The sequence below is a fragment of the Ruthenibacterium lactatiformans genome (genome assembly GCF_000949455.1).
In the GTDB taxonomy this organism is placed as follows: domain Bacteria; phylum Bacillota; class Clostridia; order Oscillospirales; family Ruminococcaceae; genus Ruthenibacterium; species Ruthenibacterium lactatiformans.
On the sequence record NZ_JXXK01000005.1, the window covers coordinates 109966 to 164027 of the forward strand.

Genomic DNA, 54062 nt, shown 5'->3' on the forward strand with positions numbered 1-54062 from the left:
ATTGCACAAAAGCGCGTGCAATGATGCCCCTGTGTAAGGAAAACCTCTTTTTTCTTATTTGAAATCCCACAAAGCCCTATGAAAAAACACGTGTTTCGTCAGGGCTTTCTTTTTTACACCCTTTTTCAAAACTGCCGTATACCGGCACGGAGGAACGAGCATGGATGTGCTGGAAAAACTGACGATCCTGACGGACAGCGCAAAATATGACGTGGCCTGTACGTCCAGCGGCTCCGAGCGGCCGGGCGACGAGACCGGCCTTGGCAGCACTGTGGCCGCCGGGCTGTGCCATGCCTTTGCGGCTGACGGCCGGTGCATCAGCCTGCTGAAGGTGCTGCTGAGCAACTGCTGCGTTTACGACTGCAAATATTGTGTGAACCGTGTGACCAACGATGTGCCCCGCGCCGCCTTTACGCCGCGCGAACTGGCGGATCTGACCATCGGGTTCTACCGCCGCAATTACATCGAAGGGCTGTTCCTCTCCAGTGCGGTGCTGCGCAGTCCGGACTACACGATGGAACAGATGATCGGCGTGCTGGAGCTGCTGCGGGGCGAGTACCGCTTTCGCGGTTATATCCACGCAAAAGCCATTCCCGGAGCGGACCCGGCGCTGGTGGCTCGGCTCGGCCTGCTGGCGGACCGCATCAGCATCAATATCGAACTTCCCAGTGAGCGGAGCCTTTCGCTGCTGGCTCCAGACAAGAGCAAACGCGCCATTCTTGCCCCCATGAAGCAGGTGAGCCAAAGCGTCACGCAAAGCAAGGCCGAGCTGATGCGGTATCGCAAAGCCCCGCAGTTCGCGCCCGCGGGGCAGAGCACGCAGATGATCATCGGCGCAAGCCCCGAAACGGATTATCAGATTTTGCGGCTGACCGAGGGGCTTTACCAAAAATACAGCCTGAAGCGCGTATTTTTCTCCGCCTACATTCCGGTGGCCGAGGATTCGCTGCTGCCCGCGCTGGACACCAAACCCCCGCTGCTGCGCGAGCACCGGCTGTATCAGGCCGACTGGCTGCTGCGCTTCTACCAGTTTTCCGCCTCCGAGATCCTCGACGAGCAGCATCCGGACTTCAATCCCTACCTGGACCCCAAATGCAACTGGGCCGTCCATAACATGCATTTGTTCCCTGTGGACATAAACCGCTGTTCCTACGAAATGCTGCTGCGGGTTCCGGGCATCGGCGTAAAAAGCGCCCAGCGCATTCGGGTGGCCCGGCGCAGCGGGCAGCTGGACCTTGCCGACCTGAAGCGTATCGGCGTGGTGCTCAAACGGGCCCAGTATTTCATCACCTGCAAAGGCTTTTCCCGTGGCGTGACTGCCGGGCCGGAGGCCACCGTGCGCGCCCTGCTCGACCCCGCCGCCTTTGGCGTTGGCACGGAACAGCTGAGCCTGTTTGCCGCGCCCGCCGTACAGGAGCTGGCGGCACAGGGAATGCGCCCTGCGTCGGCCGCGCGGGAAGTATGTGAGGAGGCGGTCTCGTGCCTGGCACGTCAGATGTGATCTACCTGTACGACGGCAGCTTTGAAGGGCTTTTGTGCTGCGTGCACGAAAGCGTATATACCCATGAGCTTCCTGTGGATATCCAACCCGAAGAAGCGGCCCAGCCTACGCTGTTCCGCCAGAAATATATCGCAGCAGACGAGGAAAAGGCTGCGCGCGTCTACGATTCCATTCCCCGGAAGATCTCGCCCGACGCGGCCGCTCTGGTGCAGTGCGTATTTTTGAGCTGTATGCCGGGCAAGGAGCTGGCGATTCTCCGCTTCCTTCTGCTGGGCTATCGGCGCGGACGGCAGACGATGTATCTGTTGTCCCACACTGCTGTTCAGCCGATGCTGGCCGCGCGGCAGAATCTGCTGAACGAAGCCCATCTGCTCAAGGAATTCCTGCGTTTTTCTGACTACGACGGGGCTTTGGCCGCGACCATCACGCCGAAAAACTATGTGCTCCCCTTTCTGAAAGAGCATTTCTGCTCCCGCCTGAAGAATGAAACCTTTCTGATCTTCGACCGTACTCACAAAGCCGCACTGGTCTGGCAGGACCGCAAAGCGCGGATCATCTCCCTGGATACGCTGGAGCTGCCGCCCGCCACCGCCGAGGAGCTGCGCTACCGCGTCCTTTGGAAGCGATTTTACAAGACCATCGCCATCGCTGCGCGGGAAAACCCCCGCTGCCGCATGACGCACTGTCCCAAAAGATACTGGGAAAACATGCTGGAGATGGAGGATGAGCTGCGGCGCACGCCGGACAGTCTGGATGCCTTGCCGGCCGCCGCGCCCGCCTTGCTCCCACAAAAGGAGGGACATTATGGAGCCCAATATTCCTTCCCCCGTTTGCCGTAAAGACGGCGTCGAGATACACGCCGCCGTCCCTAAGGACATCACAGAAGCCTTTTCCGTCATTGCGGTACGGGAAAACGGCGCCTGGCTTCTGGTGCGCCACAGCGCGCGAAAAACCTGGGAGCTCCCCGGCGGACACCGGGAGCCGGACGAAACACCGCTGGAGGCCGCATGCCGTGAACTATACGAGGAAACGGGCGCTTTGAGGTTCCGTCTGTGCGCCTGCGGCTGCTATAGCGTCACACAGGGTGGACAGACGAGCTGGGGTGCACTGTTTCTGGCGGAGGCCATCACGCGCGGCCCTCTGCCCGAAAGTGAAATCGCGCAAGTACGTGCCTTTGCCGCACTGCCCAGCGCGCTCACCTACCCGACGATACAGCCCGTACTCCACGCTTGTGCGGAGAAATACCTGCGCGGCGGCGCGCTGGAAAACGCACCTCTCTTCCGCGCGCCCGTACGGAAGGGGGAACGCCCGTGAACGATGCTCTCTATCTTCGCGCCGTGGGGATTGCCGCCGCGGTGTAGCCTGATTATTCCTTTTCCCTGCCGGCTGTTCGGGCGCTGGCCCGTATGGGGCGCCTGCGGCTGGAAAAACCTGTCACGTTTTTGGTGGGAGAAAACGGCACGGGCAAATCCACGCTGCTGGAGGCCATCGCGGCGGCATGGGGTTTCAATCCCGAGGGCGGCACGCGGAATTTCCGCTTCTCTACCGCCAGAACGCACGCGGAGCTGTACCGCTCGCTGGTGCTGCAGCGCGGCCCGCGCCGCCCCCGGGATGGTTTTTTCCTTCGGGCAGAAAGCTTTTACAATGTTGCCACAGAGATCGACCGTCTGGATGAGATTGCGCCGCTGAAAGGCGCCTACGGCGGCCGTTCGCTTCATGAGCAGTCCCACGGTGAAAGCTTTCTCGCGCTTGTACTCAACCGTTTTTCAGGCAGCGGCCTGTACCTGCTGGACGAACCGGAGGCCGCTCTTTCGCCCGCGCGTCAGCTTGCGCTTCTGGCTGCTCTGGACGGACTGGTCCGCAAAAATTCCCAGTTTCTCATCGCCACCCATTCCCCGCTGCTTCTGGCGTATCCGAACGCCGAAATTTTTGTTTTGAGCGAACGGGGCATCGAAAAAACGCCCTACCGGCAAACAGAGCCTTACCTTTTGACCAAACGCTTTCTGGAGGCACCTGAACGTATGCTGAACGAGCTGCTCGGAACGGAGGAGGAAGCATTCGAGGCCAGATAAGTTCGACGTCCGCAGACATAAAACAGACGGACAAGAAAGAATAGATACAGATCTAGGAAAAGCTGGCGGCGGCAAAGCAATGCAGCTTTGCGAAGCAAAATACAGGCCATGGGACGAACGCCGCAAAAAAGGTTGCGGCTGCGCCCGCAGACACGTACCGGAGAAACGGAAAGCCTCTCTTGCAGATAATCGTGCTAAAAACGCAGCTCTTAGCGTTCAGACGGCCTTTTTTGCGCAAAATAGCCTCGCGATGCTCCACAGGGTCTGTGCCAAGACGTGTAGAACGAAGCGGCCGCCGAAGGCCGCCATGTCGCAGCGACCGCGGCCGAAAACCCTGTTCGCAGGCAGATTGGCGAAAAAGCCGCGCTTTCCCGCCAATCCGGATGCACTTGCCCTGCCGGGAAGCTGCTTTTCCGCATTCTGCCTGTTCCTGCCCGGCAGAAAACCGGTCTGTGGAACTGTGCCGTCCATGTGTCCTCTCTTTTTTCGATTTCTGTTTTGCAACCCTGTTTCCAATCATTTATAATAAAGGAGGATTCCTAACATGTCCGATCCGGAATACATCGGGCGCATCGCCCGCAGCATCGCGCCATGCGGGCTGGTCTGCGCCCTGTGCGGCAAGCCGTCCTGCAAGGGCTGCCGGGAGAGTACGGATGCCGAGCTTTCCTGTTTGTGCCGCCAGCGTACATGCTGCCGGGAGAAAGGCTTCTCCGGATGCTGGGAATGCCCGCTTTTTCCCTGCGGGGAGGGCATGTTTTCCTCTGCGCGGAGCAGCAGCAGACGCCTTACCGCCTTTGTGCGCTGCGTGCGGGAGGACGGCGCAGACGCGCTTGCGTCGTATCTGGCCGCCAATGAAGCGCAGGGCCTGCTGTACCATCGCGACACAGTGCATTTTACCGGCGATTATGACATATCGGAAGATGAGGCGGAGATTTTACGCCTGCTGCGGGAGGGATCCAAACCATGATTCCGGGCGCATGGCGCGCCTGATTTTTGCAAAGAGGTGTTTTGAATGAAAGTACTGCTGTTAAACGGCAGCCCCCATGCGAAGGGCTGTACCTACACTGCGCTGGCTGAGGCTGCCGGCGCGCTGGAGGCTGCCGGTGTGGAAACAGAATTTGTCCATATCGGTACAAAGGCGATCCGCGGCTGCATCGGCTGCGGCAAATGCCGGGAGGCAAAGCGCTGCGTTTTTGACGACGATCCTGTAAATGAGGCCATCGAAAAAGCCCGGGCCTGCGACGGCTTCATTTTCGGTTCCCCTGTGTACTATGCCTCGCCCAACGGCGCTGCGCTGGCGTTTCTGGACCGGTTGTTCTACGCGGGCGGCAGCGCGCTGCGGTACAAGCCCGGCGCGGCGGTCGTCTCGGCCCGGCGCGGCGGCACAACCGCCGCGCTGGACGCGCTGAACAAATATTTTACCATCAACTGTATGCCGGTAGTATCTTCAAAATACTGGAACATGGTGCATGGCAACACGCCCGATGAGGTGCGGCATGACCTGGAAGGCATGCAGGTGATGCGCACACTGGGACGCAATATGGCCTGGCTGCTCAAATGCATTGAGATCGGCCGCGCGGCCGGCATCACCGCGCCGGAGCCGGAACCGCCCGTGCGCACAAATTTCATCCGCTGAGGACGCTCTTTTGTTCAACAACCGCCGCCCGGCGGACATTCCGGAGGCAAAAAATGACCCCTGAAACAAACGCGCTCATTCCCGTGGGCATTGCCGCGCTGTGCTTTTTACTCGCTTTTCTGTATGGACGGCACCGGCGGGCACTGGCGCTGCGCCGCCGTGTGGCGGAAAGCTTCGGTCAGATGCCGGCAGAGCCGGAACGGCCCCGCGCCATGACACGGGAATTCTGGGAACTCCTGCGCGCAGGCGAGCCTGCCGGCCAGTGCATCGACGACGCGACCTGGAACGACCTGGACATGGACGACGTGTTCGCGCGCATTGATATCTGCCAAAGCGCCGTGGGGCGTGCCTGCCTTTATGCAGTGCTGCACCGCCTGAACACCGGGCCGGAGCTTGCCCGGCGCGCCCGTCTCTGCGGCCTTTTCGCGGCGCGGCCCGCGCTTCGGCTGAATGTCCAGCTCTGCCTTGCACGCCTGGGCCGCAAGCGCGGGCAGGAATTCGCCGGTTTCCTGTTTGACCCATCTCCCATGCGTCTGCCGCTGGCCGGGTTGTACCGCATTTGTATGTTTCTTCCCTTTCTGGCATTGCCCTCACTTTTCTTCGGGCCGTGGGCGTTGTGCTTTCTTGCCGCCTGCGTGTTGAACACGGCGCTGTATTATCACGCCAAAGATAAAATACGCGCGCATCTGGACACATTGGGTTATTTTTCAATGCTGCTTTCTGCGGCAAAGCGCCTTTCCCGGCTCGTGCAAACCGACGCGCCCCAGCTTTCCGATGCGCTGAACGATGCCGCCCGGCCGCTGAAGGCGGTTTCCGGCGGCGTGGGGGCGCTGGCCCGCCCCTCCACGGGCGAGCTGAACGACATGCTGTTCGAGCTGATGGGGGCGCTGACGCTGGCGCCCCTGCTGTATTACGACCGCGCCGTCCGTGTGATGCAGCGCGAACACGCTGCGCTGCTGCGCCTGTGCATGCTGCTGGGCGAAACGGAGCTTGCCATAGCCGCGCTTTCATTCCGTGAGAGCCTTCCCCTCCAGTGTACGCCGGAATTTACTTCCGAAATGGCACTTGTCTGCGACGAACTGTACCATCCGCTCCTGGAAACGCCCGTGGCGAACAGCGCGGTATTCCGGCGCCACACATTGTTCACTGGTTCCAATGCGTCCGGCAAATCCACATTCATCAAAGCACTGGCCGTCAACGCCATTCTGGCGCAGACGCTGGGCGTATGCGCCGCCCGTGCATTCACGCTGCCCCGGGCACTGGTGGTATCCTCCATGGCGGTTTCCGACAACCTCTGCGCCGGAGACAGCTATTTTGTGGCGGAGCTGAAATCTCTGCGCCGCCTGCTGGCCTGCGCGCAAACCGGAACGCCCTGCCTGTGCTTTATTGACGAGATTCTGAAGGGGACCAACACCGTGGAGCGCATCGCAGCCTCGGCGGCGGTGCTGCGCCATCTGGCCGGGTGCCGCTGTCTGTGCTTCGTCGCCACCCATGACCGGGAACTGACGGAAATGCTTGCGGGCCTGTATGAAAACCGCCACTTCTCCGAACAGGTGGGGCCGGAGGGCGTCACCTTTGACTATCTGCTCAGGGAGGGTCCCGCGCACACACGCAACGCCATCGCGCTGCTGGCGCAGTTGGGTTTCCCTGCAAAGGTGACGCAGGCGGCGGAGGATGCGGCCCGCGCCTTCGAGGCGGAGGGACGGTGGCCCGCGGAACGGAGCGGCAGAAAGGATAATTGTGGCACCTGCTTTCCGGAAACGCCCTGCAGCTGGGACAAAGCAGCGAAAAAATGATGTACAGGCTGTCTTTCTCGCCCTGAAAGCACCCGGTATGCCATGGCATATGTGAATACCGGCGGCCTTCACCGCGGCTTATGCGCTTTCCCGCATCGACCTCGTGCCCGATTTTATCCCTATGCCGAGATACCCGGACGACCTTTTGCTTTTGCCGCTGTCGGCGGCATGCACCGTAAGGCAAATCCCGCCGCAGATTTTTACCGCATGCAGTCCACGGGCCGATGGTCTGGTCTGTGGAATGAAGGCAGACCCAAACGCTGGTACTGCGCCATTCCTACCGCTCCGGCATGGGCCCTGGGGCTGCTGCTTTTGAAAGCCGTGCTTTGAGAAAGCCCGCGCAGGACCGCCCCCCGGACGGAAAGGAGAAATTCCTGAATGCATATGCCTGATGCCATTCCCGAAAATATGTTCGCGCCGTGCGGCATGAACTGCATGGTATGCTATAAGCACTGTACCGTTTGCAAAAGCGTGCGTCCCTGTGCAGGATGCCTGAACGGGGACGAAGGCAAGCCGCGTCACTGCCGTGCCTGTGCCATCAGGGACTGCTGCCGTGAAAAGGGCCTGCGCTATTGTCTTGAATGCACCGCGTTCCCCTGCCGGCGCCTGAACCGTCTGGAAAAAAGCTATCGTACGCGCTACGACGCCAGTCTTTTGTCCAACAGCCGCGCCGTTCTCACACGCGGGCTTGCCGTCTTTCTGGAGAATGAACGGCAAAAATATACCTGTTCCGTGTGCGGCGGCATTGTTTCGCTGCATGACGGTGTGTGCGGAACCTGCGGCGCATCCACGGCCGCGCTGGAATAGAAGCATGCGCTGCGCGGTGCCGGTCGCGGAAAAAGGAACCTTTCCGCTGCGCGATTTTTGTGCTATACTCTTTTTGTGGCTGCAAGCGTATCGGCGCACAAAGGTGCCGGGACGCCCGGCGGACGCGGCAAGATCCGCGCAGCCGCCGCAGGAATGAAATAGAAACGGAGAAATGAAACATGATCGAGATCACCATGGAAAACGGCAAGACCATCCGCATTGAACTGGACGCCGAGGCCGCGCCTATCACGGTGGAAAATTTCACAAAGCTGGTGAAACAGGGTTTTTATGACGGCCTGACGTTCCACCGCATCATTCCCGGCTTTATGATCCAGGGCGGCTGTCCCGAGGGCACCGGCATGGGCGGCCCGGGCTATGGCATCAAAGGCGAATTTGCCGCAAACGGCGTTGAAAACCCCATCCGCCATACCCGCGGCGTCATCAGCATGGCCCGCAGCCAGATGCCCAACTCCGCGGGCAGCCAATTCTTCATCATGCATGCCGACGCGCCGCATCTGGACGGCAGTTACGCCGCTTTCGGCCATGTGGTGGAAGGCATGGACGTTGTCGACGAGATCGCGTCCGTCGCCACGGATTTCCGCGACAAGCCCAAAACGCCCGTTGTGATGAAGTGTGTGAAGGTCGTGGACTGAGATGCGCCTGTTTAAAAAACTGTTCTCGTTTTTCTGGGACAGGAGCCTGCTGATCTTTCTTATCATCGGCGGGCTGAACACACTCGTCAGCATGGTCGGCAGCCAGCTTTTGTACGGCGCGCTGGGCTATTGGGGCGCGACCGCGCTGATGTTCACCGTATGCAGCGTGTTCAGCTTTATCTTCAACCGGAAATACAGTTTTGAAAGCAAGGCCCCTCTGCTGCAAAGCGCCGTGCGCTTTTCTGTGGTCATCGCGGTGTGCTACCTCATCAGCTTCGGCCTTTCGGATTTTCTGGTGCCGATGTTCATGGGGCGCTTCTTTCCCGCTGTTTCCACAGACTGGCAGGCGCGCATCGCCATGCTGGTAGCGCAGGTGATCTTTACCGCCTGCAACTATCTGGGGCAGCGCCTGTGGGCTTTTAAAGAATAAGCCCGTTCCGCATCCCATTTTTGCAAAAAAGCCTTTGCCCCGGACATTGCGTCCCGGGGCAAAGGCTTTTTCCGTATCTGCAATCGGCGGTGCCGGGCCGGAGACGGGATGGCCTGCGGCCTTTTCGCGCCGCGCTCCGTTCCATCACTCCCGCCGCGGCGCACCGGCAGCGCTTAAGGCTCCGGCCCGCGTCTCCTCCTCTTCATGAAACGCAGAGTGCTCACCGAAGGAGGGCACGAACAGGAATTTCCGGATGGCAAAGATCAGCGCGATGGTGACGATGCCGATGAGATTTTCCAGCGGCGAAGTATGCTCCACCACCATCTGCCGGGCGATGGCGAACAGAAGCACCTCAATGGCGGAGCCGGGCGTATGCTTTGCCAGCATCTTGATAAACTCCACGCCGATGATCAGGTTGAACGCGTGGCCCAAAAACACTGTAAAGCCCTCGTGGGCTTTCGGATCGCCCGCAAGGCTGAACACCTCGCGCACCACCTGTATACCCGCGATAACAATGGCGATGAGCACGATGATGGAAATGGCGATTTCAATAACGCTTGCAAAAAACGCTACCTTGCGCCGTAAATATTCCTTGACACGCACGGCAAATCCTCCTTTTCTGCTGCTCCGTCCCGGCCGCGCTCAGCCAGCCAAAGGCCTGTGGACGCACGCTTTGCGGTAAACCGACCAAACGAACAGGCAAACCGCGGCGTTCACCGCCAGAATGATTCCTTCACTGCACCACATGCTCCGCAGCAGCCCCAACTGGGACAGCGCCGCGGGAATATTCGCCGCGGCATGCAGCAGCACCGCCGCGAAATAGTACCAGATGGGAACGCGCCGGGTGACCGCCATCCACACCAGGATGGACAGCGCCATATGCAGCGCCATTGCCGCGATGCGTTCTACACCGGCAGCCCAGAACGCGCCCGCCCCCGCGGCCCCAAGCGCGTCCGTTACCTGCGGCGCGGCGGGCGCGCCCAGCATCACCGCAGCGTTCACGGCGGCGTTCACCCCTGCCAGCAGCGCAGCCTCCACGCCGCCGTGGCCAATGCCGTAGCCTACGCCCAACGCCAGATCCCTGTCTTTTTTGCACAGCAGCGACAGACCCATCAGGCGGCCTGTTTCCTCAAACAGGCCCGCGGCAAGGCAGCCGTAAGCCGTATAGGCCGCCGGATACAGCGTAATAGCCGGAAACAGGGAGAACACCGCCGCGTGGAGCAGCTGCTCCAGCACCAACGCATAGCCGATGAAACAACCGGCGCCCACCAGCGCGGCCAGCAAGCCGCGGCCTGTTTTACGCTTGAGGACGGCAAGCGCCGCAACAGGCAGCGCGATGGAAACCAGCACCGTAAAAATGCATCCTGCAATGGATGCGGCTGAGAAGACGGGGGCAGCAGACACAGAGCATCCTCCTTTTCCGGACGTTGACACCGCTTATTGAAACAGAGAACCTGACAGCCGATACCGGAGCGTCCACCCCTTTTTGGCGGCATTCGCCGGGTGGCTTGCACTTTGCCGCGCAAAGATGCATGGCCTTGCCACCGCCAGCTTTTTCCCCGGACTTTTCTTTTTTATCTCTTTGCCTTTTTCGACAGTCTGCGTCCGTCCCTTTTCAAGAAGCGGACGTTTCTCCGGTTTGTTACGGTTTTTTTGCAAAGGGAACGGATGCGATGATGGCGCACCATACGAGCTGATACGCCAGCACCGTGCCCAGAGAAAGGCCCGTAAGGCCCTCGTAAAAGCCCAACGCCACACTGAGCACCGCACCCAGCGCCACAGCGGCCGTCTGCACAACGCCCGCAAGGCGTTCGCCTGCGGCCGCGCGCGCGGCCGCGCGCATGCCGCCCAGGAAGGACGCGCATGCACCTGTGTGCATCATCACGCCCTCGCTCTCGGGACGGTAGGCAAGCTCGGTCTCCAGGGCGTCCTGCTCATGCTGAGACAGCACCTTGACCGTTCCCTCCGGAATGCCGTAAGTCGCGGCCACCAGCGGCGCGGTAATGTTGAAATCGTCTGCCTGCACCAGCACGCTGATACCGCTCTGCGCCAGACTGTCCAATGTTTCTGCGGCGCGGCGGTCGGGCCGGTAGCTGACGAGGAACATGCCGAACAGCTTGCCCGCCACCGCAAGATAGATGGGAGAGCGCTGGCCGTTCTTCGTATATTTTCTCTCGTAGTCCAAAGAGGGTACTTCAATGTCATGGCGCTTCATCATCTCGCGGCTGCCCAGCAGAACACGGCGGTGCTCGATCCACCCGGTAAAGCCGTAACCGATTTCCACCGAGGCGTTTTCCACGCCGGCCAGCAGCTTCTCGTTGTTGTCCAGCATGCCCATGAACACGCCGCGCAGCGTCTCGCAGCTGGGCGACAGCAGGCTGGCTGCATAAAGGATGGCAATGTCGATGCGCTCTTTTTCAAAGGTTTTGATGCCGTGCAGGCGCACGCTGCCCGCGGGGAACAGCTCCCGCGCGCTCAGCAGCACCGTGTTGGCGCTCCCCAGTGTTTCCACTGCGCTCGGCCCCGGAACCACGGCGCCGCAGCGGGACGTGGCCTGCTGCATCAAGCTGGTGGGCAGCGCGTACACAAGCGTCGCCGCCAGAGGCGCGCTCAGGCTCAAGGCCGCAGCCAGGCCGGAGAGCGCAGATATCACGCCGCCGCCCTTTACGCCTGCGACAACAGCGCACACCAGCGCCGCGCCGCCCAGGCCCCAGCACAGCTTCTGCACCACGGCGTCCGCCGCGCGGGGAGAAAAGCTCTGGCGCAAAAATCCCTTGACCAGCGCTGTAGGACGGTTCAGCAGCAGACGCGGTTCCGGCTCGCCCAAACCGTCGCACAGCCGCTTTGCCAGCTGTTCCTTTTCCAGCAGAAACGCGGCCGCATGCTCCTCGCCGGAGCTTGCCAGCGCAAAATTCGCGCACACAGCGCGGATCTGCAGCCATTTGCCCAGCGCGTTGCCGCACAGCAGCAGCGCCGCCACGGGCGCAAACAGCGTCACGGCCTCCGGATCAAAATTTTTCGCATCAAACAGCAGCGCCGCATTCTGCAGCGCCGCTCCCACCACGGCCAGCGCAGTGAAGCTGTCGGACGTAGGCTGGAGCGCAAGGCCCCGCAGGCCCGCCCCCAGCGTGGTGATGGAGCTGAAAGCCGCTACGGCCAACAGAACGAAATTTGTGACAAGATAAGTAAGCGGAGCCGTGTGCGGGTCCAGCACGCCAATGGGCGGCAGCCAGCCCGTGCGGGCCGAGAGGCCCAAATACAACAGGAACAGCGTCAGCACGCCCGTAAGCACGGTGCGCGCCAGGCGTGTCTGGCGCATGGAGGCCAGTTCCTGGGCAACCGCCGGCGCGTCGGACAGGCGGTTGTATTCGCCTATCTCCTCCTCCGGGGCCAGCGCGCCGGAGTTTTTCCTGCGCAGCGGCTCGTATTCGCCCGTGCCGTCGCCGTCCAGCGGGATATCGATGTCCATTGCGCGGGTATCGCGCCGCTTGCGCGCAGCGCCCAGGTCGAATGTGTCGGCTCTGGCAATGGCCCGCGCCAAAAAGGAGGCGGACATAGGTGCGGGCGTGTCCTGCGGGTTTGCCTGGGGCACGTCCAGATCCAGCGTGCTGCCGAAAGTGCGCCCATTGGCTCCGGGCGCGCCCTGCTCCGGCGCATCCGCCCGGCCCGGCACGGGCGCGCCCGGAATGCACTGCTCGGGGCGGATGGCGTCAAATTCCCCGGTATAGCCCTCCTCCAGAGCGGCCTCGTAGTACTCGCCTGCCTCGCCCTGGGCAAACTCATCCTCGAATTCCTCTTCTTCTTTTTTGGCAAACAGCTTCGCCCAGAAGCCGCTCTTTTCTTTTTTACGACGGCCGCTCTCACCCAGCGTAGGGTCGTCGATCACGGCGGTTGCGAAGAAATCGCGGAAACGGTCGTCTACTTCGCCGAACAGATTGTTTCCGGTAACGGGGGCGGCCTGCTCCTGTTCCTGCGCAGGCTGGGAGCCGCGCCGGAGCACCGCCTCCCGCGCCGCGCTCAGCACGGCTTCACCCGCGGCACTGTGCAGCGTATTTTCCGCCTCGCGGCGTGCCTCTTCCATAATGCGCGCGCGTTCCTCCGCCTGCTTTTGCGCCTCGGCCTCGGAATACGCCTTAATGTCCGGCAGCTCCACCGTGGGCACTTCGTCCTCAACAAGCGCGGGCTCCGGTTCAGGCTCCGCCGCGGGTTCCGGCGCTTTCTCGGGAGCGGGCTGGGGAATCTCCGGCAGCGGATCGTTTTTTTCGTGGGCAAACTCAGGCACCGGCAGCAAGATCGGCTCTACCGGAGCGCGCTTTTTTCCGGTCCCGACGCCCAGTTCGGATAAAATGGCGTCCAGGTCCGCATCCGAACTCTGTGCCGGACGGGCTGCCGCGGGCGCGTCCGCCCGCTTCTTCTGCACCTGCTCGAGGATATGGTCGAGCTCTGAAGCTGTGATATGCGGTTTCTGATCGCTCAAATAGAACCCTCCGTTCCGCGCTGGCGCATGATCTCATACAGAATAATGCCGGTGGCGACCGACACGTTGAAACTGTCCACCCCCGTGCCGCCGCCCGCCATGGGCAGACTGAGAACACCGTCACACAGGGACTTCACCAGCGGCGAAACACCGCTGCCCTCACTGCCCGCCACCAACGCAATGGGGCCTGTAAGGTTTTGCTGGAAAGCGGGGCGTCCGTCCATGTCCGCGCAATAGACAAATACATTCTGCGCCTTCAGCCTGCGGACAGCCTCGCCGATGTTGGCCACACGCGCCACGGGCAGCCTTGCCGCCGCGCCCGCGCTGCTTTTGAGTACAGTAGGTGTAACAGGTACGCCGCCGCGCCGCGGTATCACCACGCCGTGAGCACCGCACAGCAGCGCCGTGCGGATGATCGCGCCCAGGTTATGGGGATCCTCCACGCCGTCCGCCAGCAGCAAAAAGGGCGGCTCGCCCCGGCGCGCCGCCTCGGCCAGCAAGTCATCCAGCGAGACATAATCCACACTGGCCGCCCACGCCGCAACGCCCTGGTGGCCTTCCGTGCCGCACATGCCGCGCAGCTTGGCCGCGTGCACACGCTTGACCACAGCGCCCGCCTCGCGGGCGATGGCCGTATAATATCCCGCCTGTGCGGCGTTCATGGTATCCTGTACGAACACGGTATCCACGGCCGCACCGCTTTTGAGCAGCTCCGTCACGGCATTTTTGCCGTACACAAATGTGGGATCCTGCTCTGTTTTGTGTTCAAATCTATCGTTTTTCTTCTCTGCCCGTTCCATCCGCAGCCTCCAGAATTTTCAAAAAAGCCCCGCCCGTCCGGTTCCCGCATACTGCGCTCCGCATGCAGCGTGCGCGCAGCCGCGCAGCGGCCTCGACAAAACCGCACTTGCTGCGGTTTTGCGTGTTTCAATGTTCTCAAACCCATGCGCACCAGCGCATCCGCGTGTGCCGGGCACACGCGCAGCCGCGCAAGCGGCGGGTTTGAGGCTATTATAACACAGATACCGCATCTTTGCTATAATTTCCGCCGGATTTCGGGCATTTTCGCCTGAGCCTGACAGCAGCGCGCTTACAAAAGGAACCACAGCAGCACAGCGGCGGCCGTGGCAGCCGCTGCCCACAGCGCGGCGCGCGCGCCCGGTCCCAGCGGCAAAATACTGCGCCGCCACGAAACCAGGCCGGAAACATATTTTTCCGCCGCATCCTGCTGGCACCCCAACTGCACCGCGCGGCTTTCCGGCTTAAAAAACACCAGCACCCGTTCGATGCTCTCGTCCTGCGGCTCCACAATTTCCACCACGCACTTGTTTACGCCTTTCATTCCGGTCCCCCTTTCCCGCCCGCCTGCCGCGGGCTTACGGAAAGTTTTGTCTCCGGTGCGCAATTTAAACAATTTCTTCTTTTAAATTTCGGCGTTCACTGTTTAATGGAATTCGTAAAGGTGCATATACATTTTGTAAAAGGTATTTTTTTCCTTATTGAATGTTGAAAACCCTGTTGAAAGTGTTGACAACCCGCCTGTTTTGCCCATTTGCGGGCTTTTTGAGAGAAGTTTTCGACTGTGTTTTCAACACCCTGTTGAAAACTTTCCACAAAACCCCGGGTTTATTCCAAAGTGTCAAGTTGGAATTTTGACGATTTTAAACGGGAAACATTTCCACTTTTCGCCGTTTTTACAAAAAATTCGCGCAAGGTTTACACCTTTACGCACCTTGAAATTTTTGCAAATATACCTGGGAATCGCTTCCATCGCGGGCGGCCTTCCATGCATTTTTCTGCGCTTGCCGCGGGGCGGCGTTTGTGATATCATTCATTTAGACGAGCGTCGAAAGAAAAGCAGCGGAAGGAGCGGTGCGCGCGTGTTCGACAAAACGTTCAAAGCCCTGTCCGACCCCACCCGCCGCCAGATCCTGGAGCTGCTGCGCAGAGGGCCGAAAAGCGCCGGTGAGATATCCGAACAGTTCGGCACCAGCGGAGCCACCATCTCCCACCATCTTTCCGTTCTGAAAGACGCGGGCCTGGTGAGTGACGAAAAGCGCGGCAAGTATATTTTTTACGAGCTGGACACCAGTGTTTTACAGGACATGCTTGCATGGGTGGCCGGTTTTGCAAAGGGAGACGGCGATGAAACAAAGCAATAAAACAGAATGGGCCATCTGGGGCGTGTGCGCCCTGTCGTTTGCCGTGACGCTGGCGCTGCTGCCTCTGCTGCCCGCACGCATCCCCGTCCATTGGAACGTGGACGGGCAGATCGACGGCTGGGCGGCACGCCCGGGAGCGTTTTTCGGCCCGGCCATGGGGCTGGGCCTGAGCCTTTTGATGAAATTTCTGCCCTACATCGACCCGCGCCGCCGCAGCTATGAAAAGTTCGGCCGCGCGTACGATGCGTTCCGGCTGGCGCTGGCGCTGTTCGTGCTTATCCTGCAGGGCGTTACGCTGTACGCTGCGTTTTATCCGGATGGACTGGATGTTTCCCGCATCATTGCCGCCTGTGTGGGCGCGCTGCTGTGCGTAGCGGGCAATTATATGCCCAAGTTCCGGCACAACTATTTCTGCGGTATCCGTACGCCGTGGACGCTGGCCAGCGAAACGTGCTGGCGGCGCACCCACCGCTTTGCGGGGCCGCTGTGGTTCTGGGGCGGTCTGGCGCTGGCGGCGGGCAGCTTTTTCCTCTCCGGCCGCTGGCTGGCCGCGGCCACGGCGGCTCTGGGAGCCGTGCTCGTCGTGCCCGCTTATCTTTATTCGTACTTTATTTATAAAAGCAGCGGTGAAGATTGATTTTGCCGCCGCGATGCGTTATACTATCCTTGGTTAAATTTGTGACAAGGGCTTGTCCTCTTTCACTGTGGGACCGATACGCGCTGGGCGGGCCAATGCGCTTGGAGCGCCCGCCCAAAACAGGAACGATTTTTTGGAGGGTAATGAATTATGCTGGTAAACGCTACCGAAATGCTGCAGAAAGCCCGCGACGGCCACTACGCCGTAGGCCAGTTCAACATCAACAATCTGGAGTGGACGAAGGCCGCGCTGCAGGCTGCGCAGGAAATGAACAGCCCCATCATTCTCGGCGTGTCCGAAGGCGCGGGCAAATATATGACAGGCTTCAAAACCGTCGCCGCCATGGTCAAGGCCATGATCGACACGCTGGGCATCACCGTGCCCGTGGCGCTGCATCTGGACCACGGCTCTTACGAGGGCGCCAAGGCCTGTGTTGAGGCCGGGTTCTCCTCCATCATGTTCGACGGCAGCCACTACGCCATCGACGAAAACGTGGCCAAGACCACCGAGCTGGTGGCTCTGGCTCACGAGAACGGCCTTTCCATCGAGGCCGAGGTCGGCAGCATCGGCGGTGAAGAGGACGGTGTTGTGGGCATGGGCGAGATTGCGGACGCCGCCGAGTGTGCGCGCATCGCTTCCCTGGGCATCGACTTCCTGGCCGCAGGCATCGGCAACATCCACGGTGTGTACCCGTCCAACTGGAAAGGCCTGGACTTCGACGCGCTGGAGAAGATCCACAACGCAACGGATCACATTCCCCTTGTGCTGCACGGCGGCACCGGCATCCCCGACGATATGATCAAAAAGGCCATCAGCCTGGGTGTTTCCAAGATCAATGTGAACACCGAATGCCAGCTCGCCTTCGCCAAGGCCACCCGTGAATACATCGAGGCCGGAAAGGACCAGCAGGGCAAGGGCTTTGATCCGCGCAAGCTGCTTGCGCCGGGCGCCGAGGCCATCAAGAACACCGTCAAGGAAAAAATGGAGTTGTTCGGCTCTGTGGGCAAGGCGTAAGCGCTGCCCACAGGCGTTCAGTACCTTTCAAAGCAACGGAAAAGCCCCCGGATTTCCCGCAATGGGAAAGCCCGGGGGCTTTTTCTGCACACCGGCGTATCTGCGTGCGGCGCCCCGCCAAAGCGCAAAAAAGCGGCGGCCCCATACGGAACCGCCGCCTGTGCCGGACATCCGGCTTATTTCGTCTGTACGCCGCCGATGAAGATTTTTTCCGGGTGCAGCGTCTCGTCCAGCACCAGTATGTCAGCGCGCTTGCCGGCGGTGATGCTGCCCAGCTCATCAAACAAGCCCACAGCCTGCGCCGGGTTGATGGTAGCCGCGCGCAGCGCCGCGTCCAGGGGCACGCCGAAGCTGACGGCGCGGCGGAAGCATTCGGCCAGGCAGGTAGCGCTGCCCGCGATGGTGCCGTCCTCCAGCGTGGCCTTGCCGTCCGTCATATACACAGTCTGGCCGCCCAGCGAATACACGCCGTTGGGCATGCCCGCGGCGCGCATGGAATCGCTGATGAGACACACGCGCTCGGCGCCGAACCAGCGGAACACACTGCGCACCACAGCCGGATGCAGGTGGATGCCGTCGGAGATCATCTCCACATGGGCCGCGTCATCGCTGGCCGCGCCCACGACGCCCGGGTCGCGGTGGTTGAACGGTGGCATGGCGTTGAACAGGTGCGTCACATGGGATGCGCCCGCGGCAAAGGCCGCCTTGGCCTGGTCGTAATTGGCCGTGGTGTGCGCAATGGACACCACGCATTTTTTGCTGGCCCGCTCGATGAAAGGCACCGCACCCGGCAGCTCCGGCGCAACGTCGATGAGCTTGATGGCGTCGCCGGACAGCTCATACAGGCGGTCAAACATCTCGATCTCCGGGTCCACAATGTATTTTTCCGCCTGAGCGCCCTTTTTCGCCTTGTTGAAGAAGGGCCCCTCCATATTGATGCCGCGCAGCACGGCGCCGCCGGTCTCTTTGTTGATGTAGGGCTTCGCAATGTTGAAGATATTGGTGAGGATGGGCTCGTCGAAAGCCATCGTGGTGCCGCAGAAGGCCGTTACGCCCTCGCCGCCCAGATAGGCGGACATTGTTTCGATGTGCTCCGCGCCCGCGTCGCAAAAATCAGAGCCTTTGGAGCCGTGGATGTGGATATCCACAAAACCCGGGGTGACGTATTTGCCGGAAACGTCCACTGCGTCGGGGCCGTCCAGCGTGCCGGGGGCAGCCACCTGAGCGATCTTTCCGTCCGCGATCTCCACGTCCGCCAGCACAAAGCGCGCGTCTTCGGTGAAAACAAGGCCGTTTTTCAGGATCATATTGATACACTCCTTTGATTGATCGTATGGTCTTGCGCGCCGGGTGGGGCGCGCGGATTTCCCTGCTTTCATTATAACGTTTTTTTCGGCGCGCAAAAGTTTTTTTTGCAAAAAAAGCGCTTTGTGCCAAGATTGCATATGATACGGCAAAACGCGCAAAGGCCGCCCGGTGCCGGGCGGCCTTTGCAGGCGGGGCGGCGGCGCGGCCCGGCAGGGCCGCGCCGCTTCCGCGGAAAAGGGGGAAACGGGCTCACACCTTCCGGCCTACGGGGATGGTGCCGCAGCAGTTCCAGGTGTAGTCCATGGGGTGGGCGATGATACGCACACGGAAGGTGCGCCCTGTGCACATGCCGTTGTTGCAGCCGCATGCGTCCGGGTCTTCCGGCAGAACAAAGGGCACGCACATCACATGTACGTCGCGGCAGCCTGAGCCGGTGTGGGCGGGGATCGTCAGTACCTTGAAGCCGCGGGAAGCCTCGATGCCGTCATCCATCAGCTCTGTTACAATAATGCCGACGGAGGTGCGGCGGTGCGGGCAGATGTCGTGCAGTACGAAGTCCACCTGAAGGATACGGCCCAAATCCGTCATGATGATGTCCCCGGCATCGACGAATATGGAATCCTGACAGGGGTCGGCGTGGACGTCGATGGGTTCCGGACACTCCGGCACGATGATGGAACCGCAGTCTACCGTTACAAAGGGGGACGGGAATTCTACGACAGAGCCCTCATCGTCGGTGAGCTGGATGGAATCGTTCACTTCGATATGCCCGCCTGAGCCGGACATATGGCGCACCGTGAATATCAGCTCCGCAGTCTCCTCTTCACTGTCCGCCAGTTCGGAGATATACCAGTGGATGATCTGCGAACTCTCCAGCTCCGCTTCGCCGATGAGCGGCGGCTCGAAGCCGATGATGGCAAATTCTGTGCTGATGATATCCTCAATGTGAATATTCGTCGCGCCCGGCCCGGCGATGGTATCGGCCAGATCGTGGAATGCACGCTCCAATTCCTCTTCATTTGGGGTGGTAATGACGTGTTCGTCCACAGGTTCGCTGGCCCAGCTGCGCAGTGTTTCCTCGTTCAGGCCTGTGCGGCCCACCAGGCCGATGCAGTAGATCTCCACATCGTCGTCGCGCAGCGCGGCGGCTATCGGCGCCGGGTCCGGCCCGACGGTCGTCTCGCCGTCGGTGAAAATGACCAGCACTTTTTTGCGCATGGTAGCGCCGAACAGTGTTCCCGCCTGAGTGAACGCATCGGCGTGGTTGGTATTACCCTGCGCCTGCAGCGCGTCTACCGCCTGCTTCAGCACTTCCACATCCTCGGTGAGCGGCACGTCTATGCTTGCCGTGCCCGCAAAGCTTACGATGCCGATACGGTTGCCGTTGGCTAGCCTTCCCATGCGTCCGCCGGTGCGTTTCATGACGATGTCGATAAACTCCTTGGCCCCCGCTTTCAAATGCATCATCGGGGTGCCCGTCATGCTGCCGGAACGGTCCAAAACAAGCGCGATATCCACGGGATTGTTAACGACGTCCGGCTGCGCCGTAACGCTGAGCGTTACGTTCAGAATGCCGTCGCAGTCGATCCTCTCTTCGCTGAGGATTTTGTCTACATGTGTGATACCCATACTGATTTCCTTTCATCAGCGGCCGGGCCTGCACCCGCTCGCCGCGTTTTTTCGGGGCGCACCCGGCACGGCTTTTCCACCCGCGCCCCGTGTGCCCCATTGGCTTCTGCGCTATCGTATGCGTCCGATGGGGACGTTGTGCCGCCGGACGGGGATACCGCATTCGGATGGGTTTCCCATTTTTCCCGCCGCAGTGGATTTTGCGGGCGCAAAACGCGCGCATCGTCGTTTTCCAGACGGGTTTATGATATAATAGACGCAGCAGCAAAAATTTCTGCCTGCTGCTGCGGCGCGCCGGGCAGGGCTTGTGAGGGAATGGGAATGCAGTTAAAAGATATTAAAAAAGAGGGGATTTTTACCACCTTATATTATGAGTTGACCTGGAAGATCGGCTGGGAGCAGCTGCTCTCCATTCTGGATGTTGTGATCCGCACCGATTTTCAAGAAAAGGGATTCCAATCCCTTGCGGTGGGTATGATCGCCGGAACAACTCCACAGGATGTCACCAGGGACGTTCTGGCAAACGGCGGCGACATCAGACGGTCTGCTTTTGCCAAAGGGGAATCCGGTTATGCAGTGTTGACCGGCTATTCGCATCTCATGAAAGTTACAATGCGGATCATCGTCTGGAACCAGAGCGACCGCTTTATACTTCAATTGGCCGACGACCGGGCAATCGACAAGGATGGCAAGCACTCCTATGATAAATATGCCGACAGCATTGAAATTTTGGCGCATATTGATTATGCTAAAAAACAGCCTGCGGCTGTTTTTTAGGACATGCGGACCGTCCCCGGCCCGCGGCCATCCGGATAAGTTTTTGTTGCGGAGCAATAAAAACAGGGATAATGATAACGTCGCGGCCAACGCTTTGGGCGGAACAAGCCGCCAGCTGCTTTGAAAAGCCTGTTTGTGTGCATTGTATGGAAAGGGGAACATCATGAAAAACGATATCGACGATCTGCTGAACAGCGTGTTCGGTTCGGGCACACTGCGCACCGGCGGGCAGGCGGCAGGCCGGGAGAAGCCGGAAACGCCACGTCTGACGCTGGAGCCTGAACCGAAACAGCCGTCCCCGCGCGGCCGGAGCCCTCAGCGCCGCACCGCGCCGGGACGGCCCGCGGCACCCTCCCGCGGCGCCTCGCGGGAGGACGCGCGCCCCAAGGCGGACGTACCAGTCATTGACTTTGACGCCATCGGAAAGCAGCCCCCCGGGACAGATCTCCACGCCGCGCCGGACTTTGCCGCCATAGAACGCCGGGCTGCAAACGCCGCGCGGGAGCTGCAGGCTCTGGAGCGCGCAGCTCCACGCACGGGCGCGGCGCTGGACGAGGCCATCGCGCGCCAGCGAAAGGAGATCGAGGCCCTGAACCGCAGCGCGCTGGAGGACATCCACCGCATCGGGCGTGAGCTGGAGACTCCTGAAGTGCGCGGCCTTTCCGGCGGGTCCGCACAAGAGGCGGCCGCGGCTCCCCTGCCCAACCACGCCGCCCCGCGGGGCAAGGCGGGGCTGGAGGGCTTCGACGGGTTGGCCGAAGCGCTGGGCGGAACCGTACTGGGTCAGCCGGATTATCTTCAAAAGCTGGTCATCGCGCTCAAGCGGCCGTATGTGATGGGCCACGAGGGTGAAAGCGCGCGCAACGCTTTCCTCGTCACCGGTCCGGCGGACACAGGCAAGCATCTGAGTCTGTGTGCCGCCGCAGAGGAACTGGCCCGGCGCGGCGTGTTCGTCAGCGGGGATATCTCCTGGATGGATCTGTCGCTGTACCCAACCGCCGCAGAGGAAAAGCTTTTTTTGCAGGATCTGTATATGGCGCTGGCCGCCAAGGGCGACATCGTAGTGTTCGAACACTACGAGCGCTGCCAGCCTGCGTTCCTGACGGTCCTGTCCAATCTGGTGCAGCGGGGCAAAAGCCCGCTGGCCGGGCGCTACGTATTGCAGAACGGCCGTCTGGTGGACGCGGGCAACGCCCTTGTCACCGACGCCGTGGGCGCGCTCACGCCACGGGGCAAATACCTTGTGCTGCTCAGCGAGGCCCCCGTTGCCAAACTGGCGGACAGCTTCGGCGCGCCGTTTGTTTCGGCGCTGGGAGATATCTGTGAGACGGCCGCCCTCACGCCCGAAAGCTTGTCCGCTGTGGCGAAAGCGGAATTTGACAAGCTGGCTGCCCGCGCGCAAAAGGCGCTGGGCTTCACCGTCACAGCCGGGGATGCGGCACTGCTCCTCGCCGCCGAAAGCAGCGGACGCGCCAAGGGCGCGCAGGGCGTGCTGGCATTCTGGGACCGCGCCTACCGCGCGCTGGCCCAGTACCGGCTGGAACACGACGACGCACCCAAAGCCGCCGCGCTGGGCGCAGCGGACGGCCGCCTGACTGCAGACTTCGGCGCAGGCCCGGCGGATCTGCTCTCCCTGCTTCCTGAAGCTTACCAAGGCGAGGTGGAAGCTGTAAAGGCAGAATTGGACGGCATCGTAGGCCTTGCAGCCGTAAAGGAATACGTACTCAGTTTGGAGGACAATTTTGCCGTGCAGGCGCGGCGCAAAGCCGCCGGTCTCAAGACGGCCAGCGTTTCCATGCATATGATCTTCACCGGGAACCCCGGCACAGGCAAAACGACCATTGCCCGGCTGGTGAGCCGTTACCTGAAGGCCATCGGGGTGCTGAGCGGCGGGCAGCTGGTGGAAGTGACACGCGCCGACCTTGTGGGCCGTTATGTGGGCCACACCGCACCGCTCACCACACAGGTGCTCAAATCCGCCGTGGGCGGCGTGCTGTTCATCGACGAAGCATACAGCCTGTACCGCGGAAAAGACGACAGCTTCGGGCTGGAGGCCATTGATACGCTGGTCAAAGGTATGGAGGACCACCGGGACGATCTCATCGTTATCCTGGCCGGCTATTCCAAAGAGATGGCCGAATTTTTGACGGCCAACAGCGGCCTGAAAAGCCGTTTTCCAAACATCATTGAATTCCCCGATTATACCGGCGAAGAGCTGCTGGCCATTGCAAAGCTGCAGGCGGGCGGCAAGGGGTATACGCTGGACGAGCGCTGCGACGCAAATCTGCTGGCCTATTTCAACGCCGTGCAGCTCACCCGCGCGCGGGACGCAGGCAACGGGCGGCTGGCCCGCAACAAAGTGGAGGAGGCCATCCTCAACCAGTCCCGCCGCCTTGTGGCCCAGCCCGAAGCAGACCTGTGCCTGCTGCTGCCCGAGGATTTCCAGTTGGACGACGTGGGCGGAGTATAAACAGCCTTCCGCAGGTCTGCCTGCGTTTTTATAGATATCTGACAAGCAAAGGAGATGTTCACTATGCGAAAATATCAGGCTCTTTTTTTTCGCAATAAGACCAGGAGGGTCCTGCAATGCTGACCCTTCGCATCAAGGGAGGCTGTCATGATAAAATTGACGCAGATAGACGAAACAAATTTTCTGGAATGCTTTGCGCTACGGCTGGACAATGGGCAGGAGCGCTTTGTCTCATCCCCCATCCGCAGTCTGGCACAGGCTTATGTGTACCGGGACCAGTGTATGCCCTTCGGCATTTACGCCGGGGACAAGATGATCGGATACGTCATGGTTATTTACGACCGTGAGGAACAGACCTACAATATCTGGCATTTCATGATCGACGCGGCGCACCAGCGAAAGGGGTACGGCAAAGCTGCTTTGGCGCAGGTGATCCGATATATCAAAACAAAGCCGTTTGGGCCGTCCGGCACGGTGCTGCTCACCTGCAGCCCGGAAAACCAGGCAGCGTACGCCCTGTATACAGATTTTGGCTTTTGCCCAACGGGACGGTGCGACGGAAAGGAACAGGAGCTTTGCCTGAAGCTCGCCCCGGCGCGGCCGAATACGGAGATAAAAGTATAATACGCCAACAGAAAACGCGCCCCGCAGGCCGGATATATTTCGGATGCGGGCGCGTTTTTATTGTAGAGAAACCACCGGTTTTGCATATGCGTGCAAAGCCCTGTATTACCGGCATGCGCGCCCGGTGGCACAAGTACGGTCCGCCAGCCGCAAAAATTTTACTGCCGGCTGCCCGCAAGCGGGCTTATTCCAGCATCGTCAGATGTTTTCCCGCTCTGTTTTCCTCCATCCGGTTTTGATGTGCTCCACGATTTTTACCGCATCCTTTCCTGCGATATTTTGGCGCAGCCGCAATGGTGATATTTGCAAATCCAGCTCGTATGCGATAACGCATTTACATCATTCAGCTGAATCGGATAAGCAGAAGCAGGCGCTTTCGCACCGGCTCGCCTGTTATGGCCTGTGCTGCGGTATGAGCCAGCAGCTTGTCTGCAATCGGGTCTGGACTTGTAGCTTTCCTTCCTATTGTGTATCCTCCCTTTTTGCCTTCGACCGTACCAGAAGACTGCTGCAGAAATTAAAAAAGAGCACTTCTCAGATGAACTCTAAGAAGTGCTCTCATAGCATTGCTAAACCTGTAGCTTATTCGTTTGAACTCCGTCATTCTTCATAACGATGCATTATTCTTCAACAATTTGCTGTCAAAATGCTGTCATCCACAGTTTGACAGCACAGAGCTCCGCAGCATATAGGGCAACACCGCACAATTCACGGCTGATGCCTAAGCGTCGTCTCGCTTGCAGATTTTCCGACAACTGTCACAAAAATCTGTCGGCGCGGTTCGACACTTAGAATTGTGCGGTGTTGCCATAGTTGTTTTCCATTGCGAATTCAACTATAGATTATGGTTTTATCAGTCGATGGGTTTCATCGTTGGGAAAAGGATGACCTCGCGGATGGTGCTGGAATTCGTCAGCAGCATTACACAGCGGTCAATGCCCATACCCATGCCGCCCGTCGGGGGCATGCCGTATTCCAGAGCCGTCAGGAAATCCTCGTCCAGCATCTCGGCCTCGTCGTCGCCGCGCTCGCGCTGCTCCGCCTGCTTGACGAAGCGCTCGCGCTGGTCGATGGGGTCGTTCAGCTCGGAATAGGCATTTGCCATCTCACTGTGGCAAATAAACAGCTCGAAGCGTTCCGTCAAACGCTTGTCCTGCGGGCTGCGCTTTGTCAGAGGAGATACCTCCACCGGATACATTGTGATGAATGTGGGCTGAATGAGCTTTTCCTCCACACGCTGGTCAAAGCAGGCGTACAGCGCGTTGCCCCAAGTGGGATCCGCCGCCTCCGGCAGCTCCACACCGATGGCTTCGGCCGCGGCAACCGCCTGGGCATTGTCGGAGATGGCGCCGAAGTCGATGCCTGCATACTCCTTCACGGCGTCCACCATAGTCAGGCGGCGCCAGCCCGGCGTAAGGTCGATCTTTTCGCCCAGCCACTCCACCTCATAGCCGCCCAGCAGCTCCAGCGCGGCCGAGGAAAGGATCCCCTCGGCAATGTCCATCATCGTATGGAAATCCGCATACGCCTGATACAACTCCACGGTCGTAAATTCCGGGTTATGCTTCGGGTCCATGCCCTCGTTGCGGAAAATACGGCCGATCTCATACACGCGGTCGATGCCTCCTACGATCAGCCGCTTGAGCGGCAGCTCTGTGGCGATACGCATATACATATCAATATCCAGCGTGTTGTGGTGGGTCACGAAAGGACGCGCCGCAGCCCCGCCTGCGATGGTGTTCAGCACCGGCGTTTCCACTTCCATATAGCCGCGCTCATCCAGGTAATTGCGCATATGGCGAATAAATTTGGAGCGCACCTCAAACGTCTTGCGCACCTCCGGGTTGACGATCAGGTCCACATAGCGCTGGCGGTACCGCGCCTCGCGGTCCTTCAGGCCGTGGAATTTTTCTGGCAGAGGCAGCAGGCTCTTGCTCAGCAGTACGATCTCGGTGACATGCACGCTGATTTCGCCCATCTTCGTACGGAACACAAAGCCTCTGACGCCGATGATATCGCCGATATCAAATTTCTTGAACGCCTGATACTCCTCCACACCCACGTCGTCCCGGCGGACATAAAGCTGGATGTTGCCCGTGGTGTCCCGAAGGTCCGCAAAGCTGGCCTTGCCCATCACGCGCTTGCTCATCATGCGGCCCGCCATGCACACGCTGCGGCCCTGTTCACCCTCGGGCACGTCCACAAAGCTCTCTTTCACCTCGGCGGCAAAATCCGCCTGGGGATAGCTTGTCAGCTCAAAGGGGTCGTTTCCGGCCTCCTGCAAGCCGCGTAGCTTTTCGCGCCGGATGGCGACCAGCTCGTTATACGCCTGCTCACTCACTTCTTCGGCTACGGCCCCGATCTTCTGCTGGGCTGCCTCCAACGCATTGCCCAACTGTTCCAACGTTTCGTTTGCCATGCTTGTCCTCCAACATCTCGCAATTTGTCCCATCCAGTATAGCACAAAATATAACACAAAAACAGGTGCTTTCGCACCTGTTTTTGAAAAAAAGCCTGATTTTGTGCGGCTTACAGCTCTGCTCGGCCGATCTCCATCACTTCATACTGCACAACTGCGCCGCTGGGCAGCGTGATATCCACCTTATCGCCCACGGAATGGCCGATAAGGGCCGCTCCGATGGGAGATTCGTCCGAGATCTTTCCGTTCATCGGGTCAGCCTCGGTGGAACCGGTGATATCGTATTCGTCCTCATCCCCGTCCTCATCCTTGATGCGAACATGGCTGCCGACGCTGATATGGTCGGTAGAAAGCTCGTCCTCGGTGACGACGCGGGCATGCTTGAGCATTTTTTCCAAAAGCGCGATGCGGCCTTCCACAAGGCCCTGCTCGTTTTTGGCTTCATCATATTCACTGTTTTCGGAAAGGTCGCCGTAGCCGCGGGCCACTTTGATCTTTTCGGCCACCTCTTTGCGCTTGACGGTTTTCAGCTGTTCAAGCTCGTCCTCCAATGCACGCAAGCCGGCATAGGTCATGACAATTTCTTTTTCCAAGGTCTCCGGTCTCCTTCACAGATATTGGTACCGCGCCGCGCCACAGTACAAAATGTGGGGCACTTGTACAATATGGGTTATTATAGTGTTTTTGCTTTTGGCTGTCAAGCGGAAAACCAAAATTATACAAATTGCACCAGTAAATGGGGATTTCTTTGTATATTACGGCTGAACAGACATTTTTTGTGAGCCTGTTCCGTTCCTTTGTATACAATGGGCGGCGGCAGACGGGCGTACACAAACACCGTCCTGCTGTAAAATCCCCCTGATGCTGCTATTTTATGCATCGTCCGGACAAAAGAGAACCACAGGAGGGAAAATCATCTCCCTCCTGTGGCGGTTTTCCGCTGGTATTGGGACGTTACTCCTCGTCGTCCTTCATATCAATGAACTTCTTCGCTTCCTCGATGACCTTCGGCTCCAAATTGGAGGGCAGCGGCTCATAGCGGGTGAATTCAAATACAAAGCTGCCGCGTCCTTGCGTGAGCTGGCGCAGATAGGTGGTGAAATCATGCATCTCACTGACCGGCACGTCGGCTTCCAGCGTCTGCTGACCATCCTCGGCCGGATGCATGCCCAGCACGCGGCCGCGCCGCTTTGTCACCTCGCCCATGATGTCCCCCAGCACATCGCCCGGAACAGTAGCCATCAGGTTGCCGATGGGCTCCAGCAGCACGGGGCCAGCCTCGGGCAGCGCAGCCTTGTAGGCCAGCTTCGCAGCCATCTTAAACGCCATTTCGGAAGAATCCACCGGGTGGTAGCTGCCGTCCAGCAGCGTGGCCTTCAGGCCCACCACGGGGTAGCCGGCCAGCACGCCGTGGCGCACGGCCTCCTGCAGGCCTTTTTCCACCGCCGGGAAATAGTTCTTGGGCACGCTGCCGCCGAACACGTTCTCGGCAAATACAAACTCTCCCTCGTCCGTCGGCTCGAATTCGATCCATACGTCGCCAAACTGGCCGTGACCGCCCGTCTGCTTCTTATGGCGGCCCTGCGCCTTACATTTCTTACGGATGGATTCACGGTATGCGATACGCGGCTCGGTGAGGCTCACCTCCACGCCAAACTTGCTTTTGAGTTTGGCGCACACCACATCCAGATGCTGCTCTCCCAAACCGGATATCACCTGCTGCACCGTCTCGGTGTTGACGGCGTACCCCAGCGTCGGGTCCTCTTCCATCAGGCGCTGCAACGCGCCGCTGATCTTGCTCTCGTCGCCTTTCTGCTTTACCTTGATGGCCATGGACAGCGTAGGCCGGGGGAACTCGGGGCGCGGCAGGCTCACCACACGGCCCGGCGCACACAGCGTGTCGCCCGTCTGCGCGGCAGGCAGCTTGGTAATGGCACCGATGTCGCCCGCGCCGATCTCCGCCGCATCCGTCTGCTTTTTTCCTTTCACGAACACCAGCTTGCCCATACGTTCGGGCTCGCCCGTGCGGCTGTTTACCACCGGAGAGTCCGCCTTGAGCGTGCCGCTGACAACCTTGACATAGCTCATCTTACCCACAAACGGGTCTGCTACTGTTTTGAATACATATGCGCACAGCGGGTCTTTCGCCTCGCAGGCGATCTCCACTTCGTTTCCGTCGCGGTCCGCCGCAACGCACCCAGCGCCGCGCGCTGCGCTGGGCAGCAGCTTTTTGATGTAGCGCAGCACCATGTCCGTACCCGCCAGCGCAGTGGAGCAGCCGCAGAGTACCGGCGTGATGGCGCCCGTTTTAACGCCTACGCGCACACCCTCCGTCAACTCCTCCTGCGTGAAGGGCTCACCCTCGAAGAATTTCTCCATCAGCGCGTCATCGGTCTCGGCCACAGCCTCGCGCATGGCCTCGATCAGCCCGTCCTCCCGATGGCCGTATTTGGGCATAGGCACTTCGCGGGCCGTGCCGTTGACGTAGCTGTACGCCTTGGATTCGATCAGGTTCACAAACACGCGGCCGCCGGCCTGCTCGATGGGCACGACCACCGGACAGATGGACGGGCCGAACTCCGCTTTCAGCTCTTCAAATACTTTATAGAAATCGGCATGCTCGGCGTCGATTTTAGAGATGTAGATCATACGGCTCTTGCCGTGTTTCAGCGCCAGCTTGTACGCCTTCTGCGCACCGACGGTGAGGCCGCTGCGGCCGGACACTGTAATGAGCACGCTCTCGGCGGCGCGGATGCCCTCGTGCAGACCCAGCTCAAAATCAAACAGACCCGGCGTGTCGATCAGATTTATTTTTACGCCGTCATACTCGACAGGCGCTACGGCCAGCGACAGGGATGCGCGGCGCTTGGCCTCCTCGGGGTCGTAATCGCATACGGTGTTCCCGTCTTCCACACGGCCCAGGCGGTCGGTGCTCTTGGCGGTAAACAGCAGCGCTTCGGCGAGGCTGGTTTTCCCGGCGCCGCCGTGGCCCGCTATGAGGACGTTTCGGATGTGATCGTTTGCGTAATTCATAAACAACAACCCTCTTTTCCGCCCTGCGCAAAACGCATGGCAGCAACTTATACAAAAATAGTATCACAATCGCGTCGCTTTTTAAAGATAATGTTGTAAAAAAAGAAAGAATCTTACGTACAATCTTCCAGCATAAGATTGTATAGTTTGACAAGAGGTTTTCAACAATGGCTGCCCGGCGCAAACAATAAGCCGTCCTCGTGCCTGCGGCGCAGACAAAATGCAGAAAAACACATACCGCCGCGCTTTCGTCAAAAAAAGCTGGTATGCGGACGATGTGCATGATAAAATGATGCCACAAGGCGGGCCGGCACCAAAGGCGCCCGCGGAACATCGAGCCGGGCGCGTTCAGCCGTCCGGAGAAAGGGACGCGTTATGACGGCATATGAAAAAAGCCTGGAGGTCCTGCGCGAGCTTTTCGAAAAGGACTGCACCTTCGTATTGGCGACCGCGCGGGAGAACGTTCCTTCGCAGCGGGTGGTGGACGCCTGTTATATGGGCGGCGCATTCTGGGTGGTCACGCACGGCCGTTCCGCCAAAGTGCGGGAGATGAAAGCAAACCCCTGTGTTTCGCTCTGCAGCAGTTTTCACACCTTTAAGTGCAAAGCCCATTTCATGGGACATCCGCTGCTGCCTGCCAACCAGGCGGCGCGCGAAGCGCTGGCGGGGGCGTTCGAGCCGTGGCACTTTGCCTGCAACGATGAAGGCGACTCCAACCTGTGTTATCTGCGCATCGTACCGGAGAGCGGTTTTTTCCACAAGGACGGGACAGGCTACCGGGTGGATTTCATCAACGGGACGGCGGCGGAATTCCCCTTTACAGCTCAGGTCGAAATGGCTTTACAGCCGCGCGCAAATATTCCGGTATTCTGAAAAGGGCGGGAGCACACAAGGCTCCCGCCCTTATATTACATCTATAAAAGCCTCAGACGACAAACCCGCCGTTGGGCGCCAATACCTGCCCCGTGAAAAAAGCGCCCGCGTCCGATGCGAGAAACGCGACGGCAGCGGCCACGTCCTCCGGCGCGCCCAGACGGCACAGCGGCGTTTCCTCTGCAAGCGCCGCCTTATCCTCCGGGGAGAAAACAGCCATCATATCCGTTTCCACTACGCCCGGCGCCACACAATTTACCGTTATTCCGCTTGGGCCTTCCTCCTTGGCCAATGCCTTGGTAAAGCCGATAAGCGCCGCCTTTGCCGCGGAATAGTGCACCTCGCAGGAGGCCCCCACCTGCCCCCACATGGAAGAAATATTGATGATGCGGCCCCACTTTTGGCGTATCATATGCGGCAGCGCGGCCTGGCAGCAGTGGAACGCGCCTTTCACGCATACGCCGAACATGGCGTCCCACTCAGCCGCAGTGATATCTGTGAACAGCTTCTGCTGTGCAACGCCCGCATTATTGACAAGGATGTCCGCCGGCCCCAGCGTCTGCTCTACCTGCGCAAACATCGTGCGCACCGCCGCTTCGTCAGAGACATCTGCACAGAATACTGCCGCCGTGCCGCCCGCAGCGCGGATACGAGCCGCCACGCTTTCGGCACTGTCCCGCCGGGTGCGGCAGCACACGGCCACACGGCACCCCTGCGCGGCCAGCGCCAGCGCTGCGGCTGCGCCGATGCCGCGGGAAGCTCCTGTCACGATTGCGGTTTTTTCCATTTCGGCTTGCTCCCCTCTCTGCGCCTGCGGCGCAGCTCTTCAAAAAACGCCGCCAGCAGCGCGGCGCATTCGTCCTCTAGCAGCCCGCCCTCCACCTGGGGGCGGTGATTGAAAGGCAGCGCAAACAGATCCGTTACGCTGCCGCAGCAACCCGCCTTTGCATCCCGTGCGCCGTACACGACGCGCTTGATACGGCTGTTGACGATGGCCCCTGCGCACATGGGGCACGGCTCCAGCGTCACAAATAACTCGCATTGCCACAGCCGCCAGCCGCCCAAAGCGCGGCATGCCGCGTCTATGGCCAGCAGCTCGGCGTGATGCGTGGCATTCTTGCCGGTCTCCCGCGTGTTGTGTGCCACCGCCACAGGCTCCCCGTCCTTCGCCACTACCGCGCCTACAGGCACCTCGCCCAACGCAGCGGCTTTTTCCGCTTCGGCCAGCGCCAGACGCATCAACGTGATATCATCCATATGAAACCAACTTTCCTTATTTCGCGAACAGCGGCCATGCCGCGCGCAGCGCCATGCACGCCATCACCAGCGGGAACAGCGGCGCAGACGCCAGGCGCTCCAGACGGCTCTGGCGGTTCTTGGGGTCGTATACCCGGGGGATGGGCCTGAAACGGCGCATTACGCCCAGGCGGCGAATGGCCGCAAGACACACCACGGCCCCCACGCAGAACACGGCCACCAGGTATCCCGCAAACGCAAAGGCGGACACACCGTCCATCTTCTGCGCCGCATATAAAAAAAGAAACGACATTGTATTATAAGCAAAGTGCAACGCCATTCCCAGCGCCAGAGAGCCGGTACAGTAGGCCGCCAGCCCCATGAGCACCGACAGGATGAACAGAGACGGCATCTGCGCGATATCGCCGTGCAGCAGCGTGAACACCACACTGGATACAACGATGGAAAACCATGTTCCCCAGCGGGAAAGCACTGCCTGCATGGCGCCGCGCACCAGCAGCTCCTCCAGTACGGCGGGTACCACACACATGCCGATGAAATACAAAAACGTGGCAAATCCGCTTTGCGGCAGACGGATGGCCTCCGGCGCGCGGTACCGGGTGAACGCGGCCAGCAGCCGCTGCAAAAGCGTAGTAAGCAGGCTGCATAGAAAGCCCGCCCCTAAAAACACCGGCACGAACAGCCACAGCCGCCCGTCCCGAGGCATCTGCACCGAAATCCGCAGGCGCATGGGCGTAGCGCGCACTCCCACGGCCAGCAGCCAGAACGCTGCCGCCAACCCGGCGGCGGGCAGAAGAACGTTGAATACGCCCAGCACCCACTCAGGCACAGCAATGGGGTTTTCCAGCGTAGCGCTTTTGTTGAACAGGCGCAGCAGCTGCCCTACGGCCAAACGCAGCAGCGCCGTGACGCCCAAATACACCGCCGCCGCCAGCGCCGTCAGGTTCGCCGCATAGCGCAGCGGGTCATTCTGTTGTTTGCGCGCCATCCCGCAGCCACCTCCCTCTGTTTATTCCGCCGGCCCGCGCGGGGCCCGCGCCGATGATATCCAGCTTCTATATTACAATATTCCGGCAAAAAAAACCACTGTGAAATCGCATCGCGTTTTCACAGCGGAAATATTTTTATGAAGGACTCACCGGGAGAAGCGGCGAATCAAAACAACCGCGCCGGTTCAGGCATATGCACGGGAAACGGAAGCGTAAACAGCCTCAGAGGTATCCTCCCCTTCGATCCACCCGGTGTAGGACACGCGGACCGTATCGCCTTTTTTCAGCTCCTCCGGAAAAGACTTTCCCGGCACAGCTTCAAATTTCAGTGTCCGGCCGTCGGCGGCGGCCAGCGTCAGTGCGGTATCGCTCACGGCACGCACCGTACCGAGCACGGCGCTCTTATTGGCATCTTTCCGGGCCGTGACCTCCAGTGACAGAAGCTGTGCGGAACGGGTGGATTCCCCGCTGATGCAACCGGAATAAGTGACGCGCACACCATCTCCCGGCTCCACTCCGCCCTGCTGCCCGGTGAGGGATTTCCCCGTGTAGAAGGCAAGCACACGTCCGTCCGCCGTACATACCCCGATGCTGCCCTGTTTGCTGTTCACGGAACACACCGTGCCCCGCACAGCCTGTGCATCCGCCAGCTTTTCCGCCTGCACACGCAGCAGCATGGCATGGGATGTATCCTCCGGCGCGGCGCTGCCCGAATAGCTCAGCACCGCGCGGCTTCCCGCGCGCAGGCCATCCGGCATATCCACCTCGGCGAAGCCCAGCGCGAAGATATAACGTTCCCCTGTATCTGCCAAAAAGGTGATCGTATCCGCCTTTTCATCCACGGCGCGGATACGTCCCGCCAGGGTGAACACATCTCCCTCCGATACGCGCGCTGTCACACGGCTCACCACCGCGCCGTCCGGTGCGCCATCAAAATACACGCGCGCCCACATTCCCTCGCGTGGTTCGCCCTTCAGCGCACGTACGCTCCGGCCCGCCGCAAAGGTGTAGGTTTCACCGCCCGCCGTCCGAAGTGTGATGCTCTCTTCATCGAACGCCGTTACAACGCCGTCGGCCGTGCTCCCCATCGAAAGGGAGTCGGGCTGCGTTTCCTGCGCGGCCTCTATGCGCAGCAGCTTTACATTTCGGGCGTTGGTGTCCGTCAAAACGCCGTCGTACCAGATGCGCACATACTGGCCGGCCTGTACGCCGCCTTCTACCATGTCCTCGGCGCCGTCCATACGGAACACATACTCTCCGCCGCCTGCGGCACGGAGGATGAACTGTCCGTCCGAGGCGTCCAGTACCACGCCTTCTTCTTTTTTAGCTCCCTCGGGAAGCACCGTTCCCGCCTGAGGGTCCTGTATGGGTCGCCCTCCGCCGGACCCGGCGCATGCCTGCAGCCCCAACACCAGCATCAGGCACAGCGCTGCTGTCAGCACCGCTACACATCTTTTCTTCATTGCTCTCAAACCCACATCTGCAACCCTTCCTGCCAAACCTCCACGGTCCGCGGCATACTTTATCAGTGTATGCAAAAACGGCACATGATATCCCGCCGCCGCAGTATCGCTGACATTGTCTTTCCATTATAGTAGACGCGCCCGCATCCGGTTTCATTTCAAAAAAAATCTTAAAAATCTATGACAATCTTCCAAACACACCGGAACGGACCGTCGGAAGCATTTTTGCCGCGGCACAATAAAAAACGGCCATACGGATCGCTCCGCATGGCCGTTTTCCGGTTTTAAATCACTCGGCGTCCTCGCCGTCCGCTTCGCTGCCGGAGAGCAGCGCCTTCATCGAAAGGCTGATGCGCTTTTTCTCGAAGTCCACATCGGTGAGTTTCACTTCCACTTCCTGGCCTACGCTCAGCACATCGGAGACCTTCTCAACACGCTCGTTGGAAATCTCACTGATATGCACCAGGCCGTCGATGCCCGGCAGGATGCGCACAAATGCGCCGAACTTGGTGATGGACACCACGGGCGCCTTGAACACGCTGCCGATGGGATATTCGGCCTTGAATTTCTCCCAGGGATTGTCCTCGGCTTTCTTATAGCCCAGAGACACTTTTTTGTTCTCGGTGTCAATATCCTTGACGTACACATCGATGGTATCGCCGACGCTCACGACCTCGGACGGATGCTTGATGCGGTTCCAGGACAGTTCGCTGATATGCACCAGGCCGTCCACGCCGCCGATATCCACGAACGCACCGTAGTTGGTCAGGCTCTTGACAACGCCCGTGTACTGCTTGCCGATCTCCACATTGGCCCAGAACTCCTCGCGCTTGGCGTCGTTCTCGGCGGCCAGGACCTCGCGGATGGAACCCACGATGTGGCGGCCTTCGCACTGCTTCATCTTCAGGCGGACATTCGTTTTCACCAGGGCGGTATAATCCTCGCCATGGCGCAGCGTGGCCTGGGAGCGCGGCACGAACACGCGCACGTTATTCACCAGCACCACAACGCCGCCGGAGTTGGCCTCGGTGACGAAGCCCTCCAGGATCTCGCCGCTCTCGACAGCGGCGGCAACGGCCTCGCGGCCCTTGTTCTCATCCAGACGCTTTTTGGAAAGATAGACGACGCCTTCCTGGTCGTTTACCTTTGTTACGATGAGGTCGAGCTCGTCACCTTTCTTGACCAGATCCTCCGCTTTGGCGGACGGGTCATTGGTGAGTTCCTCGAGCTTGACGAAACCGGTCTGCTTCGTGCCGATATCCACCTGGATCTCGCTGGGGGAAACGCCGGTGACGATGCCCTTTACGACCTTTCCATTGTATACCGGCTTCAAGGAAGCGTCGATCATTTCCTCAAAGCTCAATTCCTCTTCACGAATTTCCTCGCTCATACTGCTCAGTACCTCCTCAATAATAGACGAGGGCGTGGATGCACCCGCCGTCACTCCCACCGTGCCTGCGCCGCGCCACCACGCGGGGTCCAGCTCCTGTGCTGTCTCCACGGCGGCGGCCTTTGTATGGCGCCCGGCAACGGATACGAGTTTCTGGGTGTTGGAGGACTGCCGCCCGCCGATGACGACCATCAGGTCGCATTGGCGCGCAAGGCACTCCGCCTCATGCTGCCTCGCCCATGTTGCATTACATATTGTATCAAATATGCTCGGATTTGTATATACTTTTTTGAGAAACTCTACGCATTCTTGCCACTTTTTCACCTCAAAAGTGGTTTGAGCTACCACAAAAATCCCATTTTTGGTATTTTCTGGTGTTAAAAGTACTTTCAATTCCTCCAAATCGGCAAAAACAAATACACTGCCCCGTGTGTGTCCAACGATGCCCTGCACCTCGGGATGGTTTTTGTCGCCTGCGACCAGCAGGGTTTTGCCCTCCTCACCCGCCCTGCGGGCCAGGCGGTGGATTTTGGCCACAAAGGGGCAGGTGGCGTCATGCACCACAAGGCCCCGGGCCCCAAGCGCATCGTACACGCACTGCGGCACGCCGTGGCTGCGCACCACCACCTCGTAGCCGTCGGGCACCTGTTCGGGTGTATCCACGATAACGGCGCCCCGGGCCGCAAGGTCCGCCACGCATTGAGGATTATGGATGAGCGGCCCCAGCGTAGCCACCCGCACGCCCTGCTCCAGCAGGCCGTAGGTGAGCTTTACCGCACGGTCCACTCCGAAGCAGAAGCCCGCCGTCTTTGCCTTAATGATCTTCATATCACAGCTCCTTGGGAAAAGGGCGCCGCAGGCAGCGCACTTTCTCTTTTACACTTTTATAAGTATTGCCGGTTTTCCTCCAGCAGCTTTTCCAGCTCTTCCGCCAGCAACGCCTTGCATTCGCGCAGGCGGGCGGCGCTGCGCGGCTCGCCCAGCTTCAATTTTTCCGCAGGGATCGGCTTGCCGAACACTACGGTGCAGCGGCCGAACACCCGCATTTTTCCGCCTTTGTAGATGATACGGCAGGGGATCATATCCACGCCCGCTTCGGCCGCAATAACAAATGCTCCGCTTTTCAGCTTACCCAGGTTGCCGTCCTTGGTACGCGTGCCCTCGGGGAAGACCAGCGCCCCGCGTCCCTCACGCACCTCGCGCACAGTGTTTTCCACCACTGTGGTGTCGCCCTTTCCCCGGCGCACACAAACGACGCCCACGTGCCGCCAGGCCCAGTTCAGCAGGCGGCTGATCTCGAACAGCTCTTCTTTGGCCATGATGACCATGGGCCTGCCCCAAAACCGGGCAATAACGACGAATACAGGGTCGATGGCGGAGATGTGGTTGGGCGCGATGACGAAGCCCCTGTCATGGATGAGGTTCTCCCTTCCGATGACCCTGATCCGGAACGCGATGTGCCACACCAGCCACGCCAACGGCACGATGATCCAGTAAAACCACATCGTTACCCCTCCTGCCCCAGACGCGCGCGGATGGTGGACAGCAGCAGCGCGAACGCATCGTCGAAGGTAAAGCCCGTGGTGTCCACGGTAACGGCATCCGCAGCGGGGCGCAGCGGCGCGGCGGCACGGTGGGTGTCGTTATAGTCCCGCCGTTCCACATCCGCCAGCACCTGCTCGTAGCTCACCCATTCCCCGCGGGCAATCAATTCATCGTAGCGGCGCCGGGCGCGGTCTCCCGCGCTGGCCGTCAGAAATATCTTCACCTGCGCACCGGGCAGCACCACAGTACCGATGTCGCGCCCATCCATAAGCACATTGTTATCCTTTGCCAATGCACGCTGGGCGTCCAGCAGGAACGCGCGCACCGACGGGTGTGCCGAAACATGGGATGCAGCCATGGACACCTCCTCGGTGCGGATGAGGCCGGAAACGTCCTCCCCGTTCAAAAACATATGCTGCACACCGTCCACATAGCGCATCTCCAGCCGGATGCCCGGCAGGAGCGCCGCCACGGCATCCTCATCCTCGGTGTCTGCGCCGCTGCGCAGCACATGCAGCCCGATGGTACGGTACATGGCGCCGGTATCGACATAAATGTAGCCAAGCTCCGCGGCAAGCCGCCGCGACAGACTGGATTTGCCCGCACCGGACGGGCCGTCGATGGCAATGGAAATCATATTTTTCTCCTCTTCCCCCCCAGGACGCTCCGCACTGCGGCATGCGCCCGGTCATGATTGACAGCCGTCCGGCCGATTACAGATGGCTTGCCGCCGCATATGCTGTGGCGAACGCGATTCCCAGGTTGTAGCCGCCCGTGTACGCGTCCACATCCAGCACCTCGCCCGCGAAATACAGCCCCGGACACAGCTTGCTCTGCATTGTTTTGGGGTCCACTTCCTTTACGCTGACGCCGCCGCTGGTAACGACGGCATGGGCAAGGTCGCCCTTTCCGGCCAGCTCGACCGGGAAGGCTTTCAGCAGCTCCACCAGGCGCCGGCGCTCCTCCCGAGTGATCTGGTTCACCTTGCGCTGCGGGTCCATGCCCCACACGTCCAGCATCACAGGCTGCATGGAGGCCGGAAGCAGCTTCACAAGGCAGTTCGCAGCCTCCCGGTTCGCAAGAAGCGCAAAGTCCTCGGAGACGCGCTTATAAAGCTTTTCCGGCGGCAGCGCAGGCTTGAGGTCAATACAGACGCGGTAGCCGTATTTTTTCATATCCCGGATGTGTGCGCTGGCGGAAAGCACCAGCGGCCCGGACATGCCGAAATGCGTGAACAGCATCTCACCCTGCTCGCAAAACAGCGCCTTTTTTCCTTCGTACAGTGTGAGCGCCACATTTTTAAGGGAAAGACCCATCATACGCCTGCACACCCCTCCGCGCTCCACCAGGGAAACAAGGCTCGGCTCCGGCGGCACTACGGTGTGGCCCGCCTGCCGTGCGAAACGGTAGCCGTCGCCCGTGGAGCCCGTCACCGGATAAGACACGCCGCCCGTTGCCACGAGCACGGCCCCGGCACGCAGCGCTTCGCCGCTCTGCAGGCGCACGCCCGTGCAGCGACCGTTCTCCAACATCAGCTCCCGTGCGCCCTCGTACCGCAGACGCGCACCCTTCGCCCAGCGCAGCAGAGCGTCCAGCACGTCCTGCGCGCGGTCGCTCTGAGGAAATACCCGCCGCCCCCGCTCCGTTTTAAGCGGCACGCCCAGCCCTTTTTCCAGCAGCTCCATCACGAAAGCGGGCGGGCAGGCGTTGAGCGCCGAATACAAAAAACGCGGATTGCGGCGCACATTTTTCAAAAACTCATCCGGACCGCAGTTGTTGGTGACATTGCACCGCCCCTTGCCTGTAATGAGCAGCTTTTTGCCCGGCGCGTCCATATGCTCCAGAACCGTGACGCGTTTGCCCGCGTGCACGGCAGCGCCGGCGGCAAACAGCCCGGCCGCGCCTGCTCCGATGATGATACAATCCTCCATGGCTTATCCTTCCCGCACGACGACAGTCCGCCGCGCGACCTTTTCGGCATCTTTTGCATCAGGGAAGCCGTCCGGGACGGCCTCAGCAAAAACGCGGCGGAGTTTTGTCCCCGAAGCCGCGTTTGAGAAAAGCGCAAGCACGGCAGACCAAAATATCCGCGAAATGTGCAGCCGCCCGGACCGGACCGCGCATCAAACGCCCGCCACGCTTTTGGCTGGCGGGGAACTGCCGCGGTTTTCCGCGATGCAATATTTCAGGCCCATGCGCAAAAGCGCATCAGCGCACGAAGTGCGCGCAGCCGCGCAAGCGGCGGGTTTGAGGTTATTATACCATCAATCCCCTTGTGCAACAACCGTTTTCCCTCAGCTCCCGCGGCAGCCGGCCGCCATATGCCAGACATTATTATAACGGCCCGTGCAGAAATACTCAACCTCTCATGCTTATTTCACCCTTCAGCACGCACATGTGCCGCCCGTGTTGCGCACGCAGTACTTATAGTGATATAATAATATACAATTGTGGCCATAGCCGTGTGCGGTACATCTGCACGGCTGCCAAGCAAACGGCGCCCGGCCCCGGCGCGCCGCAAAAGGAGACAAGCCATGTCGAAACTGAAAAAGCTGCTGCCGAAGCGGGATCTGCGCGCACGGTGGCTGTGGGTACTGGCGCTGGCCCTCACTGCCGTCAAGCTGGGCCTGTGCAGCTTCCAGCTCATCGTCGCCTCGCCGGATCTTTCCCCCATCGACGACACGCTGATGTTCAACCTTGCCAAGAGCATCTCCGCCGGGAACTGGCTGGGAGAATACGATTGGCTCACGTTGGGCAAGCATTCGTTTTATGCGCTCTGGCTGGCGTTTTTGAACCTGCTGCACGTCAACATCGTCGTAGGCGGTCAGGCGTTGTTCGCGGTGAGCTGCCTGGTGCTGCTGGCGGCGCTGAAGCCCGTGATGCGCACAAACTGGGGACGGCTGTTCGTATTCGCCGTCACGCTGTATACCCCGGCCTCCTGGGCGGAAAATACGCTGCGCGTCTACCGCGACAATATCTATCCCTCCCTGGTGCTGCTGGCGCTGGCAGGACTATTGGGCGCATTCACGCGCTTTCGGGAAAAACCGCTGCGCGCGCTGCCTTATTATGTTGCCGCCGGCCTTTCCCTTGCGGCGGCCTGGCTGTGCCACGAGGACAACGCGCTGCTGCTGCCGTTCGTTCTGTGCGCGGCGGCGGTTTATCTTGCTTATCTGTTTCTGGACAAAAGCATTGCGCACAAAAAGAGCCGCCTGGCGCTGCTGCTGGTACCATTAGCGCTGTGGGGCGGCGGCATCGCGGCCTGGTGCGGCATGAACTACAAGTATTATGGCCGTTTTATCATCAGCGATTTCACTTCCAGCGAATTCAATGACGCTATGGGTGCGCTGTCCCGCGCGTATCCGGATGACCAGAAGCGCTACGAGCTCGTCCCTTTGTCCACACGCCTTGCATTGTATGAAGTATCCCCCACCTTCGCCAAACTTCAGGATGTGCTGGAGACGCCCGAGATGTACAACGGCTACGGCGACCCGGAAACAGGCGAGCTGAATTCCGGCGGCATCCATTGGGTGCTGCGCAAGGCTGCCTGGACGGCCGGTTACTACGACACAGCCCAGGACGCAGAAAACTTCTGGCGCGCGGTGGCCGACGAGATAAACGCCGCCTGTGATGCAGGGCTTGTCCCCGCCGGGCGCAGACACAGCGGTGTGTTTTCTCCGATCAAGGCGGAATATGTCGCCCCTACCATCGGTAAATTTTTTGACGAGGTCAAGGTGTTCGTTCTCTTCGAGCAGACCGAACCGACCCAGATACTTTCCATCGCCCGGCCCGACCAAACTGAAGAATGGGAGAGTTATCTGCACTGCCAGAGCACCATCGCCGCACAGGCCAACACCGATCTGCCCTACTTTGCGCCTCTCAATCAAATTGCCTACAAGCTGCTGAATCTTGTAACCTGGGTGCAGCGCATCCTGCTTTGGCCCATGCTGCTGCTCACCGTGCTGTGGCTTGTGTGGTATGCGCCCGCTTGCGTACGCGGACTGAAAAAAAAGCAGCCGCCTGCGGACCTTGCGGGCAGCGTGCTGATGCTGGGCTTCTTCCTCACCGGGCTTCTGCGCATGGCTGCTATTGCCTATCTCATGGCCGTGACGCTTTCATTCGACATCTATCTGATGTACCTCTCGGCAGCCTGTGCGCCCATGCTGGCGTTTCTGGCTTACGGCACGGCCAAATGGTTCGAGGGGCACGCCTTGTCCGCTTCCCCGTACAGCCTTAAATAAGAAAGGACGTTCTTCAACATGAAAGACTATATCAAGATCGCCCGTCCGGACCACTGGATCAAAAACCTGTTCATCTTCCCCGGCACGCTGTTCGCGCTGCTGCTGGTAGGCTGGAAGGGCTCCTACGGCGGCCTGGCCGGTATCGCGCTGGTCAGTTTCTTCTGCACCTGCATGATCGCCTCGGCCAACTATGTCATCAACGAATGGCTGGACGCCCGGTTCGACAAGTACCATCCCACCAAGAAAAAACGCCCCGTGGTGCAGAACACTATGAGCGGAAAAATCGTTGCCGCGGAATATGCGGTGCTGGCCGCGGTTGGGCTTGGCGCTTCGCTGCTGGTGAACATCCCGTTCTTTGTATGCGAGCTGTGGTTGCTGGTGATGGGTGTTCTGTACAATGTCAAGCCCTTCCGCACCAAGGATATCGCGTATCTGGACGTACTGTCGGAGTCCATCAACAATGCCATCCGCCTGCTGCTGGGCTGGTTTTTCGTAACGGCGGACTATCTGCCGCCGGTCACCATCGTGCTGGGCTACTGGCTGGGCGGCGCGTTTCTCATGGCCATCAAGCGCTATGCCGAATACCGTATGATCGGTGACAAAAGCACCGCCGCGCTGTACCGCAAATCCTTCGGCCAGTACACCGAACAATCTCTCCTGATCTCCGCGTTCTTCTACGCCATGTGCTCGCTGTTTCTGTGCGGTATCTTCATCATCAAATACAAGATCGAGCTGTTGCTGGTGGTCCCCTTCCTGTGCGGGCTGTTCTGTTTTTACTTTCATCTTGCCTTCAAAAAGGATTCCGCCGTGCAGAAGCCGGAGAAGCTTTACCGGGAGAAAGGGCTGCTGATGTACATGATCATACTGGCCGCCGTATTCATTCTGGCGCTGTTCATCAAGATCCCGGCGCTGGAGGTCTTTCTCGACTCCAAGATCATCGGCTTGTAATGGTGCGCCGCCATGAACGTATACGATTTTGACGACACGATCTTTCGCGGCGACAGCACCCGCGCTTTCTGGGCCTACTGCCTGAAGCGCGCGCCGGGGCTGGCACGCTTTCTGCCCCGGCAGTGTGCCGCCGCCGTGCGCTATGCGCTGGGCCGCACGGCTAAGGAAGCGTTCAAGGAAGCGTTTTTTTCCTTTTTGCAGGGCGTGCCGGACGCGGACGCCTGGGCGGAGGATTTCTGGCGCACGCATGAACGCCGGTTCCGCCCGTGGTATCTGGCCCAGAAGCAGCCGGACGACCTGGTCGTTTCTGCCTCACCGGAATTTCTGCTGGCGCCCGCCTGCCGCAGGCTGGGTATCCGCCCGCCCATCGCCTCCCGTGTAGATGCGCGCACCGGGCGTTACACGGGCCTCAACTGCAAGGGAGCGGAAAAGGTGTCGCGTTTCCGGGAGCAATATCCGGATGCGGAAATCGGGCAGTTTTATTCCGATTCCCGCTCAGACGCGCCGTTGGCGCACCTGGCACGCCGTGCCTTTCTGGTCCGGGGAGATTCTTACACCTCATGGGAGGTGTAATGCTCCGTTCCCGCGCGGCTGCGGCAGATATTTTCAGCACAACAAAAGCGCGCCCTGAGCAGGCCAACAGGCCGATTCAGGGCGCGCTTTTTCAATTTGACGTTTCCGCCAGCCGCGCAGCCGGTCAATCTCTGCCGCGGGAAGCGCCCATGGCTGTGCGGCCGGCGGGCACGCCTTCCGCGCGGCCTCCCTGCACTACGCGCAGCGCGGGCGCAGGCTCCCGCGTCATGGCCGGGCCGTGTACGGGCCGCGGCTGCTGCACGCGGGGCATAAGGCCCTGCTGCGCCGCGAGCATGGCAGCACGGCGGCGTGCCAGCCTGCGCTTTTTGCGCTGCGCCTTAACGTACGCCACATAAGCGATGCGCCCGGCCACCAGAGCGGCCAGTAAAAGAAAGATACAGAACAGCACGCCCAGCACCTTGAGCGCGACCTCCCACCAGGCGGGCCTGTCCACAAATTCCTTCGCATTGGCGTCCAAAAGCGCGGACACTGCGCTCTCGTCGATGCCCAACGTATAAACGCCGATCTCGCGGTTCATACAGCTCCCGGCCGAAAGGCCCTCCCTCAGGCTGACCGTCATTGCTGCGGTGAACGGCTCGTCCACCATGTAGCGCTCCGGCGTATCAAACGTGACCTGCACGTCATCCGCAGCCAGCGCACTGTGGAGCAGGAACGTGTAGCCCTCCTCCGAAAGGGCCAGCGGCGCGCTGCCCACCGAGGGCGCTCCTTCGGCGTAATACACCGGCACCTGCGGGGACGTAATATCCGAAGCCGCCAGCGTGACGGGCGTGAAATGATCGAAGCAATAATCCAGCAATGCGATGCTGTCGGAAAACTTGTCATACTTTTTTGCGCTTCCCATCACCACGCAGATCAGACTTCTGCCGCTGCGGGTGACGGTTTCCACCATCGTGTAGCCCGCCTCCTCCGTCCAGCCGCTCTTACCGCCGGTGGTGCCCTCATACTGGTATTTGTTCGTTACCAGCATGCAGTTATCGGTGCCAAACAGACGCTCCTGCTCCTGCTTGTTGGTGGGCTGCATGGTATAGGACGTTGCGCCGAACAACTCGGAAAAGCCCGGCACCGTCATCGCCCACTGTGTCAGGCGGGCCATGTCGTAGGGTGTGGTGTAGTGGTCGGCGCTGTGCAGGCCGTTGGCATTTACAAAATGGGTGCCCGCCAGGCCCAGCTCCGCGGCTTTGGCGTTCATCAACTCCACAAACGCCTCCATGCTGCCGGCGGTGTACTCTGCCAGCACATTGGCCGCGTCGTTGGCACTGGCCAGGATCGTGGCATGGAACAGATCGTTGAGAGACACGACCTCTCCCGGCTGCAGCGCGACATGGGACGAGCCCGCCTCCAGCGAATAGACCGCGTCCGGGCTGACCGTGACCTGCTGCGTCATGTCGCCGCCGCATTTTTCCATAGCCAGCGCCAGCGTCATAATCTTCGTGATACTGGCTGGATAATTCCGCTCGGCGCCGCCCTTCTGTACGAGCACCTGCCCCGTCTGTGCATCCATGACAAGGTATGCGTGCGCCGTCACCTCCGGCGGCACGGTGCTGCTTTCGGCGTACACCGGCCAAGCCAGACCCGCCGCCAGCGCCAGCGTCAGGATCATCCCCAGCATTTTCTTCACTTGCCGCACTCCTCACCTCTGCTTTCAGCGCTTCCACCGAAAACAAGTTAAAGTTATCAATGGTATTATACAATTTGTATATCACAAGTGCAAGCCTTCCGCCGCCTATTTCCAGTGTTTTCACATTTTCGGCGGCTCATGCCTGCCCGGCCAGCGTTTTCGCCAGCGCCAGCAGCGCTTCCGGGAAGTTGATCTGCGGCGCGGCGATGACCGCGTCCAGCAGGCCCCGCAGGACCCATGCCTGCCGTCCGCCCCGAATGTGCGCCGCCGTCAGCTCCGCACTGGTGACGGCGAGCTGGGCGGGAAGATAAGGCTCACGGGAGAGGCGCAGCGCCGCGTACAGTGCGGGCTGGCTGTTCCAGCGCGGGTCCGCCAGAGCCAGCGTGCGCGCGGCAGCGTCATAGTCCAGCGCCTCCGGCAGGCGGCTCAGCACACGCTTCAGCTCCTGCCGGTCCGCGGGCGGTGTTTTGCGGGCAGCAAGCACGTCCAGAGCAGCCATCAGCTCCGGCAGAGCGGCGTCCAGTTCCAGCGCGGCGCACAGCGATGCGTCCCGCACGGCGGATGTCCCGCACCGCCGCAGATACAGCCACCACCGCGCCATAGGCACGGCGGGCGCCTCCGCCAGGCCATGCAGACAGGGCGCGCGCTGCGGCAGCCCGAAAGATGCATACGCCCCTGCGGCGCACAAAACGCCCAGTGCCTCGGGTGCGCCGGAGAGCAAAAGCCGCTGTGCCGCTGCACCCGCCGCGCGCCCGGACAGGCTCCGCACGCCCGGCGCAGCCCCGGCCGCAGCCAGCAGCGTGTCCGCCTTCAGCTCCAGCCCCTGCTCCGCCGCCAGCACGAACAGCTCCAGCACCCGCCGCGCATCCGCTGCATAGTAGGCCTCCGGGTCGTCCGCCGTGCAGCAGAGCACACCGTCCCATATCATATGCGCGCCTTCAAACGCTACATCCATCCGTATCCGCGCCCCTTTGCTTCCGGTTTTGTTTTTTCCAGTATACCAGAAAATGCCCTTTCCGGCCAAATTTACGGGAAATTGTTTATTTTACCATCAAATCAATATATAATGTTAAAAGAACAAGGCGTATTTTTACGAGGTGATAGATATGAACGCATTCGACAGCAAACTGCTGGACGGCAAAACCAAGCTGCACTTTGTGGGCATTGGCGGCAGCGGCATGTTCCCGCTGGTGCAGATCCTGCATGAAGTGGGCTATGAGATCACAGGCTCGGACGTGAACGAGGGCGATATCATCGACCGCGAGCGCAAGCTGGGCATCCCGATCTCCATGGGACACAAGGCCGAAAACGTGCACGGAGCCGAGCTGGTGGTGTATACCGCCGCCATCATGAAGGGCAACCCGGAGATCGAAGAGGCCCACCGGCTGGGTATCCCCACCGTGGAGCGCAGCATCCTTCTGGGTTATGTGGCCAACACCTACCCCCATCCCATCTGCATCGCGGGCACACACGGAAAAACCACCACCACGGCTATGACAACGCAGATCATGGTGATGGCTCACGCGGACCCCGCCGCCGTCATCGGCGGCAAGCTGCCGCTCATCGACGCCTACGGCCGCTACGGCACAGGGCGCGAGATCGTGGTGGAGGCATGCGAATACAGCAACACCTTCCTGCATCTGGTGCCCTATATCTCGGTGCTCCTGAACGTGGACGCGGACCATCTGGAATTCTTCAAGACCATGGAGAACCTGGAGGAATCCTTCCGCAAATTCGCACTGCTCACCACGCACACCGTCATTGCCAACTTGGACGACGCCAATACCGTTAAGGTCATACACAATCTGGACCGCCACATCCGCACCATCGGCATCGACACGCCCGCGGATTACCGCGCCGTGCATGTGCGCGAATACCGCCCATCGTTCTTCTGCTTCGACGTGCAGGTACTGGGTGTGCCCGCAGTGCACATTGAACTTTCGGTGCCCGGACGCCACAATGTGTACAATGCGCTGGCCGCTTTCGCATGCGCCACGATGTCCGGCTGCACGGCCGACGAGTGCGCCCGGGGCATCAACGCATTCCGGGGCGCCGGCCGCCGCTTTGAGTTTCTGGGAGAGGTAAACGGCGTGACCATCGCCGACGACTACGCCCATCACCCCACCGAGTTGGAGGCCACGCTGCGCGCCGCCAAGGAAATGGACTACAAACGCGTGTGGGCCGTGTTCCAGCCCTTCACCTACACCCGCACGCAGATGCTGCTGGACGATTTTGCCCGGGTGCTGCAGATCGCGGACAAAGTGGTGATGACGGAGATCATGGGCAGCCGGGAACGCGCGGAGGATTACGCCGTCCGAACGAAGGACCTTGCCGCTAAGATCCCCGGCAGCGTGTGGTACGACACCTTTGACGAGGTCGTGGACCATGTGATGAAAAACGCCCGGCCGGGCGACCTTGTCATCACGCTGGGCTGCGGCGATATCTATAAAGCCGCAAAAAAGATGGTCGCCTGGGAAGCGTAAGGCGCACCCTGCGAAAAGCCCGGTCCCCACAGCGGGGTCGGGCTTTGCAGTTTTGCACACGGAAAAGCGGCGCCCGGCATGCAGCATGCCGGGCGCCGCTTTGTTCTGTCCGAAAGGTCCAGGGCAATACCGCACAATTCTAAGTGCTGAATTGCGCCGGCAGATTTTTTGGCAATTTAAACAAAAAACGCAGCGAATACTTTGTGTATTCACGAGGTTTTTTGTGACAACTGCCGGAAAATATGCAAGCGGGGCGGCACTTAAGGCGACAGCCATGAATTGTGCGGTGCTGCCCTAGAACGTCTCCAGCCCGAAGCTGATTTCCAGCGCCTCGTCCACACGGCGCTGTACGTCGGGGTCTATCTGCCCCGCCCTCTCCCGCAGACGGCGCTTGTCCAACGTGCGCACCTGTTCCAGCAGCACTACGCTGTCCCGCGTGAGGCCCCCGGTGCCCGCCTTGATGCCAATGTGGGTGGGCAGGTTCGTCTTATCCTGCTTGGACGTGATAGCCGCCGCGATCACCGTGGGGCTGTGGCGGTTGCCCACGTCGTTCTGCACGATAAGTACGGGGCGCACGCCGCCTTGCTCGCTGCCAACGACAGGGCTCAGGTCGGCGTAAAATACCTCGCCGCGCTTTACTTCCTTGTGCTCCAATCAAAAACCTCCCTGCGTGAAAAACTTCCTGCTTGCCGGCAAGAATAGCTTTCCCGCGCCGGGAGGCGCTTAATCACATGCGCCAAAACACGGCACATTGTTCCGTTTTTCGCCGCGCTTACAGCACCGTCTGGCCATTCACCACCAGCCGGAAGGAAAGGCCCAGCTTTTCAGCGGCCTTGCGGCACAGCAGCATGCGCTCGAGGAATATTTCAAAATAATCGATGACGGGCGACATACCGGTGTCCAGCTGCAGGTCCAGCACTACGGCCTTTCCGGCGGCGTCCAGCGTGGTGCTGGCCTTTTCCACCGCGTAGTTCACACGGTCGTGGATGTCAAAGGTGGCCTTGTCCCGGTTGCGCACGCGGGTGCGGCGCACGTCCGTTTTGTCAGCCAAAATCAGCGCGGCGGCCACAGCGTTCACGGGGAAGGCCGTGCTTTCGTCGTGGTTGCCGATGGCCGAGCACACGGTTGCGATCTCATCCGCGGGCATGCCCAGCTTGTCCAGAATACGGAACGCCATCACCGCGCCGCTCTGGGCGTGGTCGATGCGGTTAATGACGTTGCCGATGTCGTGCATATACCCGGCGATCCACGCCAGCTCCTGCATGCGCCGGGGATAGCCCAGGTCGGCCATGATCTTTTCGGCAAAATGCGCAACGCGCGTCACGTGTGCGTAGCTGTGCTCGGTATAGCCCAGCGCGGCCAGCGCTTCGTCTGCCTTTTCAATGTAAGTGCGGATCTGTTCGTTTTGTTTGATCTCGGTTGATGTTATCATGCTTTGTTGCTCCCATTTTTCAAATCACAGGCGGCGCGCCATTCCAGCGCGTCGCGCTCCAGCGCCCCAACAAAGGCGTCCTTGCCGTCGCAGTAGCCGTCGATGTCATAAGGGAACCGGGCCGCCAGTTCCAGCTTGAGCGCGCCGTAAGCCGCCGCGCGGGCGGGATGGGCGCGCAGATAATCCCGCACGGCCAAGTGCCGCGCAATGGCGTGCACATCGTCCGAGGCAAAAATATGCATCTGATGCGTCCATTCATCGCCGCCCTTGCGCAGATACCTGCGGCCCGGAATGCCGAACTCGCCCAAATATTCGTAGCCCAACGCCTCGAAATCCGCGCGGCATTCATCGGCCTCCGTGACGGCCCGCACCACCGGCATAATGTCGATGACGGGCTTTGCAGCCAGCCCAGGCACCGCCGTGCTGCCGATGTGATGGATGGCCGTGAGCCGCTGTCCCAGCACCCCCGCGATGGCCTGCGCCTCCGCTTCATAAAGGCCAGACCAGGCTGGGTCGTAAGGCACTACCGTAATGTGCTGCATTCCGGTTCCTCCTTCAGGGAGGCCGATGCCTCGCGCCGCTCCAGCACCACAAAGGCCGCGGCGGTGCCGCCCTCGTGGGTCAGCGAAAGATGCGCCGTCAGGCCGCGCGCCTGCATCAGCGCCGCCGCCCGGCCTGAAAAGGAAAAATACGGCGCGCCGTTTTCATCCCGCAGCGCCTCGGCCTCGCACAGTGCGAACTCCCGCAAAAGCCCTGTGCCAAGTGCCTTGCCGAAGGCTTCCTTTGCGGCAAAATTGGCCGCCGCCGTCTGCGGGCGCATGCCCCTGCCCTCCAGCAAAGCGCGCTCCGCAGGGCCGTATACCTTTTCCAGAAAGCCCGGCCGCTTGATGCTTCGCGCAACGCGCGCCTCGCTTACCATGTCCACGCCGATGCCCATGATCATCCGCCGCTCCCCCTCGTTTCCCTTCCACACTGCGCTCTAGTTTCAGTATATCCCATCCGCGTGCAAAAAGGAAGCGGAGGAATGTAAAATCCGTCGCTGCAAAATGCAAAAAAGGAAAAGAGATGCCCGGGGAAAAGCTATGTAAAGTTCTGTTGCTTTACAGAAAACGCAGCCCCGGCAAACGCCTTTTTGCACCGCGCCCTTTCCTTTTATCATATACCATTCCGCCGCTCCGCCATTTCCTCCGCGTCCGGCGTCCTTCTGCCAAAAAAGCCTTGCAATCCGGCGCAAAGGCTTGTATAATAAATGCGTCAAACATGTTGACTGAGAGAGTACGCGCGAGGTTCCGTCCTCCTGCAGAGAGGGGCGCCGCAGGCTGCAAGCGCCCGGGGATGGTTTCGCGCCGAAGTTCACTCACGAGTGGCTTTGCTGAAGGTTGCGGCTGGTAGGCAGAGACGGGTGTTCCCGTTACAGAACAACAGAGTGTTTGCTCTTGTACAATCGTACGGCAAAAACGTGGGTGGTACCGCGGAGTTTACGAACAGGTAAGCTTCGTCCCTGTCAAAGCGCAGGGGCGGGGCTTTTTCTTTTTCCGCTTCGTCCCGCAAAACATACAAAGGAGAGAACGGTATGAAGGAAGCATTGCAAAACATCCGGCAAAGCGCGGACGCGCTGATTGCCCAGGCGGCCGACGCCGCCGCCGTGGACGAACTGCGCGTGCGCTTTCTGGGCAAGAAGGGCGAGCTGACGGCCATTTTAAAGCAGATGGGCCGGCTTTCCGCCGAGGAACGGCCCGTCGTCGGCGCGCTGGCCAACGAGGTGCGCGAGGCCATCACAGCCGATATCGCGCGCCGCACCAAAGAGCTGGAAAGCGCGGCGCTCGCCGCGCGCCTGGCCGCGGAGGAAATCGACGTAACGCTGCCGGGCAAAGCGCCCGCGCAGGGCAAGCGCCACCCTTTCGAGCAGGTGCTGGGCGAGCTGAAGGAAATTTTTCTGGGCATGGGCTTCGACATCGTTTCCGGCCCCGAGGTGGAGCTGGACCACTACAATTTTGAAATGCTCAATATGCCCAAGAGCCACCCGGCCCGGGACACCCAGGATACGTTCTATTTCACCGAAAACGTGCTGCTGCGCACGCAGACCAGCCCCATGCAGATTCGCACGATGGAAAAGCAGAAGCCGCCCATCCGCATCATCTGCCCGGGCCGCGTTTACCGCTCCGACGCGGTGGACGCCACACACAGCCCCATTTTCCACCAGTGCGAAGGCCTTGTGGTGGATAAGGGCGTGACGTTCAGCGATTTGAAAGGCACGCTGGAGCTTTTCATCAAAAAGCTGTACGGCGAAGAAACGCGCGTGCGCTTCCGCCCGCACCACTTCCCCTACACCGAGCCGTCCGCCGAAATGGACATGAGCTGTTTTAAGTGCGGCGGCAAGGGCTGCAGCATGTGCAAGGGCGAGGGCTGGATCGAGATCCTCGGCTGCGGCATGGTGCACCCGCAGGTGCTGGAAAACTGCGGCATCGACCCCGAGGTGTATTCCGGCTTCGCCTTCGGCGTGGGGCTGGAGCGCATCGCCATGATGCGCTACGGCATCGACGATATGCGCCTGCTGTACGAAAACGACCTGCGTTTTCTCAAACAATTCTGAACAAAGGAGTGTATAGACCATGAAAATGCCGATGAACTGGGCGAAAGAGTTCGCCGAATTTGAATGCACTCCCCAGGAATTTGCCGACCGCATGACCATGAGCGGCAGCAAGGTGGAAACCTACGAGTGCGAGGCCGACGGCATAAAAAACGTCGTCGTGGGCAAAATTTTGGAGATCGTCCCCCATCCGGATTCCGACCATATGGTAGTGTGCCAGGTGGACGTGGGCCGCGATGCGCCGGTACAAATCGTCACAGGCGCAAACAACCTGAAGGTGGGCGACCTTGTGCCCGCCGCACTGCACGTGGCAAAGCTGCCCGGCGGCAAGGAGATCCGCAGGGGTAAGCTGCGCGGCGTGGAATCGGGCGGCATGCTGTGCAGCCTGTCCGAGCTGGGCCTTACTACACACGATTTTCCAAACGCCGTCGAGGACGGCATTCTGGTGCTGGACGAGGAATGGCCCGTGGGCACAGACGCTGTGAAGGCGCTTGGTATGGACGACGTGTGCGTGGATTTTGAGATCACGCCCAACCGGCCCGACTGTCTGGCCGTGCGCGGTCTGGCGCGGGAGGCCGCCGCTACCTTCGGCGTGCCCTTTCTGGACCACGAGCCGCAGGTAAAACCCGGCCACGGCGATGTGAACCGCTTTTTGAAGGTAGACATTGAAAACCCCGGACTGTGCTACCGTTATGTGGGCGCAGTGGTGGAAAACGTGCGCGTGAAGCCCAGCCCCCGCTGGATGCGCGAGCGCCTGCGCCTGTGCGGCGTGCGCCCCATCAACAACCTGGTGGACATCACCAACTATGTCATGCTGGAATACGGCCAGCCCATGCACTGCTTCGACTATAAATATGTAAACGGCGGGCACATTACCGTGCGCAACGCGAAGCCCGGCGAGGAAATTGAAACGCTGGACGGCGCAAACCGCACGCTGGGCGAGGAAATGCTCGTCATCGCCGACGAAAAAGGCCCCATCGCCGTGGCGGGTGTCATGGGCGGCGAGTTTTCCGGCGTGTATGACGACACCACCACCATCGTGTTCGAAAGCGCCATGTTCAACGGCCCCTCCGTGCGCACCACGGCCAAAAAGCTGGGCATGCGCACCGAGGCCAGCGGCCGCTATGAAAAAGGGCTGGACCCCAACGGCTGCCGCCGCTGCCTGGACCGTGCGCTGGAGCTGGTGCAGCTTCTGGACGCGGGCGACGTGGTGAACGGCGTGGTGGACGTCTGGGTGCACAAGCGCGAAGAACGCCGCATCCCCTTGCGCGTGGATGCGGTGAACCGCCTGCTGGGCACGCAGCTGGACAAAGCGCAGATGGTAAATATCCTGCTGCCGCTGGGCTTCGGGATGGACGGCGACGATATTATCATCCCTTCCAGCCGCTGGGATATGGAGCGGGACTGCGACGTGGCCGAAGAGGTTGCCCGTTTTGTGGGCTACAACAAAATGCCCAGCACGGCCATCCGGGGCGTGGCCAGCGCCCGCCCCACCGAGCGCCAGACCTTCCATGAAACGCTGATGAACGCGCTGGTGGGCTACGGCATGTACGAGATCGAAACCTTCAGCTTTTACAGCCGAAAGGCCTTCGACGCCGTCAATCTGCCGGAAAACGACCCGCTGCGCAACGCGCTGGTCATCTCGAACCCTCTGGGCGAGGACACCAGCATCATGCGCACCACGGCGCTGCCCAGCATGATGGATGTAATCGCGCGCAACTACAACGCCCGCGCCGCCGAGTGCGCGCTGTTTGAGGACACCACCACCTATACCCCCAACGCCGACCCGGACCAGCTCCCCACCGAGACGGAAACCCTGATGCTGGGCGCCTACGGCGCGGGCTGGGATTATCTCGGCCTGAAGGGCGTGGTGGAAAAGCTGCTGGAAACGGCCCGCGTTGCAGACGCGCGCTTTGCGCGCAACACGGCGGGCACATCGTATCATCCGGGCCGCTGCGCGGATATCTGGCTGGGCGAAGATAAGCTGGGAACCATTGGCGAGGTACACCCCGCCGTGCTGGCCAACTACGGCGTAAAGCCGCGCGTTGTGGCCGCCGAGCTGCGCATGGACGTTCTGTTCGCTCACCGCGGCGGCACCCCCGCGTTCAAGCAGCTGCCCAAGCACCCGGCCATTACCCGTGACCTTGCGCTGGTGGCGGACGACGCCGTGCCCGCGGCAGACATCGCGTCGCGCATCCGTAAGGCTGCCGGAAAAGCGCTGGAAAGCCTGACGCTGTTCGACGTATACACCGGCGAGCATATGGCTCCGGGCAAAAAGAGTCTGGCGTACAGTCTGGTTCTGCGCGCGGCGGACCGCACGCTCACCGACGAAGAAGCCGAAAACGCCGTGAAAAAGGTACTGGCGAACCTGGCGGAAATCGGCGTGGAGCTGCGCAGCTGAAAATGGGGTTCGAACCGGAATGGGGCTGCCGGTAAGCCCAGTGCCAATGCTTCTCAGGCGCTGCTTTGCCGGCAGCCCCAAATACCGATTGCGGCGTTTTTGCCCCAAATGCTTGCATCGGCGGCTCTTTTAGGCTACAATATAGATTGATACCGAACGCTTTTGTAGGAGGGAATGAGAGTATGAGCGAACCGACCACCATCTTCTCCATTTACGATGATAAGGACCGCGAGATCCGCGCCGTGCTGACGGAGGTTTACCGCGCCCTGAAGGAGAAAGGCTACAACCCCATCAACCAGCTTGTGGGGTACATCCTCTCGGAAGATCCCACCTATATCACTACTTATCAGGGCGCCCGCTCCCTAATCCGCAAGATCGACCGCGACGATCTGCTGCAGGCGCTGCTGAAAAGTTACCTCGGCGAATAATCTTAAAAGGAGACCCGTTTCATGGCTTTTACACCCAAACTCACATATAAGGGCCGTCCGCTGGTGCGCTGCAAAAACGACATCTATTACGGCAGCCTGTCGGACCCGTACGTCATCTTCATGCAGGTGCTCACCAGCAAGGAAGAAAACGGCGTGCAGGTGGCGGACCGCATCCACGTTACGCTGCTGTCCACCGACACCACCAAAAGCCCCATCGAGCGCATGAAGAAGCAGAGCGATAAAAACGGCCTGTGGAGCGCGCTGGAGATCGGCACCATCTGGTTGGAGAAATCCCTGCTGGACGCGAAAAAGGAAGAGAAAAAATAATCGGCGAAGCCGGGCGGGGAAAGACTCCGCTCGGCTTTTTT

General features: G+C 60.3%; 51 protein-coding genes and 1 other annotated feature. Of the genes, 26 read left to right on the forward strand and 25 right to left on the reverse strand.

From position 1 onward, the window contains the following. The first annotated feature begins 160 nt into the window (after window positions 1-160). The 4 genes from TQ39_RS05550 to TQ39_RS05565 all read left to right on the forward strand — a co-directional run bounded on the left by TQ39_RS05550 (window position 161) and on the right by TQ39_RS05565 (window position 3573). Entirely contained in the window at window positions 161-1501 is a 1341-nt protein-coding gene (locus TQ39_RS05550) for a putative DNA modification/repair radical SAM protein (RefSeq protein ID WP_050004826.1), read from the forward strand. Beyond that, complete coding sequence (locus TQ39_RS05555) at window positions 1480-2340, forward strand: TIGR03915 family putative DNA repair protein (protein WP_082052128.1); 861 nt, start codon at window positions 1480-1482, stop codon at window positions 2338-2340. Before TQ39_RS05550 ends, TQ39_RS05555 begins: the two co-directional genes overlap by 22 nt. Further along, a complete protein-coding gene (locus TQ39_RS05560) occupies window positions 2306-2815 on the forward strand; it encodes an NUDIX hydrolase (protein WP_069955696.1) in 510 nt (169 codons plus the stop codon). Before TQ39_RS05555 ends, TQ39_RS05560 begins: the two co-directional genes overlap by 35 nt. Before the next feature lie 92 nt (window positions 2816-2907). Beyond that, window positions 2908-3573 (forward strand): AAA family ATPase, encoded by a 666-nt coding sequence (locus tag TQ39_RS05565; protein ID WP_370863552.1) that lies wholly within the window; start codon window positions 2908-2910, stop codon window positions 3571-3573. 216 nt (window positions 3574-3789) lie between these two features. Here the strand turns inward: TQ39_RS05565 and TQ39_RS05570 are convergent, their stop codons facing one another. Next, complete coding sequence (locus TQ39_RS05570) at window positions 3790-4044, reverse strand: hypothetical protein (RefSeq protein WP_050004827.1); 255 nt, start codon at window positions 4042-4044, stop codon at window positions 3790-3792. Between the two features lie 73 nt (window positions 4045-4117). Between TQ39_RS05570 and TQ39_RS05575 the strand changes: the two genes are divergently transcribed. The 7 genes from TQ39_RS05575 (at window position 4118) to TQ39_RS05600 (ending at window position 8895) form a co-directional block, all read left to right on the forward strand. Continuing rightward, window positions 4118-4540, forward strand: a complete 423-nt coding sequence (locus tag TQ39_RS05575; protein WP_050004828.1) for a DUF3795 domain-containing protein — start codon at window positions 4118-4120, stop codon at window positions 4538-4540. A gap of 45 nt (window positions 4541-4585) precedes the next feature. Next, window positions 4586-5209 (forward strand): flavodoxin family protein, encoded by a 624-nt coding sequence (locus tag TQ39_RS05580; RefSeq protein WP_050004829.1) that lies wholly within the window; start codon window positions 4586-4588, stop codon window positions 5207-5209. A gap of 53 nt (window positions 5210-5262) precedes the next feature. Next, window positions 5263-7005, forward strand: coding sequence for a MutS-related protein (locus TQ39_RS05585; protein WP_050004830.1), 1743 nt, complete (start codon window positions 5263-5265; stop codon window positions 7003-7005). A gap of 55 nt (window positions 7006-7060) precedes the next feature. Beyond that, a complete protein-coding gene (locus TQ39_RS21965) occupies window positions 7061-7321 on the forward strand; it encodes a DUF1232 domain-containing protein (protein WP_082052129.1) in 261 nt (86 codons plus the stop codon). A 62-nt stretch (window positions 7322-7383) separates the two neighbouring features. After that, on the forward strand, window positions 7384-7812 hold the full coding sequence (locus TQ39_RS05590) for a DUF3795 domain-containing protein (RefSeq protein ID WP_009322115.1): 429 nt from the start codon (window positions 7384-7386) through the stop codon (window positions 7810-7812). A 179-nt stretch (window positions 7813-7991) separates the two neighbouring features. Continuing rightward, a complete protein-coding gene (locus TQ39_RS05595) occupies window positions 7992-8465 on the forward strand; it encodes a peptidylprolyl isomerase (protein ID WP_009322114.1) in 474 nt (157 codons plus the stop codon). A 1-nt stretch (window position 8466) separates the two neighbouring features. Further along, a complete protein-coding gene (locus TQ39_RS05600; RefSeq protein ID WP_009322113.1) occupies window positions 8467-8895 on the forward strand; it encodes a GtrA family protein in 429 nt (142 codons plus the stop codon). Between the two features lie 144 nt (window positions 8896-9039). Here TQ39_RS05600 and TQ39_RS05605 read toward each other — a convergent pair whose 3' ends face one another. The 5 genes from TQ39_RS05605 to TQ39_RS05625 all read right to left on the reverse strand — a co-directional run bounded on the left by TQ39_RS05605 (window position 9040) and on the right by TQ39_RS05625 (window position 14714). Beyond that, window positions 9040-9498, reverse strand: a complete 459-nt coding sequence (locus TQ39_RS05605; RefSeq protein WP_009322112.1) for a phosphate-starvation-inducible PsiE family protein — start codon at window positions 9496-9498, stop codon at window positions 9040-9042. A gap of 39 nt (window positions 9499-9537) precedes the next feature. Continuing rightward, window positions 9538-10299 (reverse strand): YhfC family glutamic-type intramembrane protease, encoded by a 762-nt coding sequence (locus TQ39_RS05610; RefSeq protein ID WP_050004831.1) that lies wholly within the window; start codon window positions 10297-10299, stop codon window positions 9538-9540. Between the two features lie 238 nt (window positions 10300-10537). Continuing rightward, window positions 10538-13372: an HAD family hydrolase gene (locus tag TQ39_RS05615; RefSeq protein ID WP_050004832.1), complete on the reverse strand. Its 2835-nt coding sequence runs from the start codon at window positions 13370-13372 to the stop codon at window positions 10538-10540. Next, entirely contained in the window at window positions 13369-14172 is an 804-nt protein-coding gene (gene rlmB / locus TQ39_RS05620; protein ID WP_050004833.1) for a 23S rRNA (guanosine(2251)-2'-O)-methyltransferase RlmB, read from the reverse strand. Before rlmB ends, TQ39_RS05615 begins: the two co-directional genes overlap by 4 nt. Before the next feature lie 290 nt (window positions 14173-14462). Continuing rightward, entirely contained in the window at window positions 14463-14714 is a 252-nt protein-coding gene (locus TQ39_RS05625) for a hypothetical protein (RefSeq protein WP_009322108.1), read from the reverse strand. A gap of 538 nt (window positions 14715-15252) precedes the next feature. Here TQ39_RS05625 and TQ39_RS05630 point away from each other — a divergent pair. The 3 genes from TQ39_RS05630 (at window position 15253) to fba (ending at window position 17185) form a co-directional block, all read left to right on the forward strand. After that, window positions 15253-15534, forward strand: a complete 282-nt coding sequence (locus TQ39_RS05630) for an autorepressor SdpR family transcription factor (protein WP_009322107.1) — start codon at window positions 15253-15255, stop codon at window positions 15532-15534. Beyond that, window positions 15518-16171: an SdpI family protein gene (locus tag TQ39_RS05635; RefSeq protein ID WP_050004834.1), complete on the forward strand. Its 654-nt coding sequence runs from the start codon at window positions 15518-15520 to the stop codon at window positions 16169-16171. The genes TQ39_RS05630 and TQ39_RS05635 overlap by 17 nt, the downstream gene beginning before the upstream one ends. A gap of 150 nt (window positions 16172-16321) precedes the next feature. Then, complete coding sequence (gene fba / locus TQ39_RS05640) at window positions 16322-17185, forward strand: class II fructose-1,6-bisphosphate aldolase (RefSeq protein WP_009322105.1); 864 nt, start codon at window positions 16322-16324, stop codon at window positions 17183-17185. 176 nt (window positions 17186-17361) lie between these two features. On the opposite strand, the gene nagA is transcribed toward fba, so the two are convergent. Then, window positions 17362-18492, reverse strand: coding sequence for an N-acetylglucosamine-6-phosphate deacetylase (gene nagA / locus TQ39_RS05645; RefSeq protein ID WP_050004835.1), 1131 nt, complete (start codon window positions 18490-18492; stop codon window positions 17362-17364). A gap of 250 nt (window positions 18493-18742) precedes the next feature. Further along, window positions 18743-20122, reverse strand: a complete 1380-nt coding sequence (locus tag TQ39_RS05655) for a vWA domain-containing protein (protein WP_050004836.1) — start codon at window positions 20120-20122, stop codon at window positions 18743-18745. A gap of 321 nt (window positions 20123-20443) precedes the next feature. Between TQ39_RS05655 and TQ39_RS05660 the strand changes: the two genes are divergently transcribed. The 3 genes from TQ39_RS05660 (at window position 20444) to TQ39_RS05670 (ending at window position 23993) form a co-directional block, all read left to right on the forward strand. Continuing rightward, window positions 20444-20899 carry a hypothetical protein gene (locus TQ39_RS05660; RefSeq protein WP_009322102.1) on the forward strand — a complete coding sequence of 152 codons (456 nt, stop codon included), beginning with the start codon at window positions 20444-20446 and terminating at the stop codon, window positions 20897-20899. A 163-nt stretch (window positions 20900-21062) separates the two neighbouring features. After that, window positions 21063-23369: an AAA family ATPase gene (locus TQ39_RS05665; RefSeq protein WP_050004837.1), complete on the forward strand. Its 2307-nt coding sequence runs from the start codon at window positions 21063-21065 to the stop codon at window positions 23367-23369. Between the two features lie 147 nt (window positions 23370-23516). Further along, a complete protein-coding gene (locus TQ39_RS05670; protein ID WP_050004838.1) occupies window positions 23517-23993 on the forward strand; it encodes a GNAT family N-acetyltransferase in 477 nt (158 codons plus the stop codon). A gap of 853 nt (window positions 23994-24846) precedes the next feature. Here TQ39_RS05670 and lysS read toward each other — a convergent pair. The 3 genes from lysS to TQ39_RS05685 all read right to left on the reverse strand — a co-directional run bounded on the left by lysS (window position 24847) and on the right by TQ39_RS05685 (window position 29445). Next, window positions 24847-26412: a lysine--tRNA ligase gene (lysS, locus tag TQ39_RS05675; RefSeq protein WP_082052131.1), complete on the reverse strand. Its 1566-nt coding sequence runs from the start codon at window positions 26410-26412 to the stop codon at window positions 24847-24849. A gap of 110 nt (window positions 26413-26522) precedes the next feature. Next, the gene (gene greA / locus TQ39_RS05680) at window positions 26523-27005 is read right to left on the reverse strand and encodes a transcription elongation factor GreA (RefSeq protein WP_276325254.1); all 483 of its coding nucleotides are present in this window, start codon (window positions 27003-27005) and stop codon (window positions 26523-26525) included. Between the two features lie 361 nt (window positions 27006-27366). Continuing rightward, the gene (locus tag TQ39_RS05685) at window positions 27367-29445 is read right to left on the reverse strand and encodes an elongation factor G (RefSeq protein ID WP_009322097.1); all 2079 of its coding nucleotides are present in this window, start codon (window positions 29443-29445) and stop codon (window positions 27367-27369) included. Window positions 29446-29820: 375 nt separating this feature from the next. On the opposite strand from TQ39_RS05685, the gene TQ39_RS05690 reads away from it, so the two are divergent. After that, a complete protein-coding gene (locus TQ39_RS05690) occupies window positions 29821-30318 on the forward strand; it encodes a pyridoxamine 5'-phosphate oxidase family protein (protein WP_009322096.1) in 498 nt (165 codons plus the stop codon). A 52-nt stretch (window positions 30319-30370) separates the two neighbouring features. Here TQ39_RS05690 and ymfI read toward each other — a convergent pair whose 3' ends face one another. From ymfI to TQ39_RS05730, 8 genes are all read right to left on the reverse strand, one after another. After that, window positions 30371-31105 (reverse strand): elongation factor P 5-aminopentanone reductase, encoded by a 735-nt coding sequence (gene ymfI, locus TQ39_RS05695; protein WP_009322095.1) that lies wholly within the window; start codon window positions 31103-31105, stop codon window positions 30371-30373. Beyond that, entirely contained in the window at window positions 31084-31575 is a 492-nt protein-coding gene (locus tag TQ39_RS05700) for a nucleoside deaminase (RefSeq protein WP_009322094.1), read from the reverse strand. The genes ymfI and TQ39_RS05700 overlap by 22 nt, the downstream gene beginning before the upstream one ends. Window positions 31576-31591: 16 nt before the next feature. Next, on the reverse strand, window positions 31592-32563 hold the full coding sequence (locus TQ39_RS05705; RefSeq protein WP_009322093.1) for a CPBP family intramembrane glutamic endopeptidase: 972 nt from the start codon (window positions 32561-32563) through the stop codon (window positions 31592-31594). A gap of 186 nt (window positions 32564-32749) precedes the next feature. Then, window positions 32750-34027: a hypothetical protein gene (locus tag TQ39_RS05710; RefSeq protein WP_050004839.1), complete on the reverse strand. Its 1278-nt coding sequence runs from the start codon at window positions 34025-34027 to the stop codon at window positions 32750-32752. A gap of 289 nt (window positions 34028-34316) precedes the next feature. Next, window positions 34317-36245: a bifunctional 4-hydroxy-3-methylbut-2-enyl diphosphate reductase/30S ribosomal protein S1 gene (locus TQ39_RS05715; protein ID WP_050004840.1), complete on the reverse strand. Its 1929-nt coding sequence runs from the start codon at window positions 36243-36245 to the stop codon at window positions 34317-34319. Window positions 36246-36301: 56 nt separating this feature from the next. Continuing rightward, window positions 36302-36922 carry a lysophospholipid acyltransferase family protein gene (locus TQ39_RS05720; protein ID WP_050004841.1) on the reverse strand — a complete coding sequence of 207 codons (621 nt, stop codon included), beginning with the start codon at window positions 36920-36922 and terminating at the stop codon, window positions 36302-36304. Window positions 36923-36924: 2 nt separating this feature from the next. Next, window positions 36925-37599 carry a (d)CMP kinase gene (gene cmk / locus TQ39_RS05725; RefSeq protein ID WP_050004842.1) on the reverse strand — a complete coding sequence of 225 codons (675 nt, stop codon included), beginning with the start codon at window positions 37597-37599 and terminating at the stop codon, window positions 36925-36927. Between the two features lie 76 nt (window positions 37600-37675). Beyond that, the gene (locus TQ39_RS05730; RefSeq protein WP_050004843.1) at window positions 37676-38893 is read right to left on the reverse strand and encodes a BaiN/RdsA family NAD(P)/FAD-dependent oxidoreductase; all 1218 of its coding nucleotides are present in this window, start codon (window positions 38891-38893) and stop codon (window positions 37676-37678) included. Window positions 38894-39496: 603 nt separating this feature from the next. On the opposite strand from TQ39_RS05730, the gene TQ39_RS05735 reads away from it, so the two are divergent. Genes TQ39_RS05735 through TQ39_RS05745 form a run of 3 tightly spaced genes read left to right on the forward strand, consistent with a single transcriptional unit; the run spans window position 39497 to window position 42721 of the window. Beyond that, window positions 39497-41200, forward strand: a complete 1704-nt coding sequence (locus TQ39_RS05735) for a hypothetical protein (protein ID WP_050004844.1) — start codon at window positions 39497-39499, stop codon at window positions 41198-41200. An 18-nt stretch (window positions 41201-41218) separates the two neighbouring features. Then, window positions 41219-42148 (forward strand): UbiA prenyltransferase family protein, encoded by a 930-nt coding sequence (locus tag TQ39_RS05740; RefSeq protein ID WP_009322086.1) that lies wholly within the window; start codon window positions 41219-41221, stop codon window positions 42146-42148. A gap of 12 nt (window positions 42149-42160) precedes the next feature. Beyond that, window positions 42161-42721, forward strand: a complete 561-nt coding sequence (locus tag TQ39_RS05745) for a haloacid dehalogenase-like hydrolase (RefSeq protein ID WP_050004845.1) — start codon at window positions 42161-42163, stop codon at window positions 42719-42721. Window positions 42722-42845: 124 nt separating this feature from the next. Here the strand turns inward: TQ39_RS05745 and TQ39_RS05750 are convergent, their stop codons facing one another. Next, window positions 42846-44351, reverse strand: coding sequence for a D-alanyl-D-alanine carboxypeptidase family protein (locus tag TQ39_RS05750; protein WP_242853455.1), 1506 nt, complete (start codon window positions 44349-44351; stop codon window positions 42846-42848). Between the two features lie 145 nt (window positions 44352-44496). After that, entirely contained in the window at window positions 44497-45288 is a 792-nt protein-coding gene (locus tag TQ39_RS20125) for a hypothetical protein (RefSeq protein WP_133303762.1), read from the reverse strand. Window positions 45289-45466: 178 nt separating this feature from the next. On the opposite strand from TQ39_RS20125, the gene murC reads away from it, so the two are divergent. Next, complete coding sequence (gene murC / locus TQ39_RS05760) at window positions 45467-46843, forward strand: UDP-N-acetylmuramate--L-alanine ligase (protein ID WP_050004847.1); 1377 nt, start codon at window positions 45467-45469, stop codon at window positions 46841-46843. Window positions 46844-47137: 294 nt separating this feature from the next. Here the strand turns inward: murC and TQ39_RS05765 are convergent, their stop codons facing one another. The 4 genes from TQ39_RS05765 to acpS all read right to left on the reverse strand — a co-directional run bounded on the left by TQ39_RS05765 (window position 47138) and on the right by acpS (window position 49218). After that, window positions 47138-47497 (reverse strand): type II toxin-antitoxin system PemK/MazF family toxin, encoded by a 360-nt coding sequence (locus tag TQ39_RS05765; RefSeq protein ID WP_009322080.1) that lies wholly within the window; start codon window positions 47495-47497, stop codon window positions 47138-47140. 118 nt (window positions 47498-47615) lie between these two features. After that, the gene (locus TQ39_RS05770; RefSeq protein WP_050004848.1) at window positions 47616-48275 is read right to left on the reverse strand and encodes an HD domain-containing protein; all 660 of its coding nucleotides are present in this window, start codon (window positions 48273-48275) and stop codon (window positions 47616-47618) included. Further along, window positions 48272-48817 (reverse strand): GrpB family protein, encoded by a 546-nt coding sequence (locus tag TQ39_RS05775; protein WP_050004849.1) that lies wholly within the window; start codon window positions 48815-48817, stop codon window positions 48272-48274. The genes TQ39_RS05770 and TQ39_RS05775 overlap by 4 nt, the downstream gene beginning before the upstream one ends. Beyond that, window positions 48799-49218 carry a holo-ACP synthase gene (gene acpS, locus TQ39_RS05780; protein ID WP_009322077.1) on the reverse strand — a complete coding sequence of 140 codons (420 nt, stop codon included), beginning with the start codon at window positions 49216-49218 and terminating at the stop codon, window positions 48799-48801. Before acpS ends, TQ39_RS05775 begins: the two co-directional genes overlap by 19 nt. A gap of 311 nt (window positions 49219-49529) precedes the next feature. Further along, window positions 49530-49781: a binding site (T-box leader), on the forward strand. Between the two features lie 67 nt (window positions 49782-49848). On the opposite strand from acpS, the gene pheS reads away from it, so the two are divergent. From pheS to TQ39_RS05800, 4 genes are all read left to right on the forward strand, one after another. Further along, window positions 49849-50868 (forward strand): phenylalanine--tRNA ligase subunit alpha, encoded by a 1020-nt coding sequence (gene pheS, locus TQ39_RS05785; protein WP_009322076.1) that lies wholly within the window; start codon window positions 49849-49851, stop codon window positions 50866-50868. A 19-nt stretch (window positions 50869-50887) separates the two neighbouring features. Further along, complete coding sequence (pheT, locus tag TQ39_RS05790) at window positions 50888-53266, forward strand: phenylalanine--tRNA ligase subunit beta (protein WP_050004850.1); 2379 nt, start codon at window positions 50888-50890, stop codon at window positions 53264-53266. Between the two features lie 182 nt (window positions 53267-53448). After that, complete coding sequence (locus TQ39_RS05795) at window positions 53449-53694, forward strand: IreB family regulatory phosphoprotein (RefSeq protein ID WP_009322074.1); 246 nt, start codon at window positions 53449-53451, stop codon at window positions 53692-53694. Window positions 53695-53715: 21 nt separating this feature from the next. Beyond that, window positions 53716-54021 (forward strand): hypothetical protein, encoded by a 306-nt coding sequence (locus TQ39_RS05800; RefSeq protein ID WP_009322073.1) that lies wholly within the window; start codon window positions 53716-53718, stop codon window positions 54019-54021. The last annotated feature ends 41 nt before the right edge of the window (window positions 54022-54062 follow it).

Bases quoted from the DNA above. Each gene is read 5' to 3' on its own strand.
- TQ39_RS05570 (WP_050004827.1), bottom strand. From the start codon at position 4,044: ATGGACGGCACAGTTCCACAGACCGGTTTTCTGCCGGGCAGGAACAGG.
- TQ39_RS05745 (WP_050004845.1), top strand. From the start codon at position 42,161: ATGAACGTATACGATTTTGACGACACGATCTTTCGCGGCGACAGCACC.
- acpS (WP_009322077.1), bottom strand. From the start codon at position 49,218: ATGATCATGGGCATCGGCGTGGACATGGTAAGCGAGGCGCGCGTTGCG.
- TQ39_RS05740 (WP_009322086.1), top strand. From the start codon at position 41,219: ATGAAAGACTATATCAAGATCGCCCGTCCGGACCACTGGATCAAAAAC.
- TQ39_RS05660 (WP_009322102.1), top strand. From the start codon at position 20,444: ATGCAGTTAAAAGATATTAAAAAAGAGGGGATTTTTACCACCTTATAT.
- nagA (WP_050004835.1), bottom strand. From the start codon at position 18,492: ATGATCCTGAAAAACGGCCTTGTTTTCACCGAAGACGCGCGCTTTGTG.
- TQ39_RS05625 (WP_009322108.1), bottom strand. From the start codon at position 14,714: ATGAAAGGCGTAAACAAGTGCGTGGTGGAAATTGTGGAGCCGCAGGAC.
- TQ39_RS05665 (WP_050004837.1), top strand. From the start codon at position 21,063: ATGAAAAACGATATCGACGATCTGCTGAACAGCGTGTTCGGTTCGGGC.
- TQ39_RS05590 (WP_009322115.1), top strand. From the start codon at position 7,384: ATGCATATGCCTGATGCCATTCCCGAAAATATGTTCGCGCCGTGCGGC.
- TQ39_RS05635 (WP_050004834.1), top strand. From the start codon at position 15,518: ATGAAACAAAGCAATAAAACAGAATGGGCCATCTGGGGCGTGTGCGCC.
- TQ39_RS05580 (WP_050004829.1), top strand. From the start codon at position 4,586: ATGAAAGTACTGCTGTTAAACGGCAGCCCCCATGCGAAGGGCTGTACC.
- TQ39_RS05575 (WP_050004828.1), top strand. From the start codon at position 4,118: ATGTCCGATCCGGAATACATCGGGCGCATCGCCCGCAGCATCGCGCCA.
- TQ39_RS20125 (WP_133303762.1), bottom strand. From the start codon at position 45,288: ATGATATGGGACGGTGTGCTCTGCTGCACGGCGGACGACCCGGAGGCC.
- TQ39_RS05600 (WP_009322113.1), top strand. From the start codon at position 8,467: ATGCGCCTGTTTAAAAAACTGTTCTCGTTTTTCTGGGACAGGAGCCTG.
- TQ39_RS05795 (WP_009322074.1), top strand. From the start codon at position 53,449: ATGAGCGAACCGACCACCATCTTCTCCATTTACGATGATAAGGACCGC.
- murC (WP_050004847.1), top strand. From the start codon at position 45,467: ATGAACGCATTCGACAGCAAACTGCTGGACGGCAAAACCAAGCTGCAC.
- TQ39_RS05700 (WP_009322094.1), bottom strand. From the start codon at position 31,575: ATGGATGATATCACGTTGATGCGTCTGGCGCTGGCCGAAGCGGAAAAA.
- pheT (WP_050004850.1), top strand. From the start codon at position 50,888: ATGAAAATGCCGATGAACTGGGCGAAAGAGTTCGCCGAATTTGAATGC.
- TQ39_RS05750 (WP_242853455.1), bottom strand. From the start codon at position 44,351: ATGCTGGGGATGATCCTGACGCTGGCGCTGGCGGCGGGTCTGGCTTGG.
- cmk (WP_050004842.1), bottom strand. From the start codon at position 37,599: ATGATTTCCATTGCCATCGACGGCCCGTCCGGTGCGGGCAAATCCAGT.
- TQ39_RS05735 (WP_050004844.1), top strand. From the start codon at position 39,497: ATGTCGAAACTGAAAAAGCTGCTGCCGAAGCGGGATCTGCGCGCACGG.
- pheS (WP_009322076.1), top strand. From the start codon at position 49,849: ATGAAGGAAGCATTGCAAAACATCCGGCAAAGCGCGGACGCGCTGATT.
- TQ39_RS05720 (WP_050004841.1), bottom strand. From the start codon at position 36,922: ATGTGGTTTTACTGGATCATCGTGCCGTTGGCGTGGCTGGTGTGGCAC.
- TQ39_RS05710 (WP_050004839.1), bottom strand. From the start codon at position 34,027: ATGAAGAAAAGATGTGTAGCGGTGCTGACAGCAGCGCTGTGCCTGATG.
- TQ39_RS05560 (WP_069955696.1), top strand. From the start codon at position 2,306: ATGGAGCCCAATATTCCTTCCCCCGTTTGCCGTAAAGACGGCGTCGAG.
- TQ39_RS05770 (WP_050004848.1), bottom strand. From the start codon at position 48,275: ATGATAACATCAACCGAGATCAAACAAAACGAACAGATCCGCACTTAC.
- ymfI (WP_009322095.1), bottom strand. From the start codon at position 31,105: ATGGAAAAAACCGCAATCGTGACAGGAGCTTCCCGCGGCATCGGCGCA.
- TQ39_RS05705 (WP_009322093.1), bottom strand. From the start codon at position 32,563: ATGGCGCGCAAACAACAGAATGACCCGCTGCGCTATGCGGCGAACCTG.
- TQ39_RS05800 (WP_009322073.1), top strand. From the start codon at position 53,716: ATGGCTTTTACACCCAAACTCACATATAAGGGCCGTCCGCTGGTGCGC.
- TQ39_RS05730 (WP_050004843.1), bottom strand. From the start codon at position 38,893: ATGGAGGATTGTATCATCATCGGAGCAGGCGCGGCCGGGCTGTTTGCC.
- TQ39_RS05595 (WP_009322114.1), top strand. From the start codon at position 7,992: ATGATCGAGATCACCATGGAAAACGGCAAGACCATCCGCATTGAACTG.
- lysS (WP_082052131.1), bottom strand. From the start codon at position 26,412: ATGGCAAACGAAACGTTGGAACAGTTGGGCAATGCGTTGGAGGCAGCC.
- TQ39_RS05715 (WP_050004840.1), bottom strand. From the start codon at position 36,245: ATGAAGATCATTAAGGCAAAGACGGCGGGCTTCTGCTTCGGAGTGGAC.
- TQ39_RS05690 (WP_009322096.1), top strand. From the start codon at position 29,821: ATGACGGCATATGAAAAAAGCCTGGAGGTCCTGCGCGAGCTTTTCGAA.
- fba (WP_009322105.1), top strand. From the start codon at position 16,322: ATGCTGGTAAACGCTACCGAAATGCTGCAGAAAGCCCGCGACGGCCAC.
- TQ39_RS05685 (WP_009322097.1), bottom strand. From the start codon at position 29,445: ATGAATTACGCAAACGATCACATCCGAAACGTCCTCATAGCGGGCCAC.
- rlmB (WP_050004833.1), bottom strand. From the start codon at position 14,172: ATGGAACGGGCAGAGAAGAAAAACGATAGATTTGAACACAAAACAGAG.
- TQ39_RS05670 (WP_050004838.1), top strand. From the start codon at position 23,517: ATGATAAAATTGACGCAGATAGACGAAACAAATTTTCTGGAATGCTTT.
- TQ39_RS05585 (WP_050004830.1), top strand. From the start codon at position 5,263: ATGACCCCTGAAACAAACGCGCTCATTCCCGTGGGCATTGCCGCGCTG.
- TQ39_RS05775 (WP_050004849.1), bottom strand. From the start codon at position 48,817: ATGCAGCACATTACGGTAGTGCCTTACGACCCAGCCTGGTCTGGCCTT.
- TQ39_RS05655 (WP_050004836.1), bottom strand. From the start codon at position 20,122: ATGGGTATCACACATGTAGACAAAATCCTCAGCGAAGAGAGGATCGAC.
- TQ39_RS05550 (WP_050004826.1), top strand. From the start codon at position 161: ATGGATGTGCTGGAAAAACTGACGATCCTGACGGACAGCGCAAAATAT.
- TQ39_RS05565 (WP_370863552.1), top strand. From the start codon at position 2,908: ATGGGGCGCCTGCGGCTGGAAAAACCTGTCACGTTTTTGGTGGGAGAA.